This is a genomic window from Ruminococcus sp. Marseille-P328 (assembly GCF_964249465.1).
GTDB classification, from domain to species: Bacteria; Bacillota; Clostridia; order Lachnospirales; family Lachnospiraceae; genus Blautia_A; species Blautia_A faecis.
Genome location: NZ_CAXUBQ010000023.1, coordinates 1 through 57,671, shown reverse-complemented (window position 1 = coordinate 57,671; position 57,671 = coordinate 1). Strand labels below are relative to the sequence as shown.

Annotated in this window: 52 protein-coding genes, 1 tRNA gene and 2 pseudogenes (1 of these 55 running past the window's edge); 44 read left to right on the top strand and 11 right to left on the bottom strand. The window is 43.4% G+C overall.

Annotated elements, in window-relative coordinates:
- Nucleotides 1-1,889 carry the 3' portion of a 1,3-beta-galactosyl-N-acetylhexosamine phosphorylase gene (gnpA, locus tag ACESTK_RS15635; RefSeq protein ID WP_373120199.1) on the top strand. The gene continues 295 nt to the left of window position 1, outside the view, so only the last 1,889 of its 2,184 coding nucleotides appear in the window; the start codon falls outside the window, past its left edge; it ends in the stop codon at nucleotides 1,887-1,889.
- Nucleotides 1,862-2,542, top strand: coding sequence for a polysaccharide deacetylase family protein (locus ACESTK_RS15630; protein WP_173719149.1), 681 nt, complete (start codon nucleotides 1,862-1,864; stop codon nucleotides 2,540-2,542). Before gnpA ends, ACESTK_RS15630 begins: the two co-directional genes overlap by 28 nt.
- A 13-nt stretch (nucleotides 2,543-2,555) precedes the next feature.
- Here ACESTK_RS15630 and ACESTK_RS15625 read toward each other — a convergent pair whose 3' ends face one another.
- Complete coding sequence (locus ACESTK_RS15625; protein WP_173716992.1) at nucleotides 2,556-3,122, bottom strand: hypothetical protein; 567 nt, start codon at nucleotides 3,120-3,122, stop codon at nucleotides 2,556-2,558.
- Nucleotides 3,123-3,446: 324 nt separating this feature from the next.
- On the opposite strand from ACESTK_RS15625, the gene ACESTK_RS15620 reads away from it, so the two are divergent.
- The 6 genes from ACESTK_RS15620 to ACESTK_RS15595 all read left to right on the top strand — a co-directional run bounded on the left by ACESTK_RS15620 (nucleotide 3,447) and on the right by ACESTK_RS15595 (nucleotide 9,351).
- Entirely contained in the window at nucleotides 3,447-4,178 is a 732-nt protein-coding gene (locus ACESTK_RS15620; protein ID WP_204454847.1) for a histidine phosphatase family protein, read from the top strand.
- Between the two features lie 452 nt (nucleotides 4,179-4,630).
- On the top strand, nucleotides 4,631-6,361 hold the full coding sequence (locus ACESTK_RS15615) for an ABC-ATPase domain-containing protein (protein WP_373120197.1): 1,731 nt from the start codon (nucleotides 4,631-4,633) through the stop codon (nucleotides 6,359-6,361).
- Nucleotides 6,362-6,549: 188 nt separating this feature from the next.
- Entirely contained in the window at nucleotides 6,550-7,941 is a 1,392-nt protein-coding gene (locus ACESTK_RS15610) for an aminopeptidase (protein ID WP_195992662.1), read from the top strand.
- Nucleotides 7,942-8,192: 251 nt separating this feature from the next.
- Nucleotides 8,193-8,639 carry a hypothetical protein gene (locus ACESTK_RS15605; protein ID WP_195992663.1) on the top strand — a complete coding sequence of 149 codons (447 nt, stop codon included), beginning with the start codon at nucleotides 8,193-8,195 and terminating at the stop codon, nucleotides 8,637-8,639.
- A gap of 184 nt (nucleotides 8,640-8,823) precedes the next feature.
- Nucleotides 8,824-8,897, top strand: a tRNA-Arg gene (locus tag ACESTK_RS15600).
- 196 nt (nucleotides 8,898-9,093) lie between these two features.
- Nucleotides 9,094-9,351, top strand: a complete 258-nt coding sequence (locus ACESTK_RS15595; RefSeq protein WP_173719155.1) for a hypothetical protein — start codon at nucleotides 9,094-9,096, stop codon at nucleotides 9,349-9,351.
- Nucleotides 9,352-9,528: 177 nt separating this feature from the next.
- Here ACESTK_RS15595 and ACESTK_RS15590 read toward each other — a convergent pair whose 3' ends face one another.
- Entirely contained in the window at nucleotides 9,529-11,433 is a 1,905-nt protein-coding gene (locus tag ACESTK_RS15590) for a diguanylate cyclase (protein WP_373120196.1), read from the bottom strand.
- 346 nt (nucleotides 11,434-11,779) lie between these two features.
- Between ACESTK_RS15590 and ACESTK_RS15585 the strand changes: the two genes are divergently transcribed.
- The 3 genes from ACESTK_RS15585 to ACESTK_RS15575 all read left to right on the top strand — a co-directional run bounded on the left by ACESTK_RS15585 (nucleotide 11,780) and on the right by ACESTK_RS15575 (nucleotide 16,311).
- Nucleotides 11,780-12,478, top strand: a complete 699-nt coding sequence (locus ACESTK_RS15585) for an ABC transporter ATP-binding protein (protein ID WP_195380209.1) — start codon at nucleotides 11,780-11,782, stop codon at nucleotides 12,476-12,478.
- 11 nt (nucleotides 12,479-12,489) lie between these two features.
- The gene (locus tag ACESTK_RS15580) at nucleotides 12,490-14,823 is read left to right on the top strand and encodes an ABC transporter permease (RefSeq protein ID WP_373120194.1); all 2,334 of its coding nucleotides are present in this window, start codon (nucleotides 12,490-12,492) and stop codon (nucleotides 14,821-14,823) included.
- A 315-nt stretch (nucleotides 14,824-15,138) separates the two neighbouring features.
- Nucleotides 15,139-16,311: an NADP-dependent malic enzyme gene (locus tag ACESTK_RS15575; RefSeq protein WP_373120193.1), complete on the top strand. Its 1,173-nt coding sequence runs from the start codon at nucleotides 15,139-15,141 to the stop codon at nucleotides 16,309-16,311.
- On the opposite strand, the gene ACESTK_RS15570 is transcribed toward ACESTK_RS15575, so the two are convergent.
- The gene (locus ACESTK_RS15570; RefSeq protein ID WP_373120192.1) at nucleotides 16,308-17,192 is read right to left on the bottom strand and encodes an LD-carboxypeptidase; all 885 of its coding nucleotides are present in this window, start codon (nucleotides 17,190-17,192) and stop codon (nucleotides 16,308-16,310) included. The two genes, ACESTK_RS15575 and ACESTK_RS15570, sit on opposite strands and share 4 nt — an antisense overlap.
- 210 nt (nucleotides 17,193-17,402) lie before the next feature.
- Nucleotides 17,403-17,462: pseudogene (locus ACESTK_RS15565) on the bottom strand (DUF6783 domain-containing protein); the annotation flags it as partial.
- 192 nt (nucleotides 17,463-17,654) lie between these two features.
- On the opposite strand from ACESTK_RS15565, the gene ACESTK_RS15560 reads away from it, so the two are divergent.
- The 4 genes from ACESTK_RS15560 to ACESTK_RS15545 all read left to right on the top strand — a co-directional run bounded on the left by ACESTK_RS15560 (nucleotide 17,655) and on the right by ACESTK_RS15545 (nucleotide 21,261).
- Nucleotides 17,655-17,867, top strand: a complete 213-nt coding sequence (locus ACESTK_RS15560) for a FeoA family protein (RefSeq protein ID WP_118581835.1) — start codon at nucleotides 17,655-17,657, stop codon at nucleotides 17,865-17,867.
- 25 nt (nucleotides 17,868-17,892) lie between these two features.
- Nucleotides 17,893-18,114 carry a FeoA family protein gene (locus ACESTK_RS15555; protein WP_118581832.1) on the top strand — a complete coding sequence of 74 codons (222 nt, stop codon included), beginning with the start codon at nucleotides 17,893-17,895 and terminating at the stop codon, nucleotides 18,112-18,114.
- Between the two features lie 315 nt (nucleotides 18,115-18,429).
- Nucleotides 18,430-20,583: a ferrous iron transport protein B gene (gene feoB / locus ACESTK_RS15550; protein ID WP_118581829.1), complete on the top strand. Its 2,154-nt coding sequence runs from the start codon at nucleotides 18,430-18,432 to the stop codon at nucleotides 20,581-20,583.
- 204 nt (nucleotides 20,584-20,787) lie between these two features.
- Nucleotides 20,788-21,261, top strand: coding sequence for a transcriptional repressor (locus ACESTK_RS15545; RefSeq protein WP_334286117.1), 474 nt, complete (start codon nucleotides 20,788-20,790; stop codon nucleotides 21,259-21,261).
- Nucleotides 21,262-21,317: 56 nt separating this feature from the next.
- Here the strand turns inward: ACESTK_RS15545 and ACESTK_RS15540 are convergent, their stop codons facing one another.
- Nucleotides 21,318-21,380 (bottom strand): DUF6783 domain-containing protein, encoded by a 63-nt coding sequence (locus ACESTK_RS15540; RefSeq protein ID WP_368371145.1) that lies wholly within the window; start codon nucleotides 21,378-21,380, stop codon nucleotides 21,318-21,320.
- Between the two features lie 182 nt (nucleotides 21,381-21,562).
- Here ACESTK_RS15540 and ACESTK_RS15535 point away from each other — a divergent pair, with 182 nt between their 5' ends.
- The 6 genes from ACESTK_RS15535 (at nucleotide 21,563) to ACESTK_RS15510 (ending at nucleotide 27,687) form a co-directional block, all read left to right on the top strand.
- Nucleotides 21,563-21,889, top strand: a complete 327-nt coding sequence (locus tag ACESTK_RS15535; RefSeq protein WP_173719160.1) for a DUF6110 family protein — start codon at nucleotides 21,563-21,565, stop codon at nucleotides 21,887-21,889.
- A 203-nt stretch (nucleotides 21,890-22,092) separates the two neighbouring features.
- Complete coding sequence (locus ACESTK_RS15530) at nucleotides 22,093-24,180, top strand: heavy metal translocating P-type ATPase (RefSeq protein WP_227200998.1); 2,088 nt, start codon at nucleotides 22,093-22,095, stop codon at nucleotides 24,178-24,180.
- Between the two features lie 466 nt (nucleotides 24,181-24,646).
- The gene (locus tag ACESTK_RS15525) at nucleotides 24,647-24,934 is read left to right on the top strand and encodes a DUF2325 domain-containing protein (protein WP_118581906.1); all 288 of its coding nucleotides are present in this window, start codon (nucleotides 24,647-24,649) and stop codon (nucleotides 24,932-24,934) included.
- A gap of 19 nt (nucleotides 24,935-24,953) precedes the next feature.
- On the top strand, nucleotides 24,954-25,505 hold the full coding sequence (locus tag ACESTK_RS15520; protein ID WP_118581820.1) for a DUF3793 family protein: 552 nt from the start codon (nucleotides 24,954-24,956) through the stop codon (nucleotides 25,503-25,505).
- A gap of 157 nt (nucleotides 25,506-25,662) precedes the next feature.
- On the top strand, nucleotides 25,663-26,085 hold the full coding sequence (locus ACESTK_RS15515; protein ID WP_347088531.1) for a flavodoxin: 423 nt from the start codon (nucleotides 25,663-25,665) through the stop codon (nucleotides 26,083-26,085).
- Between the two features lie 357 nt (nucleotides 26,086-26,442).
- Nucleotides 26,443-27,687, top strand: a complete 1,245-nt coding sequence (locus tag ACESTK_RS15510) for an AGE family epimerase/isomerase (protein WP_373120190.1) — start codon at nucleotides 26,443-26,445, stop codon at nucleotides 27,685-27,687.
- Nucleotides 27,688-27,833: 146 nt separating this feature from the next.
- Here the strand turns inward: ACESTK_RS15510 and ACESTK_RS15505 are convergent, their stop codons facing one another.
- Together ACESTK_RS15505 and ACESTK_RS15500 are read right to left on the bottom strand one after the other, a co-directional pair.
- Nucleotides 27,834-28,112: a type II toxin-antitoxin system HicB family antitoxin gene (locus ACESTK_RS15505; RefSeq protein WP_118581811.1), complete on the bottom strand. Its 279-nt coding sequence runs from the start codon at nucleotides 28,110-28,112 to the stop codon at nucleotides 27,834-27,836.
- Between the two features lie 160 nt (nucleotides 28,113-28,272).
- The gene (locus ACESTK_RS15500; RefSeq protein ID WP_319017296.1) at nucleotides 28,273-28,446 is read right to left on the bottom strand and encodes a DUF6783 domain-containing protein; all 174 of its coding nucleotides are present in this window, start codon (nucleotides 28,444-28,446) and stop codon (nucleotides 28,273-28,275) included.
- Here ACESTK_RS15500 and ACESTK_RS15495 point away from each other — a divergent pair.
- From ACESTK_RS15495 to xylB, 5 genes are all read left to right on the top strand, one after another.
- Nucleotides 28,366-28,563, top strand: a complete 198-nt coding sequence (locus ACESTK_RS15495) for a DUF6783 domain-containing protein (RefSeq protein WP_319017295.1) — start codon at nucleotides 28,366-28,368, stop codon at nucleotides 28,561-28,563. The two genes, ACESTK_RS15500 and ACESTK_RS15495, sit on opposite strands and share 81 nt — an antisense overlap.
- Nucleotides 28,542-29,405, top strand: a complete 864-nt coding sequence (locus ACESTK_RS15490; RefSeq protein WP_173717509.1) for an AraC family transcriptional regulator — start codon at nucleotides 28,542-28,544, stop codon at nucleotides 29,403-29,405. Before ACESTK_RS15495 ends, ACESTK_RS15490 begins: the two co-directional genes overlap by 22 nt.
- Before the next feature lie 206 nt (nucleotides 29,406-29,611).
- Entirely contained in the window at nucleotides 29,612-30,229 is a 618-nt protein-coding gene (locus ACESTK_RS15485; protein ID WP_373120189.1) for a DUF4867 family protein, read from the top strand.
- A 166-nt stretch (nucleotides 30,230-30,395) separates the two neighbouring features.
- Nucleotides 30,396-31,877, top strand: coding sequence for an L-fucose/L-arabinose isomerase family protein (locus tag ACESTK_RS15480; RefSeq protein ID WP_118581802.1), 1,482 nt, complete (start codon nucleotides 30,396-30,398; stop codon nucleotides 31,875-31,877).
- 239 nt (nucleotides 31,878-32,116) lie between these two features.
- Nucleotides 32,117-33,583: a xylulokinase gene (gene xylB / locus ACESTK_RS15475; protein WP_118581799.1), complete on the top strand. Its 1,467-nt coding sequence runs from the start codon at nucleotides 32,117-32,119 to the stop codon at nucleotides 33,581-33,583.
- Nucleotides 33,584-33,757: 174 nt separating this feature from the next.
- Here xylB and ACESTK_RS15470 read toward each other — a convergent pair whose 3' ends face one another.
- On the bottom strand, nucleotides 33,758-34,558 hold the full coding sequence (locus ACESTK_RS15470; protein ID WP_373120187.1) for a Cof-type HAD-IIB family hydrolase: 801 nt from the start codon (nucleotides 34,556-34,558) through the stop codon (nucleotides 33,758-33,760).
- Nucleotides 34,559-34,884: 326 nt separating this feature from the next.
- On the opposite strand from ACESTK_RS15470, the gene ACESTK_RS15465 reads away from it, so the two are divergent.
- Nucleotides 34,885-35,757, top strand: a complete 873-nt coding sequence (locus tag ACESTK_RS15465; RefSeq protein WP_342980954.1) for a phosphoribosylaminoimidazolesuccinocarboxamide synthase — start codon at nucleotides 34,885-34,887, stop codon at nucleotides 35,755-35,757.
- Nucleotides 35,758-35,944: 187 nt separating this feature from the next.
- Here the strand turns inward: ACESTK_RS15465 and ACESTK_RS15460 are convergent, their stop codons facing one another.
- Nucleotides 35,945-37,630 carry a formate--tetrahydrofolate ligase gene (locus tag ACESTK_RS15460; protein WP_373120186.1) on the bottom strand — a complete coding sequence of 562 codons (1,686 nt, stop codon included), beginning with the start codon at nucleotides 37,628-37,630 and terminating at the stop codon, nucleotides 35,945-35,947.
- 557 nt (nucleotides 37,631-38,187) lie between these two features.
- On the opposite strand from ACESTK_RS15460, the gene ACESTK_RS15455 reads away from it, so the two are divergent.
- Together ACESTK_RS15455 and ACESTK_RS15450 are read left to right on the top strand one after the other, a co-directional pair.
- On the top strand, nucleotides 38,188-38,631 hold the full coding sequence (locus tag ACESTK_RS15455; protein ID WP_373120185.1) for a DUF1700 domain-containing protein: 444 nt from the start codon (nucleotides 38,188-38,190) through the stop codon (nucleotides 38,629-38,631).
- A 393-nt stretch (nucleotides 38,632-39,024) separates the two neighbouring features.
- Nucleotides 39,025-40,194 carry an ATP-binding protein gene (locus ACESTK_RS15450; RefSeq protein ID WP_270430797.1) on the top strand — a complete coding sequence of 390 codons (1,170 nt, stop codon included), beginning with the start codon at nucleotides 39,025-39,027 and terminating at the stop codon, nucleotides 40,192-40,194.
- A gap of 331 nt (nucleotides 40,195-40,525) precedes the next feature.
- Here ACESTK_RS15450 and ACESTK_RS15445 read toward each other — a convergent pair whose 3' ends face one another.
- Nucleotides 40,526-41,662, bottom strand: coding sequence for a sodium ion-translocating decarboxylase subunit beta (locus tag ACESTK_RS15445; protein WP_118581790.1), 1,137 nt, complete (start codon nucleotides 41,660-41,662; stop codon nucleotides 40,526-40,528).
- Nucleotides 41,663-42,215: 553 nt separating this feature from the next.
- On the opposite strand from ACESTK_RS15445, the gene ACESTK_RS15440 reads away from it, so the two are divergent.
- The 11 genes and pseudogenes from ACESTK_RS15440 (at nucleotide 42,216) to ACESTK_RS15390 (ending at nucleotide 53,475) form a co-directional block, all read left to right on the top strand.
- Complete coding sequence (locus tag ACESTK_RS15440; RefSeq protein WP_373120184.1) at nucleotides 42,216-43,235, top strand: low specificity L-threonine aldolase; 1,020 nt, start codon at nucleotides 42,216-42,218, stop codon at nucleotides 43,233-43,235.
- A gap of 200 nt (nucleotides 43,236-43,435) precedes the next feature.
- The gene (locus tag ACESTK_RS15435; protein ID WP_373120183.1) at nucleotides 43,436-45,040 is read left to right on the top strand and encodes a xylulokinase; all 1,605 of its coding nucleotides are present in this window, start codon (nucleotides 43,436-43,438) and stop codon (nucleotides 45,038-45,040) included.
- Nucleotides 45,041-45,292: 252 nt separating this feature from the next.
- Complete coding sequence (locus ACESTK_RS15430) at nucleotides 45,293-46,708, top strand: MBOAT family protein (protein WP_195379506.1); 1,416 nt, start codon at nucleotides 45,293-45,295, stop codon at nucleotides 46,706-46,708.
- Between the two features lie 10 nt (nucleotides 46,709-46,718).
- Nucleotides 46,719-47,852 carry a hypothetical protein gene (locus tag ACESTK_RS15425; protein WP_373120182.1) on the top strand — a complete coding sequence of 378 codons (1,134 nt, stop codon included), beginning with the start codon at nucleotides 46,719-46,721 and terminating at the stop codon, nucleotides 47,850-47,852.
- Nucleotides 47,853-48,187: 335 nt separating this feature from the next.
- A complete protein-coding gene (locus ACESTK_RS15420; RefSeq protein WP_373120181.1) occupies nucleotides 48,188-49,849 on the top strand; it encodes a hypothetical protein in 1,662 nt (553 codons plus the stop codon).
- A gap of 207 nt (nucleotides 49,850-50,056) precedes the next feature.
- Nucleotides 50,057-51,340, top strand: coding sequence for a phosphodiester glycosidase family protein (locus tag ACESTK_RS15415; protein ID WP_195699104.1), 1,284 nt, complete (start codon nucleotides 50,057-50,059; stop codon nucleotides 51,338-51,340).
- 272 nt (nucleotides 51,341-51,612) lie between these two features.
- Nucleotides 51,613-51,828 carry a hypothetical protein gene (locus ACESTK_RS15410; protein WP_373120179.1) on the top strand — a complete coding sequence of 72 codons (216 nt, stop codon included), beginning with the start codon at nucleotides 51,613-51,615 and terminating at the stop codon, nucleotides 51,826-51,828.
- A 75-nt stretch (nucleotides 51,829-51,903) separates the two neighbouring features.
- Complete coding sequence (locus tag ACESTK_RS15405) at nucleotides 51,904-52,437, top strand: methylated-DNA--[protein]-cysteine S-methyltransferase (protein ID WP_373120178.1); 534 nt, start codon at nucleotides 51,904-51,906, stop codon at nucleotides 52,435-52,437.
- A gap of 186 nt (nucleotides 52,438-52,623) precedes the next feature.
- A pseudogene (locus tag ACESTK_RS15400) lies at nucleotides 52,624-52,884 on the top strand (DUF4160 domain-containing protein).
- A gap of 19 nt (nucleotides 52,885-52,903) precedes the next feature.
- Nucleotides 52,904-53,188, top strand: coding sequence for a DUF2442 domain-containing protein (locus tag ACESTK_RS15395; protein ID WP_118581763.1), 285 nt, complete (start codon nucleotides 52,904-52,906; stop codon nucleotides 53,186-53,188).
- A 65-nt stretch (nucleotides 53,189-53,253) separates the two neighbouring features.
- Nucleotides 53,254-53,475, top strand: a complete 222-nt coding sequence (locus ACESTK_RS15390; RefSeq protein ID WP_195992678.1) for a DUF3791 domain-containing protein — start codon at nucleotides 53,254-53,256, stop codon at nucleotides 53,473-53,475.
- Between the two features lie 174 nt (nucleotides 53,476-53,649).
- Here the strand turns inward: ACESTK_RS15390 and ACESTK_RS15385 are convergent, their stop codons facing one another.
- Nucleotides 53,650-53,883 carry a hypothetical protein gene (locus tag ACESTK_RS15385; protein ID WP_187566348.1) on the bottom strand — a complete coding sequence of 78 codons (234 nt, stop codon included), beginning with the start codon at nucleotides 53,881-53,883 and terminating at the stop codon, nucleotides 53,650-53,652.
- A gap of 361 nt (nucleotides 53,884-54,244) precedes the next feature.
- Between ACESTK_RS15385 and ACESTK_RS15380 the strand changes: the two genes are divergently transcribed.
- The 4 genes from ACESTK_RS15380 to ACESTK_RS15365 are packed head-to-tail and all read left to right on the top strand — an operon-like array spanning nucleotide 54,245 to nucleotide 57,534.
- On the top strand, nucleotides 54,245-54,430 hold the full coding sequence (locus ACESTK_RS15380; RefSeq protein WP_347088869.1) for a nitroreductase family protein: 186 nt from the start codon (nucleotides 54,245-54,247) through the stop codon (nucleotides 54,428-54,430).
- Nucleotides 54,431-54,447: 17 nt separating this feature from the next.
- Entirely contained in the window at nucleotides 54,448-54,759 is a 312-nt protein-coding gene (locus ACESTK_RS15375; protein ID WP_373120176.1) for a hypothetical protein, read from the top strand.
- A gap of 59 nt (nucleotides 54,760-54,818) precedes the next feature.
- On the top strand, nucleotides 54,819-56,159 hold the full coding sequence (locus tag ACESTK_RS15370) for an MATE family efflux transporter (RefSeq protein WP_117854928.1): 1,341 nt from the start codon (nucleotides 54,819-54,821) through the stop codon (nucleotides 56,157-56,159).
- Nucleotides 56,160-56,181: 22 nt separating this feature from the next.
- Nucleotides 56,182-57,534 (top strand): MATE family efflux transporter, encoded by a 1,353-nt coding sequence (locus ACESTK_RS15365; protein ID WP_373120175.1) that lies wholly within the window; start codon nucleotides 56,182-56,184, stop codon nucleotides 57,532-57,534.
- The last annotated feature ends 137 nt before the right edge of the window (nucleotides 57,535-57,671 follow it).

Sequence of the window (57,671 nt, the reverse complement as noted above, 5' to 3'; positions counted from 1 at the left end):
TTTTTCAGGAGCAGTTTAAAATTAATGACAGTGCAGAAGCTTTGGGGTACTGGCAGGTGTATGACCGCACAACTGACAAGGAAGTAAATAAAGAAAACTGGAGTTATGATAAGAAAAAAGGTGTTGTCAGGATTGAAAACTGTGTATTATGGCACAAATATACAGTCAGCTTTCTGGCATATCGAATTTGGGAAGAAATTTCCATGTATAATCATATTACCAATAACTGGGATAAAGAGCATCTTATACCGATAGATCCTGTATACGCTGAAACACAGGTTTATTTAATTAATTGGATGAAAGAATGGTGCGAAGAACATCCTGCAACTACAGTGGTTCGTTTTACCTCTATGTTTTATAATTTTGTCTGGATTTGGGGAAGCGATGCCAGAAAACGAAATTTATTTACAGACTGGGGCTCCTACGATTTTACAGTGAGTCCTCTTGCTTTACACAATTTCGAACAGAAATATGGATATGCACTTACCGCAGAGGATTTTGTGAATCAGGGGAAATATCGGGTAACCCATATGCCGCCAACAAAAGCAAAAAAAGACTGGATGGAATTTATTAATGATTTTGTAATTTCATTTGGAAAAAAACTAATAGATATTGTGCATGAATATGGAAAAAAGGCTTACGTATTTTACGATGACAGCTGGGTTGGAATTGAACCATATAATGACAGATTTTATGAATTTGGTTTTGATGGGATTATTAAATGCGTATTTTCCGGGTATGAAGCACGTCTTTGTGCAGGTGTAGATACAGAAGTTCATGAACTCAGGCTTCATCCTTATCTTTTTCCGGTGGGGCTTGGAGGAGCACCTACATTTACAGAGGGAGGAAATCCTACAAGGGATGCAATGCAGTATTGGAGAAATGTAAGGCGTGCATTGTTGCGTGAACCGATTCAAAGAATTGGATTAGGCGGATATTTACATCTTACGGAGAATTATCCGGATTTTTGCGATTACATTGAAAAAGTTGCAGATGAATTTCGCATGTTGAAGTCTTTTCATGAAAAAGGAAAGCCTTGGACCTTGAAAACCAAAGTAGCGGTTTTACATTGTTGGGGCAAATTGCGTTCATGGACTTTGTCTGGACATTTTCATGAAACATATATGCATAATTTGATTCATATAAATGAGGCGCTTTCAGGTTTGCCTGTGGATGTTGATTTTATTGATTTTGAGACAGCCAGAAGCGGAGATTTATCCAGATACAAAGTCATTATTAATGCAGGAAAAGCGGGTGACGCATGGAGTGGCGGTGATAACTGGAAAGACGTGAAAGTTGTTGAGGCAATTACAAAGTGGGTATATGAAGGGGGCTGTTTTATTGGAATTGGCGAGCCATCAGCAACCAGTGGATATGATACGTTTTTCAGATTGGCACAGGTACTGGGCGTAGATGAAGATAATGGGGCAAGGGTATGTCATGGAAAATGGGAGTATGAAGTAAAAGCACCACAAAATCATATATTAGATATACTGGAATGGCCAGTAATGGAACATATATACCTGACAGATAAAAAAACAGAGGTATTGGCAGAGGCTGCAGGTGGGTATCCGGGTATTACCAGACACCAGTTTGGAAAAGGAAGTGGAATTTATATGACGGGATTTGCTTTTTCAGAGGAAAGTACCAGATTATTGTTGCAATTGATATTAGAGGCTGGACGGGAAGAACAGGCAGAATGCATTACAGATAATCTGCATGTGGAATGTGCCTATTATCCAGACGCACAAAAATTAGTTGTTATTAATAATTCAGGAGAGAAACAAACAACAAAGATTGTATGTGAAGGAGCCGTTTGGAGCATGCAGCTTGAAGGATATGAAACGAGGCTACAGAATATATGTGGGATGGGAAACAAAAGGCAGTAACATTTAGCTATGATGATGGAGTTTGCCAGGACAGGAGACTGGTAGACATGTTCAACTATTATCATGTAAAAGCAACATTCAATATAAACAGTGGAATGCAGACATATGCCAGCCATTATGACTTTGGTAATGTAAGAGTGCATCATATGAATGCAGAAGGATTAAAAGAATTGTATAAGGGTCATGAAATCGCGGTTCATACATTGACTCATCAAGATTTAACAAAGCTTGATAAAGACACTGTATATAATGAAGTTTTCCTGGATAAACAAAATCTGGAACGGATGTTTGACTGCCAGATTACCGGTATGGCGTATCCTTATGGAACATATAATGATGAAGTGGTTCAGATATTGAAAAAATGTAAAATTCAATATGCACGGTCAGTTGTGTTTTCCGGAGCATTTAAATTACAAAAGAATTTATTGATATTTAAACCAACTTGTCATCATGCTGACGAAAATATATGGGAACTTCTGGAGAAATTTTTAAAAGAAAAAAGTGAAGAAAAGCAGTTATTTTACATATGGGGACACAGCTATGAGTTTGATGTAAATAATAACTGGAAACGGATGGAAGAAATTTTAGACAGATTAATTGGACATAATAATATCTTTTATGGAACAAACAGGGAAGTGCTTCTTCCCTGTTAATAGAAAACAAAAATCAGACTAGCATTTTATCCAGACATTCTACAATCAGTCTGACATTCTTCAGCGCACCTAAAGTGTCGCCTTTTTGCTCCAGGGAGTGGTTGCAGCCCTCGAAAATCCCGCCGGTTTTATCGGGGAAGTTTCTGGCTGCGGCGCGGATCTTGGACTCCGGCATATAGGGATCAGCGGTTCCGGCGAAGAAGAGCCCGTTGATATCGGAGAGATAACGGAGGGTAGAAGGAATTGGAGTCATAAGAAATTGATGGACTTTTCCTTTCAGCTGCAGTGCTGTTTCCAGCTGGCAGGCGATGGTGGTGCCGATGCTTTTGGAGATAAAAATAATATCATCATATTCAGAGAAAGGAACGTTTTCCAATTGGGGGAGCGTTCTTTTTATTGCCAGTTTTATGATAGGTTCCAGTTCCGCTGGGGTGCGGCCGTGGAAGGTGTGGATGTCCTGGCCGTAGTCAAGGCGGATGATTTCATAACCACGTTCAGCAGCCATGGAAGCAGTATAATAGAGAAGGGGCTTGGTGCAGGTATAACCGACACCTGGGAAAATGACGGCAAGTTTTTTCATGTGGGTACCTCGCTTGAATCGTAAATTGAGTTATATTGAGGGATAAAATGTAATCTGAAAGTGGTTATTGCGTCCACTTAGTTCTTGTATTTATTAAAGTATGATCCGATCAGCGTCTGTTTGAATTCATATAAGATATGAGCGTCAAAAGACCCGTTGATATAGCATTATTATATACTTCTTTCACAAAAATTGTAAAGAAATGACGGTAAGAAATATGGTGAATTATCTGTGAAGATATGCTAAAATCGTTATTGTTCAATGAAATAAGAAACAGCTTGAAATTATTAGTGATTCAAAAGCGAAATAACGAGGAGTGACATTATGAAATTATTAATTGTACGCCATGGTGACCCGGATTATGATATAGATTCCCTTACAGAAAAAGGCTGGAAAGAGGTGGAGTATCTTTCACAGAAGCTTTCCAAATTAGATGTAAAAGCTTTCTATGTATCCCCCCTTGGAAGAGCGAAGGATACTGCGGCTCCGACCTTGAAAAAGATGGGAAGAACAGCCACAGAGTGTGAATGGCTGAAGGAATTTCCCTGTCAGATCTGGCGCCCGGATGTGAAAGATAAGAAGATTATTGCATGGGACTGGCTTCCACAGGACTGGATGGCAGACGAGCGCTTTTTCCAGTATGACCACTGGTTTGAGAATGAGGCTATGCAGGAAGGGCATGTGAAAGAAGAGTATGACCGTGTGATCGAGGAGTTCGACAAGCTTCTCGTGAAGCATGGATATGAGAGGAAAGGTCACTATTATAAAGTAAATGAAGAGAATAATGACACGATTATTTTCTTCTGTCATTTTGGATTGGAGTGTGTACTTCTCAGCCATCTACTGAATATCTCTCCGATGGTACTTTGGCATGGCTGCGTGGCTGCCCCATCCTCTGTGACAACTTTGACCACAGAAGAACGCCGTCAGGGAATTGCTGCTTTCCGTATGAGCTCCTTCGGCGATATTTCCCACCTTTATGCCAACAATGAGCCGCCGGCATTTGCAGCAAGATTTTGCGAAGCGTATGGAAATAAGGATCAGAGACACGACTGACATTGTGCATTGAGAAGTGTGTTGTTGTGAAGGGCGTGAACAGTAATCTTCATAGTATTAACGGATGGTAAGAGTTATGTTCTGACTTTCAGAAGATAATGAAACGTTATGATCTGAAAACAGGACACAATGGGAAGAACAGGGATGGAATTGTGATGCCAGTTACGAATTAGTTATTTTCATTTTAGAAATTTTAGAAAAAAATTATAATTTGGACAAATACCTTTCACAATTATGAGGTATGATATATACATCTTAAGAGAAAGAACTCTTAAGAAAAACTCTTTCCTTTCCCTAAAAAATGTATAAATAAACCACCGTCTGTTGGCAAGAACGCTGACTGGGCGGTGGTTTTACGTTGTGGGAAAAATTAGTATTATTACTGAATGCGGCGAAGAGTTAGAGCGTGATATCGTTGCTTGACAATGTTATTATAGACAATGGAGGTACTTATGCAGTCATCAAATCAGCTGCAGGACATGCTTCATTCCATCAATCGGAAGAGCTATCCTGCCTATAAATCCCTGAAAGGGGCATATCAGTTTAACAAATATGTTTTGTCAATTGATCATGTACAGGGCGATCCATTTGCGTCACCGTCCCATATCAGTGTGAAAATTTTTCACAGAGAAGCTGGATTTCCAGCGGAATACTATAAAGATAAACTGACCAGAATTACTTTGGCAGACTATCTTACCAGACAGTTTGAACAGCAGGTGAACCGCTATACTTTTCGGGCAAAAGGCTCTGGAAAAAGTGGACTTATTTCCGTGACCAGATGCGGTCAGGAGGTGCTGGAGCGAACGGCCTGTGAGATTACAGATCAGGGAATTATCGCCCGGTTTTTTGTAGGATTTCCGGCAAATGGACGTACTATAAATGCGGGAGAACTGGAGAAAATATTCTTTGAATTTCTGCCGGTTTGTGTGGAAAAAGCATTTGTATACAGAAATTTAAGTGGAAAAGATTTGGAAAATACTATTTTCCTGGCAGAAGATCAGGCGTATATCAGGGAAGAATTAAAGAAGCGTTCCCTGGTTGCTTTTGTAAATGACGGCGCGATTCTGCCAAGAGAGAGTGGTATTTCATCTAAGCCGATGAAAGGGAGCGTGACATTTTCTTCGCCGGAAAGTCTTCGGGTGACTATGGCGCTTCCCCATAAGGGAAAAATAACCGGAATGGGAATTACTAAGGGAATCACGTTGATCGTTGGTGGTGGTTATCACGGCAAATCTACCCTTCTGAACGCATTGGAACTGGGTGTGTATAACCACATTCAGGGAGATGGAAGAGAATATGTGATCACGGATTCCACAGCCCAGAAGCTGCGCTCTGAGGATGGCAGATTTGTGAAAGATGTGGATATTTCCCTGTTTATAAATGATCTTCCCAATAAAAAAGATACCACCTGTTTTTCTACGGAAGATGCCAGCGGAAGTACTTCCCAGGCAGCAGGAATCGTGGAGGGAATAGAGGCTGGAAGCAAGGTATTTCTGTTGGATGAAGATACATCTGCTACTAATTTTATGGTGCGCGACGCCTTTATGCAGCATGTGATCAGCCGGGAAAAAGAGCCGATCACCCCATTCCTGGAACGCGCCCGGGATCTGTATGAAAAGGAGGGGATTTCCACAATTCTGGTTGCCGGAAGCTCCGGGGCTTTTTTCCATATTGCAGATACCGTGATCCAGATGGACAATTATATACCGGTAGATATCACAGAAAAAGTCCGGGAACTTTGCAGGGATTATCCTTTAAATGAGAATACGGCAGCTGGATTTAAAGCACCACAAAGCCATCGCATCATGTCAAAAAATACGCCGTTGAACAGTTCCAAGAAGGCTTATTACGGTCATTCTAAGGCACAGGGTAAGCCGGAAAGGCTGAAAGTAAAGGTACATGGCAGAGATGGTTTTTCCATTGGAAAACAGGAAGTGGATCTGCGATATGTGGAACAGCTGATCGACAGTGAGCAGACAGGAGCTTTAGGAGCGTTGCTGAAATATGCAGTGGAAAAACTGATTGATGGGAAAAGAACACTGCCGGAAATTGTGGAGCTGCTTTGCAGTAAATTGGAAAAAGAAGGGCTGTCTTTTCTGTCAGAAGGATATACTTCCTGCGGCTATGCAGTGCCAAGACGACAGGAAGTATATGCTTGTTTTAACCGATACAGGAGACCTTGAACCGGATTTGGCCATATCAAAAAAGGCAGTGCAAAGTGTTGGACTGCGCGGCAAAAGATTTGTGCAAGAAAACCTATTTGCCGGTAGCTTTTTACCTGGTTATACGCTATAATGAATTTTGGATGAGGAAAACACAGGGATTATTTTACCTGTGTAAAATGAAAACAGGAGAAAGGTGGATATAGATTATGGAACGTCCAAACGCATGGCTCACATATTCAGATGCTGATATGCAGGATCTGGAAACTGTGGCAAAGAAATATCGTCATTTCTTAAATGTAGGAAAGACAGAACGTGAATGTATCACTCAGATTGTGAAAGAGGCTGAGGAAGCAGGCTATGTTTCCCTTGAAGAAAAGGTGAAAAATGGCGAAGATCTGAAAGCAGGAGATAAAGTTTACCAGGTTGGAATGCAGAAGATCATTGCCCTGTATCACATTGGAGAGGATGATCTGGCCGAGGGTATGAATATCCTTTGTGCACATATCGATTCCCCAAGACTGGATATTAAACAGAATCCGTTATATGAGGATACCGATCTGGCTTATCTTGACACCCATTACTATGGCGGTGTTAAGAAATATCAGTGGGTTGCCCTTCCGATGGCAATGCACGGTGTGATTGCGAAGAAAGACGGCACAGTTGTAAACGTAACCATCGGAGAGGACGAGGACGATCCGGTTGTTTACATCACAGACCTTTTGATCCATCTTGCAGGACAGCAGATGGCGAAGAAGGCTTCTGAGGCTGTTGAGGGTGAGAAACTTGACATCCTGATCGGAAGCCAGCCGCTGAAGGACCTTCCGGATGATAAGAAGAAAGAGGCTGTTAAGGAGAACGTGCTTCGTATTCTGAATGAGAAATACGGTGTAGAAGAGGAAGATTTCCTCTCTGCAGAGCTTGAGATCGTTCCAGCTGGCAAGGCTCGTGACTGTGGTCTTGACCGCAGCATGATCGCGGGTTATGGACAGGATGACAGAGTTTGCGCATATACTTCCCTTCTGGCTCTTCTTGAGATGGAAGCACCGAAGCGTACAAGCTGCTGTCTCCTTGTAGATAAGGAAGAGATCGGAAGCGTGGGAGCAACTGGTATGCAGTCCCATTTCTTTGAGAACAGTGTAGCAGAGGTCCTGGATGCAATGGGACAGTATTCAGATCTCAGACTGAGAAAGGCGCTGAAGAATTCCAGCATGCTTTCCTCTGACGTAAGTGCCGGCTATGATCCTGCATTTGCAGAAGCTTTTGAGAAAAAGAACTCTGCTTATCTTGGAAGAGGTATCGTTCTCAACAAGTTTACAGGTGCCCGTGGAAAATCCGGCTCCAATGATGCCAATGCAGAGTATGTGGCAAGAGTCCGCAGGATTTTTGACGACCATAAGGTTTGCTTCCAGACAGCTGAGCTTGGTAAGGTTGACGTAGGCGGCGGCGGAACCATCGCTTTTATCGCAGCTCTTTATGGTATGGAAGTAATTGACAGCGGTGTTTCTGTTCTCAGTATGCATGCACCGTGGGAGGTTACCAGCAAGGCGGATGTTTACGAGGCAAAGAAGGCTTATAAGGCGTTTCTTCTGGATGCGTAAGCAGGTGCTTTGACGCTCTAGAGCCTTTTTCAAACATGCTCTAGGAAAATAGTTTCTTGAACTACGGATAATTTGAAATTAGCGGACAGACGTTTTAGGTCTGTCCGTGATTTTTATTAAAAAGATGGCAGAAGCTGTTTGAAAACTTACAGAGAGCCTTTGGGGCTCTGTTTCAGGCTTTTTTATTTTGGGAGAGCGAGGGCTGGGTTTGTAATATTTTGAAAATTTTATAAAGTGAGGAGTATTGGATTATGTTAAAAAAACAGGCACCGGGAGAGACAATCCTGAAGGTTGGCGGTATGCTTCTTCTGTTTCTTGGCGTTCTGCTGGCATTTGGAAGTGGAAACACGATTTCTCTGGTTATGAAGGGCAGTAGTGACAGCGCAGTTGTAGAATATCTGAACCAGAACGGTATGACATACAGCCAGCTGGTTGCAAGCAATGTGATGGTTCTGGTGGCAGGAGTAATCTATCTGGCAGCTGGCGTGGTTGGTGTGAAACAGGCTGGTAAGGTGGAGAATGCAGGCCTTTGTGTGGGAATGGGAGGCCTTCTTATTGCAGAGGTTGTGGCAGAAGTGATCGTTACTATGATCTTCGGAGATTTCAATCCGGCTTCCGTGATCCGAATGCTGATGTTCCCGGCTATTTATATGATTGGCGCAGTGCTGAACTGGCAGGCGAAGAAAGCCAGGAGATAGGGAGGCACCGTCATGCTGGAAGAAGTTAGAGAGCTCTGATAGAGTCTTTAAAATAATACCAATCGTGCAAAAAATACCTACAAAAAAATATTTTAAAAAAATTTCAAAAAGGTGTTGACAAAACCACAGGTATCGTGTAGAATATCCATTGTTGTGAGGGACAAATACTTCACAAGTAATAAATGTGTGTTTAGCTCAGCTGGATAGAGCGTTTGGCTACGGACCAAAAGGCCGGGGGTTCGAATCCTCTAACACACGTAATTGAGAAGCGGAATCATTGAGAAATCGATGGTTCTGTTTTTTTTGCACACAAAATCAGACCGCGGGTAATAAGAAATATAAATCCAATATTGAAATAATACTATAATTATGGTACGGTAATTCAAACAAAAGCGTGAAGCTTGTTCGGAAAAATTATTGAGTGAATTAAAGTTCGCGGAAGGAGAGAGGAAAAATGTTCACAGTACTTAATTCAGAAAGCCTATGGATTGGCACAGACTTGAAAAGATTTAATGAGATCCGGGATATTCTGGATAGTCAGAATATCAAGTATAAGTACAAAGTAAAAGATCAGCTGGGAGAATGGACAGGCAGCGGAACTATTCGGGGACGTGTGGGAAGTGCAGGAAATCCAGCGGAGCAAGCCAAGCAGTACGAAATACTTGTAGACAGGAAAAATCTGGAGCAAGCACGTTTTGCGATTCAAAAATGATACGGTATTTTTTATAAGACACCAGATTTTCCTGAACGAATCTGGTGTCTTTTTAGGCGTTAAAACATGTTATTTATATTCATAGAATATATCAGATCAAAATGAAAACACCGACATAGCCTGAATCTGATACTTATTGTGGCGGGATTCTTGTCAGAAACAAGATAAAGCTCCAGATCAAATCTTTCGCTCAGCCTTCCGCGCTTTTTTTGCAGAATACATTTTCTCATCTGCCAGATTGATATAATCATTCAAGGTCAGCCCCGGATCATCGGCAATTACCCATCCGATGCTTGCTTCAATGGGGAATCCCACACGGCTGTTGGCAGAAAACACTTCCAGAGAATCCTGAAGGGTATGAGCCAGCTCCTGTATTTTCTGTTTATTATAATCAGGAATCACGCATACGAATTCATCTCCTCCATAGCGTATGGAAACGGACTCTGCCGGACAGTGCTGCCGCAGGACGGAAGCAATGCTACTGATAGCAAGATTTCCCATATCATGCCCAAAGGTGTCATTGATATATTTCAGGTGATCTGCATCCACAAACATGATTCCAACTGGTCTCTTTTCCTGCATACACTGATGGAAAAGAGGCATGGCAAGCTTCTCGTAAGCCATCCGGTTGTAGAGTCCGGTGAGAGAATCGTGGATGTAAAGCTGAGAAAGCTGTTTATTCATTTTACGCAGGGTAAGTCTTGCATACAGAGCTTCCATGGAAGTCTGGAGTGCATTTAAGGTTTCGAACAGGAACTGATGCTCCAGAAGATAATCACAATTGGTGATGATCAGAAAGCCAATCTCCCGTTCACGAAAATGCAGAGGACAGAACTGGTAAATATTTTGTCCTCTGGTTGCTTCTGCCTGTGGAAGTAAAAGAATTTCTTTCAGATTAAGGTGAAGCCGGTTCGTACCATCCAGGGGAGGGTAAACCAGTGCCATCTCCTTAGGGTATCCTTCTGTCTGATAAGTATCCTCCGGAAGCTCAGGCAGTGTATCCATATTTTCGCTCATAAAGATATCCGGGTTCAAAAACAGATAAATATTTCCGCAACCATGCTTTGTCAGCCAGTTCTGCATACGTCCTGCAAGCTCTGTGTATCCTGCACAGTCCAGGAGAACACGGTTCAGATCCATCATCCAGTTTTGCATATCGCTCTGACGTGCTTCTGCAACGATGCGCTTGATTACATACTCTCCACGGTCAGGTGGATTCTGGGAAACGCAACCGCAGCTTTCCTGAAAAACGTAGGTGAAAGGTGCGTATATATAAGTTTCCTCTGCATTTCCATTCCAGATTTTTTCCAGCATTAAAAGGGCATTTTCCATGATATCGGCTTTGGAGAAGCCTACCGTGGTAATTCTGGGCTCATAATAGGAAGCTTTGTCTTCGTTGTCAAAACCGGTTACCAGAAAATCCCCGGGAATAGAATATCCGGCTTCCTTGGCGGCCAGACAGACGCCTACAGCTGTATTGTCGTTGACACAGACAAAGGCATCTGGAAGCAGGTTTTTCTCTTTAAATGTGGAAAATGCCTGGATTCCGGTTTCAATTTCATAATTATGATGGATCACGCGCTGCTCCTCGAAAGGAATCCCATGGCGAAGAAGGGCATCCCTGTAAGCTTTGAAACGGAGCTGATTTTCCCTGTTAAATTCTGGCCCGCCGATGAAATTTAAGGTACGGCATCCATGCTCTGTGATCAGGTGCTCAACAATCCGGCTAATGGCTTCGTAGTTGTCAATTCCGGAATGGTACAGTCCTGGAATCTGCTCAAGAAGAGAAATTGCTGGGATGCTGCTGAGCTTCGCGCGTTCAATTATCTCTGCAATCAGGTCTGGCTGGGACACGGTGGCAAGATCCAGAAGGATGCCGTCAAATTCTGAAAAATCCGGAAGCCGTGCAATGTTATATTCTCCTGCATTATGCTTCTCATCCATACTGAAATTCCCAAAGCTCTGAAAAATATATAAATCCATATCTGACTGGTGGGCAGCCATGTAATTTCGATATCCCTGAATCCAGGTATAGGTTACATAACGTTCCCAGCCATCTGTAATAAGTGCTATTTTTTTCATGCAAAAATCTCCCGAATAACAGATTTCACAATGTTGTGAAAAACTATAAACATTGTGAATATTATATCGAATTTTTTATGGAAATGCCACATTTTCTGTGAAAAAATATGTAAAAAATTAAGAAGAAAAATTTGGTAAAGGTGATTTTTAACAAAATAATTTTCGAAAAAGCGAAAATGCAGATGTTGAGAATTATTCTCAATTCCCCTCCTTTTCATAACCGGATAAAAGAGGTATGATAAATATAAGTTAGCATAAACTAACAAAAAACAGAATGATGAATGCTTGTAATTGTTTTTTATGAAAAATGTTCATGAACGATAATGGTTTACAGGGAGGAAAAGAGATGTTTCTTGAAATTAAAGATTTGAAGAAAGGCTTTGGTTCCGGAGACAGCAGGACAGAGGTTCTTCGGGGAATTGATTTTTCTGTGGAAAAAGGGGAATTCTGCGTGCTTCTTGGACCGTCTGGTTCTGGAAAATCCACACTTTTGAATATTATCGGTGGAATTGATGAGCCAGATGAGGGCTATATTTCCATAGATGGGGAAAAAACAGGAGATATGAAGGAGAAAGCGCTGACTCTTTACCGCCGGAAGCATCTGGGATATGTTTTTCAGATGTATAATCTGATCCCAAATTTAAATGTAAAGGAAAATATTGAGGTGGGCGCATATCTCAGCGATAAGGCACTGGATATTGACGAGCTGCTTCATACACTGGGGCTTTATGAGCACAGACATAAGCTGCCTAACCAGCTTTCCGGCGGTCAGCAGCAGAGAACGGCCATTGGTCGTGCTATTGTAAAAAATCCGGACATTCTTCTCTGCGACGAGCCTACAGGTGCACTGGATTACAACACATCCAAGGAAATTCTGCGTCTGATCGAGCAGGTCAACCAGAAGTACGGAAATACCATCATCATGGTTACCCACAACGATGCCATTAAGAATATGGCAGACCGCATAGTGAAGCTTCGTGACGGTCAGATCCGCAAAAACTATCTCAATGAGTCAAAAGTCGCAGCCGACGATCTGGACTGGTAAGGCGGTGCGCTATGAAGAATCCATTGTGGAAACGTCTTCCAAGAGAATTGAAAAGTGATTTCGGAAAATATATTGTGATCTTTCTGTTTATGACACTGACCATAGGCTTTGTCTCGGGCTTTCTTGTGGCTGATGACAGTATGCTGGCTGCTTATGACGAAGGTTTCGAAAAATATAACATTGAGCATGGCAACTTTACCCTTTCTTCGAAAGCCAGCGAAAGCGATTTAAAGAAAATTGAAAAAAATGGAAAAGTACGAATCTGCGAAAATTTTTATCGGGATGAGGCCACAGATGCGGATCTGGACGGAAACGAAGAGGGAACCATGCGTATCTATCAGGAGCGTACTGATATGAATCTTGTGTGCCTGATGTCAGGGGGAATGCCAGCTGCAAAGAACGAGATTGCCATTGACCGGATGTATGCAGATAATAACAAGCTGAAGGTTGGTGACAAGCTGAAAATCGCAGGAGAAGAACTGACAGTTACCGGACTGGTGGCATTACCTGACTACAGTTGTTTATTTTCCGATAATAGCGATATGATGTTTGATGCTGTAAAATTTGGCGTGGGTATTATGACCGAGAAAGGTGCGGATGCTTTTGGAACAACCCATCTGGAGTACCGCTATTCCTGGCAGTATGAGACTGCACCAAAGGATGATATTGAAGCGAAAAACATGTCAGAGGATTTTCTGGAGGTTCTGGTCAAATATGGAAATGTGACAGGTTTTATCCCGGCCTATTCCAATCAGGCCATCACTTTTACCGGTGAAGATATGGGCGGTGATAAGGCTATGATGGAGGTGCTGCTGTATATTCTGATCGTCATCATTGCTTTTGTGTTTGCAGTTACAACAAATAATACCATTACAAAAGAAGCTTCTGTGATCGGGACTCTGCGTGCTTCCGGATATTCCAGAAGAGAACTTCTGGTCCACTATATTTCCATGCCGGTGATCGTAACTGTGGTTGCTTCTGTTCTTGGAAACGTGCTGGGCTACACCTCCTTTAAAAATCTTTGTGCAGGTATGTATTATGGCAGTTACAGCCTGCCGACCTATGAAACACGCTGGAATGCAGATGCATTTATATTGACCACAGTGGTTCCGGTAGTGATCATGCTGGGAATCAATTTGATTCTGATTTCAGGGAAACTGCGTCTTTCTCCTTTGAAATTCCTGCGTCATGATCTGTCTGCTTCCAAACGGAAAAAAGCTGTGCGTCTTCCGGACTTTAAGTTTTTCAACCGCTTCCGGCTTCGTATTATCCTGCAGAATAAGTCCAGTTATCTGACTTTGTTTATTGGAATCTTTTTTGCAAATGTACTGCTGCTTTTTGGAATGATGATGAAGCCGCTTCTGGATCATTATCAGGAAGAAATTTTGAAGAACATGATCGCGCCGTACCAGTATGTGCTGAATGTACCGGAGGAGCCAGATGAAGATGAGAAATATACGGTTATGGGAATGCTGCAGAAATTTCTTACTCCATCTTTGAAAACAAATGAGAAGTCAGCAGAAAAATTCTGCCTGAATTCCATGAAAAATGTATTGCCAGATCAGGAAGGAGAGACCATAACGGTCTATGGAATCGCGGACGACAGTGCGTATGTAAGCGCGGAACTTCCAACTGATGGAGTTCTGATTTCTGACGGTTATGCAGAAAAGTATAAGATAAAGACCGGAGATACCATTGTTCTGAAGGAAGCTTACGGAAGTGAGACTTATGAGTTTACAGTGCAGGGAATCTACGATTATCCGGCATCTTTGACGGTATTTATGCCGATTTCCTCCTACAGGAAAACCTTTGGGGAAAAGGAGGATTATTTTAACGGTTATTTTTCCAGGGAAAAGATCACAGATCTGGATGAGGATCTGATCGCAACAACGATTACGGAGGACGATCTGACAAAGGTCAGCCGTCAGCTGGATGTGTCTATGGGAGAAATGTTCCAGCTGATCAATATATTTGCAGTTGTGCTGTTTGCCCTCCTGATCTATCTGCTTACCAAGCTGATCATTGAGAAAAATGCCAATGCCATTTCTATGGTAAAGATTCTGGGGTATGAGAACCGGGAGATCAACAGCCTGTATCTTACATCCACTACGTGGGTGGTGATCTTGTCCATTTTACTTAGCCTGCTGCTGTCTACCTGGACGATATATGGAATTTACGGATATCTGATGTCATCCTTCTCAGGCTGGCTGACCTTATATCTGAAACCAGCGGTTTATCCGGAGATGTTTGCGATGGGAATGGGAGCGTATGTGCTGGTAGCCTTGTTGCAATTTAGAAGGATCAAGAAGATTCCAATGGATGTGGCGCTGAAGAATGTGGAGTAAGAGAATTATAAGAAAATAGAATATTGGAGGATATTGGGGCAGACTTCTATTTCTTCGGGAGTTTGCCCTGATTTATGCTGAGCATTTTATTTTCGGCAATACGTTTTGAGGGTTCGGGTTAATAGTAGCAGCCAGGTTGGAACGGTGTTTTGTTTATTGAGAGATTTATTCATATTTTCATGTTGTGATTTGACGAAGTTTCGTATATACTTTCCCTTGTAGCCCAAAGTGGATATTTTGTATCCGAGCGGGACTTGCTGCGTATAATAATGAGAGCAGGTGCCCACACATTTTTTCAGAAGAGGAGATACGAACATGGATTACGCAAAAGAATCCTTAAAGATGCACTATGAGTTAAAAGGTAAAATTGAAGTTGTTTCAAGAGCAAAGGTTGATTCCAAGGATGCTTTAAGCCTTGCTTACACCCCTGGTGTTGCACAGCCTTGCCTTGAGATTCAGAAAGATATTAATAAAAGTTATGAACTCACCAGACGTTGGAATACCGTTGCTGTTGTAACAGATGGTACCGCAGTTCTTGGTCTTGGAGATATCGGTCCAGAGGCTGGTATGCCGGTTATGGAGGGCAAATGCGTTCTGTTCAAAGAGTTTGGTGATGTAGATGCTATTCCACTTTGTGTTCGAAGCAAGGACGTAGATGAGATCGTGCAGACCGTTCGCCTTCTGGCTGGAAGCTTCGGCGGTGTAAACCTGGAGGATATTTCCGCACCGAGATGCTTTGAGATTGAGAAGAAGCTGAAAGAGTGCTGTGATATTCCGATTTTCCATGACGACCAGCATGGTACTGCAGTTATTACGCTTGCAGGTGTGATCAATGCGCTGAAGGTTGTTGGCAAAAAAATCGAAGACATTAAGATCGTTACTTCCGGAGCGGGAGCAGCTGGAATTGCGATTATTAAACTTCTTATTTCCATGGGCCTTAAGAATGTTATTATGACAGATCGTAAAGGTGCAATTTATGAAGGCCGTGAGGGGCTGAACCCAATTAAGGAAGAGATGGCGAAGATCACAAACGCCAATCAGGAGAAAGGCTCCTTGAGTGAAGTGATCAAAGGTGCTGACGTATTTATCGGTGTTTCCGCACCTGGAACCCTTACTCCGGATATGGTTCGCACTATGGCGAAAAATCCGATCATCTTTGCCTGCGCAAACCCGACTCCTGAGATTTTCCCCGATGAAGCGAAGGCAGCAGGAGCAGCGGTAGTATCCACAGGTCGTTCCGACTACCCGAATCAGGTGAACAATGTTCTCTGCTTCCCGGGAATCTTCCGCGGTGCCCTTGATGTCCGTGCATCTGACATCAACGACGAAATGAAGATTGCCGCAGCTTACGCCATCGCAGGTCTGGTAAGCGACGAAGAACTCTGCGCTGATTATATTCTGCCAGCAGCATTTGATTCAAGAGTGAAAGATGCGGTTGCGAAGGCTACTGCTGAAGCTGCCATTAAGAGCGGAGTGGCTAGGATCTAAAATTCTTTATATATCCGTTTGTTTTCTTCTGCGGAGAATAACTTTAAACGATGCCCGATGCGAATCGCCTTTGAATCTGTTCCATGCCCGATCAAAGGTGATTTCGCAATGGGTGTCTTTTTTTCTGCGAATTCAAGGACTAGCTGCGCTATATCTGGTTGACAGTTATCCTCCTCCATTTTCGTAAACGTCCCCAATAAAATCCCATTCACCTTCTTAAATACCCCCATCTGGTTCAACTGGCTTAAATAAGTCACCATCTGCGGCAGTTTTCCTCCAAAGGACTCCAGAAGCAGGATTTTCTCCCGCATATCCGGCCAGTAAGGCGTGCCAGCCAGCTTCAAAAGGCACCGTATATTTCCTCCTACTACAATTCCCTCCATATGAGTCCCCCTCACAAATTCATAAGGAAAATCATAAAGAGAAGTGGCCCCCGCCAAGGTAGTACTAAGAAAGTCCGTTATCTGGGACTGGCTGTGATCGTAGGTGAGATTTCGTATCTGGTACAGGACAGATGATTTCCCTGTTCGGGCATAAATGGCATTTATAATTGTTGTCAGATCACTATATCCCCAAAAATGCTTTTTTTCGTAAGCAATGGTCTGAAAATCCAGATAGGATAAAATCTCGTTGGCCATATCCCCGCCAGATACGTCAAAAATATCCGTGACAGAATCATCCTCATAAAATTTCATAAGAGCCCCGGCACGTTCCCTGGCAGTTCCAGCCTGTCCGTTTTCATCTCCATAAAGATAAGGGCTAAGATCTACTTCTAGTCCGGATTTTTCCAGAATCTGCACCAACATTTTTATTGTTTCGGCCTGTTCTGGCCTAAGTCCGTTGGAACAACAGACAATCCCGATTTTGCTTCCCTGTTTCATAAAAAGTAATCCTTTCTTTTCAATAAAGTGCATGTGATTTTTTTATACATGTAACTTTTTCACAGATTTTACTATCTAAAACAATATATGAAGAATAAAAATACGCTCATTCAACACTTTTTATCTTCTTTTACATTATAAACAATAATTCCTCATAAATCCACCATTCATCCTGGAGCGTGTTTGAAAAAGCATTCCCGCAGTTGATGTTCACTGGTAACGTTTCGCAATCTGTACGCCCCACTTTGCGGTATATTTTGTAGAGATTTTTTTTTAACACACTCTGGAATCCCGAAACATTTTCAAAAAGCACTGGTCAAAATTTACGAAATTGCAGTGAAAAAATGAGAAAAAAGTGCAAATAAATTATTGACAGCTTATATAAATTAGAATATACTAATCAACGTAAGCGAAACATAATAATAAATAGGTGTTTCTAAAGCACAAAAAAGGAAGGATGATATGATGCCGTTATCAATGGTAAACGAAGGAGAGCCGCAGGTGATTAAAAAAGTCGGCGGTAAAGAAGAAACCCGTAAATTCCTTGAAAATCTTGGGTTTGTACAGGGAGCTACAGTAACCGTTGTAAGTGAGATCAGCGGTAATATGATCGTGAATGTGAAAGATTCCAGAGTTGCCATTGGCAAGGATATGGCGAATCGGATCATGGTCTGAAATCCAGAAAAAAGGAGCAAGTATTATGAAAACATTACGGCAAGTTGGCGTAGGTCAGACTGTCACAGTGAAGAGACTGCACGGTGAAGGACCAGTAAAGAGACGTATCATGGATATGGGAATCACCAAAGGGGTACAGATCTATGTACGTAAAGTTGCACCGCTTGGAGATCCTATTGAGGTAACCGTGAGAGATTATGAACTGTCTCTGAGAAAAGTCGATGCAGAAATGATAGAGGTAGAATAAGTACTGTACAGGATATAGTACTTTGCTGTGTGTACATAAGGGAAAAGTTACTGGTCACATATTTTTGAAAAACATTTTACAAATGTTGTCATATGAACAGTGGTAAAATCAGCACAGCATGAAATTGCATGTTCTGGAATAGAATGGGCAATTTTTTTTACCTTGCGGGTTAGCGAAACCTAATATAAGGTTGAAAGGCTAACAAACGAAAGCTGATTAAAACAATAGGCAGCACAGGGCAACTAAAATCAGCAGAAGCTGTATATAATAAGCCCGGAAAAAAAGAAAATCTGGAAAGAAAGAGGAGGCATGAAAATGTCGATTAAGATTGCACTTGCAGGTAATCCTAACTGCGGCAAGACCACATTATTCAATGCACTGACCGGCTCTAACCAGTTCGTTGGTAACTGGCCTGGTGTAACAGTAGAGAAAAAAGAAGGTAAACTGAAAGGTCATAAGGATGTAACCATCATGGACCTTCCTGGTATTTATTCCCTTTCCCCATACACACTTGAGGAAGTGGTTGCCAGAAATTACCTGATCAATGAAATGCCAGATGCGATCATCAACATCGTAGATGGTACAAACCTTGAGCGTAACCTGTATCTGTCCACACAGATCATGGAGCTTGGAATCCCGGTAGTTATGGCTATCAACATGATGGATCTGGTTCAGAAATCCGGAAACAAGATCCACATTGACAAATTAAGCAAAAAGCTTGGCTGCGAAGTAGTTGAGATTTCCGCTCTGAAAGGAACCGGAATCATGAAAGCTGCTGAGAAAGCAATCAGCGCAGCACAGAGCAAAAAGAAAACAATTCCGGTTCACGAATTTGCACAGGATGTTGAGGATGCGATCAAATCTGTTGAGAATAAGCTGACAGGAACTGTTGCAGAGGCTCAGAAACGTTTCTTTGCAATCAAGCTTATCGAGAAAGATGACAAGATCGTAGAGCAGATGAAGAGTGTTCCGGATGTGTCTTACGAAGTAAAGGCTCTGGAAGATAAATTCGATGATGATACAGAGAGTATTATCACAAACGAGCGTTATGTATACATCTCTTCCATTATTGGACAGTGCTATACAAAATCCTCTACAGGAAAGAAACTTACAACCTCCGATAAGATCGACAGAATCGTAACCAACAGATGGCTGGCGCTTCCGATCTTCGCAGTTGTAATGTGGGTTGTTTATTATGTGTCTGTAACCACTGTTGGAACTATTGTAACAGATTGGACAAATGATGTACTCTTCGGTGAGATTATTCCTCCGGCAGTTGAGTCTGCTCTGGAAGCTGTAAATTGCGCTGCATGGCTGCAGGGACTGATTCTTGACGGTATTGTTGCCGGTGTTGGCGCTGTACTTGGTTTCGTACCGCAGATGCTGGTTCTGTTCCTGTTCCTTGCATTCCTTGAGTCCTGCGGTTACATGGCTCGTGTTGCATTCATCATGGACAGAATCTTCCGTAAATTCGGTCTTTCCGGAAAATCCTTTATTCCAATGCTGATCGGTTCCGGATGTGGTGTTCCTGGAGTTATGGCTTCCCGTACAATCGAGAACGACCGTGACCGTAAAATGACAATCATGACTACAACATTTGTTCCTTGTGGTGCGAAGCTCCCGATCATTGCAATGATCGCAGGTGCATTCTTTAACAACAGCGGATGGGTTGCTACAAGCTCTTACTTTGTTGGCATCGCAGCAATCATCTGCTCCGGTATTATCCTTAAGAAAACAAAAATGTTCGCTGGCGAGCCGGCACCATTCGTTATGGAGCTTCCGGCATATCACTGGCCAACCGTTGGCAATATTCTGAGAAGCATGTGGGAGAGAGGCTGGTCCTTCATCAAGAAAGCCGGTACCATCATTCTTCTTTCCACCATCGTTCTCTGGTTCCTTATGGGATTCGGCTGGGAAGGCGGTTCCTTTGGAATGGTAGAAGAGCTGAACAACAGTATTCTTGCCAAGATCGGTTCTGCAATCGCCTGGATTTTTGCTCCTCTTGGATGGACAAAAGCAGGAGAAGGCTGGAAGATGGCAGTTGCTGCCGTAACAGGTCTTATTGCAAAAGAGAACGTTGTTGCTACATTTGGTATGCTCTTCGGATTTGCTGAGGTTGCAGAGGATGGAGCTGAGATCTGGGGAAATCTTGCACAGGTAATGACTCCTATTGCAGCATACGGATTCTTGGTATTCAACCTTCTTTGTGCTCCTTGTTTCGCAGCTATGGGTGCTATTAAGAGAGAGATGAACAATGCAAAATGGTTCTGGTTTGCAATCGGCTATCAGTGCGGTCTTGCTTATGTAGTTTCCCTTTGCATTTATCAGATTGGTACACTGCTTACAGGCGGCGGATTTGGAATCGGAACAGTTGTTGCATTCGTTCTGGTTGCAGCATTCCTGTACCTGCTGTTCAGACCATATAAAGAGAGCAACAGCTTAAAAGTTAATACAAAGAGTATTGCTTAAGCAAAGTTGTTAAAAATAATTCAGCCTGCATCCCTTAAAAGATACAGGCTGGAATTTTTATATAAGGGGAAATCACCATATCTTTTCACTTTGGAAAAAGATGCTCTGCAGCAGTGAAGGCGTGAACCGTTATGGTTTCTCCTTATATAGAAATTCCAGCCCTGATATAAAATCATACAGAAATCAAAAAGGATGGCGATGAAAATGATGAAAAACGCAGTTGAAGAAAAAGCATATGAAAATCAGGAAACATATCAGCGCACACAAATGCAGAAAGATATGATTCTTGAACGATTACGCGAACAGGGCTGCAGAATCACCAGACAGCGCCAGCTGATCCTGGATATTATTCTGGAGGAGGAGTGTTCCTGCTGTAAGGAAATCTATTACAAGGTACAGGAGAAAGACCGAAATATTGGACCGGCCACAATTTACCGCATGGTAAATATGTTGGAAAAAATCGGTGCCATCAGCCGCAAGAACATGTACCGGATTTCCGGCTGTGCAGCATGCTGCCAGGAAAATGGATGCACGGTAAGACTTAGCGATGCTACTGTCTGTAAGCTGCCTTCTGAAGTCTGGAAACAGGTTGTAAGAGAAGGGTTGAAAAATATGGGGTATATCGGAGATCAGGATATTGAAAGTATTGAGATGACTATGTCAAAGTGCAGGGCTTGAAAATTGGCATGATAGTATGAAGGCATATAAAAATAGCAGTTATCCAAGGGAGAGAGTTAGAGCCTGTTTGAAAAAAGCATTCCCGTAATCTGCACGCCCCTCTTTGCGGTATATTTCACTCAAATTGTGACGTACATCTTGCAGAAAGTTTTTTCAAACACGCCCTAAAACAGGGAGATAATGAGAATATTTCTCGATAAGCAAAATAGCACTGGGAATTTCAGAAAACCTGATATATAATACCAAAATATTGAAAAATAATTAACAACAATAGCGTTTCACTATAAGGAGGAATTTAATCATGGCAAGTTTTAAATGGGACAAGACAGGACTTTTTGCAGCAGGTGTTTTATTCGGAACAGCAGGTATCAAGCTTCTTTCCAGCAAAGATGCGAAAAAAGTTTACACAGAGTGCACAGCAGCTGTTTTAAGAGCAAAGGACTGTGTAATGAAGACGGTTACAACTGTTCAGGAAAATGCAGGTGATATCTATGCAGATGCACAGCAGATCAACGAGGACAGAAAAGCAGCTGAGGAGCCGTTTGAGGATGAGGCAGCTGAAGGCGAGACAGAGTTTAAAGAGACTGATGAAGCTGAAGAGGCTGAGACAGAGGAAGCTGCTGAGTAATCTGGCAGTGTAATACCTTGCAAACATATTGGGGACTGCCGTTTTTGCGACAGTCCTCTTAATCGTTGCTGTTCCTTTGAAAAACTCTGCGAAATATTTTGGTGAACAAACCTTACTAAAATTTCGAAGAGTGTGGCGCGAAGCGATTACGGTAAACGTAATGAACAGTAACTCTTGCTTTGAAGAAAAAGTAGGTGAACAAGTTGAAATTTACAATTAAACATGAGAAAAAAGGACGTATCAGAGTCCATCTTTTTCAAAAATATATGAATTTTACCCAGGCAGATACCCTTCAGTATTACTTGGAAAATCTGGATGGAGTAAAGAAGGCCCAGGTCTTTAATCGTACCAGTGATGCTCTTATCTATTACACTGGAGAACGGAATGAACTGTTAAAGGCAATTCAGGCATTTGGTTACAGCCGTGTCAGCGTACCCGCTCAGGTGCTGGAGAATTCCGGAAGAGAATTAAATGAGACTTATAAGGAGAAGCTGGTAAATAAAGTTATTTTCCATTACGGACGCAAACTGCTTTTGCCATATCCATTGTCTGCAATCTATACCACTGCAATGTCTGTGAAATACATCTGGCTGGGAGTCAAGACACTCTGGAAGCGTAAGATCGAGGTTCCGGTTCTGGATGCAACTGCAATCGGTGTTTCTATTTTCCGCGGCGACTTCTCCACAGCCGGTTCTGTTATGTTCCTGCTTGGAATCGGAGAACTGCTTGAGGAGTGGACCCACAAGAAATCTGTGGATGATCTGGCACGTACCATGTCTCTGAACACTGGTAAGGTATGGCTTCGCAGTGAAGGTACGGAAGTGCTGGTGGATGCAGACAAGATCCAGGCCGGAGATATGGTTGTAGTACATATGGGAAATGTGGTCCCATTTGACGGTTTGATCGCAGAGGGCGAGGCTATGGTAAACCAGGCTTCCCTGACTGGTGAATCTGTTCCTGTAAGAAAAGTGGAAGGAAATTCCGTATACGCAGGTACGGTTGTGGAAGAGGGCGAGGCTGTCATTACTGTAAAAGCAGTTGGTGGTTCCAGCCGTTATGAGAAAATCGCAGCCATGATCGAGGATACTGAGAAACTGAAATCCGGTCTTGAGAGCAAGGCCGAGCACCTGGCGGACAGACTGGTCCCATACACACTTGGCGGTACTGCACTTACTTATCTGCTTACCAGAAATGTAACCAAGGCTGTTTCCGTATTGATGGTTGATTTCTCCTGTGCCCTGAAGCTGGCAATGCCGGTTTCTGTACTTTCCGCTATCCGGGAGGCAGGAGAATACAAAATCACTGTGAAAGGCGGTAAATTTCTGGAGGCAGTTGCGGATGCCGATACGATCGTATTTGACAAGACTGGTACGCTTACCAAGGCAGAACCTACAGTAGCTGAGGTTGTTCCGTTTAATGGACAGAACGAAAATGAACTGCTAAGAATTGCAGCCTGCCTGGAAGAACATTTTCCCCATTCCATGGCGAAAGCTGTTGTAGACGCAGCGAAGAAGAGAAAACTGGATCATGAGGAAATGCATTCCAAAGTAGAATACATTGTGGCTCATGGTATTTCTACAACCATTGAGGGGAAAAAAGCAATCATCGGAAGCTCCCATTTTGTATTCGAGGATGAGAAATGTACCATTCCGGAAGGCATGGAAGAGAAGTTTAAAAATCTTCCAAATGAGTATTCCCATCTGTATCTTGCAATTGAAGGCAGTCTTGCAGCTGTTATCTGCATTGAGGATCCTCTCCGTGAGGAAGCTCCTGCAGTTGTAAAAGCGCTGAAAAAAGCCGGATTCAGCAAGGTGGTTATGATGACCGGAGACAGTGAACGTACAGCCAGGGCTGTTGCTGCCAAGGTCGGCGTTGACGAATATTATTCTGAGGTTCTTCCGGAAGATAAAGCAAGCTTTGTGGAAAAAGAGAAAGCAAAAGGACGCAAGGTTGTCATGCTGGGTGATGGAATTAACGATTCCCCGGCACTTTCTGCAGCTGACGCAGGTATTGCAGTAAGCGAAGGCGCTGAGATTGCAAGAGAGATTGCAGACATCACTATCGGTGCGGATAATCTGGAAGGTATCGTAGTTCTGAAGCATATCAGTGACGCGCTGATGAAGCGTATCCACAATAATTACAGAACGATCGTAGGATTTAACACTGGTCTGATCCTGCTGGGCGTTGCCGGAATCCTGCAGCCGACTACCTCAGCATTGCTTCACAATACTTCAACATTGCTGATCGGTATGAACAGTATGAAGAATCTGGTGGGCACTGAGGAAATCTGAACGGATGTGTCGCGCATTGCGGACATTGTAAAAAAATCGGGTTCTGATTGCGGGAATGATTTTTCAAACACGCTCTGCGGTAATAGTGGAACTTCAGAATATAATCAGAGAGTTAATGAGACTGTTTTTCATTAGCTCTCTTTTTTTGCTTAGTACTTGACAGAAATAAAGGATTAGTGTAAACTAACACCATAAAAGTTAGCATAAGCTAACCGAAGCGTAGAACTATAAAAATATATAATCAGCACATTTTACATAAAATAAAATGTAAAGGACTGCAGCAACTAAAACATATTTCAGAAGTGCAGGCGTTACTGGGAAGGTTGTAAACAGTAAACGGAAAGCTTCTAATTTTTTTAACAAAGGGTTAGAATGGACTAACGAAAATAAGGAGAAAACATTGCATGGAAGCAGGGAGGTTTCTTCATTTTCAGAAGCTTCAGGAAACCCGGAAAGGACAATTTACATGAGTATTGTAATCATCGGCGGAAATGAGAGAATGGTATGTCAGTATACCGATATCTGCAAAGACTATGGATATAAGGCGAAGGTTTTTCCAAAAGAGAACGGCGCCATCCGTAAAAAAATCGGATGCCCGGATCTGATGGTGCTTTTTACCAATACAGTGTCCCATAAAATGGTCATCAGTGCATCCCAGGAAGCAAAGAAAAACAACATTCCGGTAGCGCGCATCCATACCAGCAGCGCAAGCGCTTTAAAGTGTGCGCTGGATGAGCATGCGGTGATGGCATAAAAAAGATAAGGAGTTTATCATGATTGAGAAATGTCTCATTGAGCACTGTGCTCCCACCCTTGCTTCATTAAAAGCAGCCAATCTTTTCAATGCCTGTTGTGAAGAGGGAGAAAATATAGACCTTCAGATTTCCAGGTGGAATCAGCTGATGAATCCAAAGGGCGTGAAGCTGCTGGCACTTCGCAGTCGTGGTAACCGTTCTCTGGTTTATGTATACCGGGAAAAACAGCTGGCACAGAATCTGAATCGTCCTGGAGTTGCCCGGTTTCTGGAAAAATATGGATATGAAAATACAGAACCGGAACAGTGCCTGGCGTTACTGAAGAAGCGCTTTGAGGCATCAGAAGATTTTCCACATGAGATTGGGATTTTTCTTGATTATCCACTTGGGGACGTAATTGGTTTTATCCAGAATGGCGGACAGAATTATAAATGTTCCGGCTGCTGGAAAGTATATTGTAATGAATGTGAAGCATTGAAAATGTTTCAGAAGTACCATAAATGCCGGGAGGTTTATCGGAATCTATGGGCAAAAGGCAGGAGTGTTCTGCAGCTGACAGTGGCTGCCTGACATACAATGAAAGTCCCCTATGGGTGATAGTTAAAAAGCGATAAGGGTCGCGGAAAAGCTGATTTTCGTTATTAAAGTGCCGGATGTGGAGGAAACAAACATAAATGATCTCGCAGGCTGGCAATAAAATTATAAAAGAAAGAGGTTAAATGAAGTTATGAGTAAAGTAGCAGTTGTATATTGGAGCGGAACTGGTAATACAGAGGAAATGGCAAATAAAGTAGCGGAAGGTGCAAAAGCTGCAGGAGCTGAGGTAGAAGTGATCAGTGCAGATGATTTTGATGGAACAGATATCAGCAGTTTTGACGGTGTAGCTTTCGGATGCCCTGCAATGGGAGATGAGGAGCTTGAGGATTCCGTATTCCAGCCGGTATTCGAAGCATGTGAGCCAAAGCTTGCAGGCAAAAAAGTAGCGCTCTTCGGTTCCTACGGATGGGGAGACGGCGACTGGATGCGCAGCTGGGAAGAGAAATGCCAGAACGATGGTGTTACACTTGCAGCTGACAGCGTAATCTGCAACGAAGAGCCAGATGATGAGGCTCAGGCAGCCTGCATTGAGCTTGGAAAAGCTATCTGCTGATTGGAACTGTTTTTGAAAAAAACAGAATATAGATTATTATAACAATAATAACATTTACAGCCGCTATTAGTGCAAATAACGTACTAATGACGGCTGTTTTGATGAAACTTAAATAAATTGACCGAAATCCCGTCTGGGAGTATAATTGTGTCAGAAAAGTGAAACAGTAAAAATCCCCATAAAAGCCAAAGTTCACCCCTCTGTTCAAGGCCTTCCAGATAAGGTAAAATGAAGATTGCAAAGTGGGAGATCATCACAAAACGGATTTGTTGCCTATTTGTGACATCACTATATATGAGAGTCAGCTGTAGAGCGGGACTTTCACAGGATATTACAGTATAAAAGGAGAAAACAGAAATGGCAGTTACAGAGAATAAATATCAGCTTGGAACAGCTGAAAACCAGAAATTTCTGCAGGATGTTAGAGATGGCTTATTAAGCTTCGGACATCAGTTTCCGTCACCAGGAGGAAGCTCCTATTATCTTGGAGATGACGGCACTCCCTGGAAAGACCGTAACCGTGAAACCTGGATCACAAGCCGTATGACACATGTGTACAGCATTGGTTCCATGCTTGGACATGAAGGCAGCGAGGCATTGGCTGATGCAGCGTTGAAGGGGCTTAGAGGCGAGCTTCACGATGATCAAAATGGTGGTTGGTATGCAGGTCTTACAAAGGACAATGAAATTGTTCCAACCAAGCAGTGCTATGCCCATGCATTTGTAATTCTGGCAGCTTCTTCCGGCGTGTTGGCCTGCAGAGAAGGGGCAGCAGAGCTTTTGAAAGATGCCTTGGCACTTTATGATCTGAGATTCTGGAACGAGGAAGAAGGACTTTCCTGTGATACCTGGAACACAGAATTTACAGAGCTGGATTCCTATCGAGGCTTGAATGCAAATATGCATACCGTTGAGGCGTTTCTTGCCGCAGCTGATGTGACCGGGGATGAGAAATATCGTGTACGTGCAGGCAGGATCATCGACCATGTTCTGGTATGGGCAAAGGACAATAACTGGCGTATACCGGAGCATTTTTCCAGTGACTGGGTACCGGATCTGGAATGCAACAAAGACCGCCCGGACGACCAGTTTAAGCCATACGGCGCAACTCCGGGACACGGAATTGAGTGGGCAAGACTGATCACACAGTGGGCGCTTTCTACATATAAAGAGGACAAGGCTGGCGCAGCACCTTATATTGAAGCTGCAGAGAATCTGTATAACCGCGCAGTTGCTGACGCATGGAATGCAGACGGTGCACCGGGAATCTGTTACACAACAGACTGGAACGGCAAACCTATAGTCCATGACAGAATGCACTGGACTCTTGCAGAAGCAATCAACACCTCTTCCGTTCTGTTCCATGTAACAGATAATGAGAAATACGCAGCAGATTATGCAGTGTTTATGAAATATCTGGATGAGAAAGTTCTGGATCACGTAAACGGTTCCTGGTTCCACCAGCTGGACAGAGAGAACAATCTTCTGGAGACCGTATGGCCTGGAAAGTCTGATATTTATCATGCACTGCAGGCTACATTGATTCCATATTATGCTCCCGGTCTGTCCATTGCAGTGGCAGTGAAGAAGCAGGCAAGATAAAACAAAAATATTTTGTAACTGAGAAGGTTCTGACCAGGTACAGTGATAAAATTAATGGGGAGGCTTTGCCTCCCCATTTTGGACTTATTAGGTAAGTCAGTGAAGTCTGGAACGTAAGCGGACATTTCAAACACTCACGGTAAACTTCATTCATCCCACCCATCATACAACCGGATGTTCACCTGGATATTTCTGACCACATCCTCATCTTCTAATTCCATATCATCTGGATCTGTGATCGGAGGCAGCTCTGGAACTTCTTCGGAGAGCTCTACAGAAATCCAGTCGAATGCAGCAGCGTTAGCGCTTTCGATAGCTTCGTCTAAAGTGTCTCCTTCTCCGAAGCAGCCTTCCAGGTCTGGGAAAGTTCCCTTATAACGACCATCTTCGGTTTTCTTAAAAACAGCAGGATATATAAATTTCATGATAAACCTCCCGAAAATAAAAATAACATATTGAAAATTAATTTCAATTATAAGCGTTTGAGCTGGTAAATACAAGATAAGAAAAAACTTGTATTTAAGAAAATACGAAACGAGAAAAGACGTGGCAGCGGAGCCAAAAAGAATCTAAGAAACAGGATTGTCAAATATAGGGGAAAATGATATTCTTACAGCAAGAGACTTTAGAGCGTGTTTGAAAAATCATTCCCGCAATCTGCACGCCCCACTTTGCGGTATATTTCACCCGAATTCGGTTGCCGTAGCCCGCTACGGCGCCCTCATCCGAGCGAAATCTCCCACAAATTGTGACGCACATCTTGCAGAAAGCCTTTTTCAAACACGCTCTAGCCGGTTCGGAACTGAAAGAAAATGGCGCGGCTTTATAGAAATATACCTGCCGGAGGTGAAATCTTGGAATTTCAGCATGAATTGATCATACCAAACGAAGGTCTTCCTTTCAAAATCTTTTTATTTGAAGGCGGACACGGCAATTACGAAAGAGAAAAACACTGGCATACCTCAATTGAGATTTTTGCAGTGCTAAAAGGCAGACTGACCTTTTTTCTCAATGAAGAAGAGTACCCCCTGGAGGCTGGAGGGCTGATCATCATCAATTCCAATGAGATCCACTCCATTCACGCCCCCAGGAAAAATGAGACTGTGGTTTTGCAGATTCCACTAAAGCAGTTCGAAAAATATTTTACTGCCCAGCGGTTTATCCGATTTACAAGTGCAGCCCGTGTAGCAAAGGATCAGAAGTCCAAGGCTCCGGATAACCGGAAGCTGGCATTTTTTATTGAGGAGCTTTATAAGGTGTACCGTGCCCGTGAAGAAGGATGGGAGTACCGGACTATGGCACTGTACTACAATATTTTGTACCTGATGGTAAGGGATTATCGTGAGACCGAGGCTGCACAGGAGGAAATTCAGGACAGCCGACGACTGGATGCTTTGTCAAAAATTACCACTTATATGCGTGAGCATTATACAGAAGAACTGAAACTTTCTGAGATGGCAAATTTATTTGGCTATTCAGACGCTTATTTGTCGCGAATGTTCAAAAAGTATGCAAAAATCAATTTTAAGACTTATTTACAGGAAATTCGCATGTCTTATGCATGTCGGGAACTGATGAATACAGAGAAAACAGTGAGCCAGATTGCCCTGGACAACGGTTTTGCCAGCAGCAGAGCCTTTTCCAGAGAGTTTCAGAAGAAATATAACAGACTTCCAAGCGAAGTAAGACAAAAATTTAATACAACTCCAAAAGAATAAAATGTCAAAAAAGTGCTATAGATAAGACAAGAAAACCGTCGTAAAGCATATCAGAATATGGTATGCTTTTTTCATGCAGAAAGAACCAGGGCAGACTGAGATCAGCAGCTGGTTCGGGAATCTTGAGTATGAGCATGTTGGACTGCTGTGAGAGTGGCAGATAGCAGCCATGTCCGCATTCTGATATGCGCAAAAGGAGGTTAATCGTGAAGATTCAGAAAGTAACAGATCCGGCATTCCGTAAATATGGACAGGTGCTGGAGGGATACGACTTTACAGGTCTTATCAAGGAGATGAAACACACTCCGGTTCCAGAGGACGTAATCTATGTTCCATCTGTTGAGGAGCTGGAGGCACTGGATATTATGAAGGACCTGCAGAATAAGGGATACGGCGGGCTGCCGGTCCAGATCGGATACTGCAACGGCCATAACAAGAAGCTGAATGCAGTGGAGTATCATCGTAATTCCGAGATCAATGTAGCGGTTACAGATATTGTCCTTCTTATCGGACATCAGCAGGACATTGAGCCGGATCATACCTATGATACATCTAAGATCGAGGCATTCCTTGTACCGGCAGGAACCGGAATCGAGGTATACGCTACCACACTTCACTACGCACCATGTCATGTGAATGAGGGCGGTTTCCAGTGTGTTGTTGTACTTCCGAAAGGAACTAACACAGACCTTACTTTCCAGACTGAGAAGACGGGAGAGGACAGCTTGATGACAGCCAAGAACAAATGGCTGATCGCACATGAGGATGCGAAGATCGCTGGCGCATTTAATGGTCTGAAGGGTGAGAATATCACAATTGACTGATAAAATAATTCATAGTTGCTCATTTTTTTCAGAAGATAAACCGACACGTTGTTGGTGGGTAACTACTAAAGTCTGTTTGAAAAATGAATATTGAGACCTGAGGAGCTTACATAGCTACCACAATTGAAAGTTTCTTAAAAAATTAAAATATGGAGGAATACCTATTATGAACAATATACCAGTAGTAAAACTTGGATTAATCGCAGTAAGCCGTGACTGTTTCCCGATTCAGCTTTCTGAGAAGAGACGCGCAGCTATCATGGACGCTTACAAGGGTGAGCTTTATGAATGTCCAGTAACTGTTGAGAATGAGAAAGACATGGAGAAGGCTCTCGAGGATGTAAACAAAGCTGAGTGTAATGCACTTGTTGTTTTCCTTGGAAACTTCGGACCAGAGACTCCAGAGACCCTGATTGCTGAGAGATTTGACGGACCATGCATGTATGTAGCTGCTGCTGAGGGCGATGGCGATATGATCAATGGTCGTGGTGATGCTTACTGCGGTATGCTGAACTGCTCCTACAACTTAAAGATGCGTCATCTTGAAGCTTATATTCCGGAATATCCGGTTGGAACTGCAACTGACATTGCTACCATGATCGCTGACTTCGTACCAGTTGCACGTGCCGTTATCGGTGTTCGTAACCTGAAGATCATTACCTTTGGACCACGTCCACAGGACTTCTTCGCATGTAACGCACCAATCAAAGGACTCTATGAGCTGGGTGTTGAGATCGAAGAGAACTCTGAGCTTGACCTTCTGGTTGCTTACAAAGAGCATGAGAACGATCCTCGTATCCCAGAGGTTTGCGCAGATATGGCAAAGGAAATGGGCGAGGGCAGATACTATGCTGACCTTAGTGAGAGAATGGCACAGTTCGAGCTTACTCTTCTTGATTGGGCTGAGGCTCACAAGGGCGCCAGAAAATACGTTGCATTTGCTGATAAATGCTGGCCTGCATTCCCGTCACAGTTTGGATTTGAGCCATGCTATGTAAACAGCCGTCTTGCTGCAAGAGGAATCCCGGTATCCTGCGAGGTTGATATCTACGGAGCTCTTAGCGAGTATATCGGACTTTGCATTTCCAATGACGCTGTTACACTGCTTGACATCAACAACTCCGTTCCTCAGTACATCTATGATGAGGATATCAAGGGCAAATATGATTATAAGCTTACCGATACATTCATGGGCTTCCATTGCGGAAATACTCCGGCCTGCAAGATGTGCGATTCCAGAGCTGTTAAATATCAGCTGATCCAGCACAGACTTCTTGAGCCGGAAGGATCTGAGCCAGATTTCACAAGAGGAACTCTGGAGGGAGATATCGCTGCTTCTGATATTACATTCTATCGTCTGCAGTGCAACTCTGAGGGAGAGCTTGTTTCTTATGTTGCAGAAGGTGAAGTTCTTGACGTACCTACAAGATCCTTTGGTGGTATTGGTATCTTCGCAATCAAAGAGATGGGAAGATTCTACCGTCACGTACTGATCGAGGGCAACTACCCGCATCACGGTGCAGTTATGTTCGGACATTATGGAAAGGCATTCTACGAAGTAGTGAAATTCCTTGGACTTGATGTTAAGAAGATCGGTTACAACCAGCCAGCTGGTGTAAGATATCCTACAGAGAATCCATGGGGCTAATGCTTAAATAAACAGTAAGTAATTGCTGTGTACAAAGTTGAGAGCAATGTAGAATGATTGCTTCTTGCTTAAAAAGCAGGAAGGGACGATTTGAATAGAATTATAGGCGTATATAGAAACGGCCGTACCACTTTATGCGGTACGGCTGTTTTTAGAATAGGCGGGCAGAGCATTCTAAGAGGGTTCTGGCCGGAAAGCCTAGAAGGAACGCCTAAGGCATGAACTTAAGGAGGATAAAAATGTATTTTATCGGTGTTGATCTTGGTACTTCCGCAGTAAAACTTCTTCTTATGGAAGAATCCGGAAAAATCTGTAATATCGTATCAAAAGAATATCCATTATTTTTCCCGCATCCGGGCTGGTCTGAGCAAAATCCGGAAGACTGGTATACCCAGAGTATGGCTGGTATGAAAGAACTGACAGAGGGCATTGACCGCTCCCAGGTTGCCGGAATCAGCTTCGGCGGACAGATGCATGGACTGGTAACTTTAGATGATCAGGATCAGGTAATTCGTCCTGCAATTTTGTGGAATGACGGACGTACTTCTGAAGAGACAGATTATCTGAATAATGTGATCGGAAAGGACAAGCTTTCCCAGTATACTGCAAATATCGCATTTGCAGGCTTTACTGCTCCGAAGATCCTGTGGATGAAGAAAAATGAGCCAGAGAAATTTGCAAAAGTTGTGAAGATCATGCTTCCAAAGGATTACCTGGCTTATCGTTTAAGCGGCTCCTTCTGCACAGATGTATCTGACGCTTCAGGTATGCTTCTTCTGGATGTAAAGAATCGCTGCTGGTCTAAAGAAATGATGGAAATCTGCGGTGTGAAAGAGGAGCAGCTTCCGAAGGTTTATGAGAGCTGGGAGGTTGTTGGAACACTGAAGCCAGAGGTTGCTAAAGAGCTTGGCTTCTCTGAGAATGTAAAGGTTATCGCTGGTGCTGGAGACAATGCGGCAGCAGCTGTTGGTACTGGAACAGTTGGTGATGGACAGTGCAATATTTCCCTTGGTACTTCTGGAACTGTATTTATTTCCAGCAAGAATTTTGGTGTAGATGAGCACAATGCCCTTCATTCTTTCTGCCATGCAGATGGAAGCTATCATCTGATGGGATGTATGCTCAGCGCTGCTTCCTGTAATAAATGGTGGGCCGAGGAGATTCTTGGAACGAAGGACTTCGCAGCAGAGCAGGCGCCTATCCAGAAGCTTGGTGAGAATCACGTATTCTTCCTGCCATACCTGATGGGCGAGCGTTCCCCACACAACGATCCAGATGCAAGAGGCGTATTCTTCGGCATGTCCATGGACACCTCAAGAGCAGATATGACTCAGGCTGTATTGGAGGGAGTTGCTTTCGCACTTCGTGATTCTCTGGAGGTTGCAAAGAGTCTTGGAATTAAAATTGAGCGTACCAAGATCTGTGGCGGTGGTGCAAAGAGCCCGCTGTGGAAGCAGATTATTGCAAATGTTATGAATATTAAGGTTGACGTTCTGGAAGTGGAAGAGGGACCATCCCTTGGAGGTGCTATGCTGGCAGCAGTAGGATGCGGTGTTTATCCGGACGTTGAGACTGCTGGCAAGAAGCTTGCAAAAGTAGTGGATACTGTAGAGCCTACTCCAGAACTGGCTGCGAAATATGAGGAGAGATACCAGAAGTTCAAAGAACTGTATCCGGCTATGAAGCCGCTGTTTAAGAATCTGTAAGAGATGTAGCAAGCATATTCGGCTGTAAGAGCGAAGTCTACAGTTGTAATGTTTAAGAATCTGCAAGAGATATAGCAAGGCGGACATAATTTGGTTTAAAACGGATTAATAGAATGGTGATTGTGTTGAATGTGAAATAATTAACACAATCACCATTTTTGTATAGTCATGATTCTATAAAACAAATTTCTCCAGAACTTCTGCAACACCATCCTCATTGTTAGTGCGTGCAGTGATATAATCCGCAGACTCTTTCACGCCATCTGGTGCATTTGCCATGGCAACGCCAAGGGCAGCATAGCGGATCATGGAGAGGTCATTGAAACCGTCGCCGATAGCGATAGTTTCAGCGGGGGTGAAATCGTAGAGCTTACCAATGCAATCAATAGCTGCAGCCTTTGACACCTTACTGCTGAAGAACTCCAGATAGAAGGGCTTGGAGGTGCAGAAGGTTACGTTATGAAAATGAGCTGTTTTCCGTAGCTCTTTTTCTATTTGCTGAATTTGGGAAACATCGTCATACCAGAGAATTTTCGTAATCCCCTGCGCCAAAAGCTTGTCGATAGATGGCATGAGAAGGGGCGTTACCTTGGTAGCCTGGCTGTATTCCTGAATCCGGTCATTCAGCTTGTTCCCATATAATTTATTGTCCGACCAGATGCACATGGTAGTATCATAGTTCAGTCCTGCTTCCAGAATCAGACGCGCATCGTCAGCTTTCAGCTCCTGTCTATACAGAACGCGTCCGTCAGCAGAATCCAGGATCATAGCCCCATTATAAGTGATCACAGGTCCCTGAATGCCCAGCTGTTTCTGATAGCGCTCCACTCCCTGAATGGGGCGCCCGGTGCATATGGAGAAAATCAGTCCCTGCGCGGCTGCCTGCCGGATTATTTCGATGGTGTATGGTGTAATTTCGTTTTTGTCATTTAATAAAGTACCGTCCATGTCGGCGGCTGCAAATTTATAGATCATAGTGCCTCCTGGAATGTATGGTAAATTAGTTTTGTGAGCTGAAATGCCCCTCGCAGGCAGAGTATCCTGCTGGTTGTTTTTTCTTATTATAAAACAAAGATAATGCAGGAATCAATCACTTTGAATGGTTACATGTGAAGATTCACATGGATTTCGGGAAAAGATGCCTTGATTTCGGCATTTAAGAGAATTGTTTTTTTGTTTGCAAAATGGTAAAATAATTGGGTGCTGTAAAAGCGGAAACAGGCAGGCTGAGATTGTGAAACAGTCATGCCTTTGGGACTTTTACAAAAATGAAAAATAGAAAAGTGATGAGGTGTAAAGCTATGCAGGAAATGAAGCCAGTTAAAGAAGGCAAAGTACGCGAGATTTACGACAACGGAGACAGCCTGATCATGGTTGCGACAGACCGTATCAGCTGTTTTGATGTGATCCTGAACAACGAAGTGACGAAGAAAGGCACTGTTCTTACACAGATGTCCAAGTTCTGGTTCGATATGACCCAGGATATCCTGCCGAACCACATGATTTCTGTTGATGTAAAAGATATGCCGGAGTTTTTCCAGCAGGATAAGTTTGACGGAAACAGCATGATGTGCCGCAAGCTGGATATGATCCCGGTTGAGTGCATCGTTCGTGGATATATCACTGGAAGCGGCTGGGCAAGCTACCAGGAGAATGGTACAGTTTGCGGAATTACTCTTCCGGAAGGTCTGAAAGAGTCTGACAAGCTGCCTGAGCCTATTTACACACCTTCTACCAAGGCTGAGATTGGCGACCACGATGAGAATATTTCTTTTGAGCAGAGCGTTACCCATCTTGAGAAATACTATCCGGGACATGGTCAGGAGTATGCAGAGAAGATTCGTGATTACACCATCGCATTATATAAAAAATGTGCTGAGTATGCTTTAAGCAAAGGTATTATTATTGCAGATACCAAATTTGAGTTTGGACTTGATGAAAATGGTAATATTGTTATTGGTGATGAGATGCTTACACCGGACAGCTCCAGATTCTGGCCGGCAGATGGATATGAGCCAGGTCATGGCCAGCCATCCTTTGACAAACAGTTTGCCCGTGACTGGCTGAAAGCAAACCCGGACAACGACTGGACTCTTCCACAGGAAATCGTGGACAAGACAATCGACAAATATCTCCAGGCATATGAGATGCTTACAGGGGAGAAGCTGAAATAAGTAATATACATAATACTGCCAGGGCGTCTGTCCCTGGCAGGCTGATAAAATCCTTTATTTTATTTTCAAAGGATACACTTTGCTTGTATGTAAAAAGCGCCCGGGAGTTTGGGTCTCCCGGGCGTTGATTTTTGTGAGCAACGTGCCAAATCCATGTTTACACGGAAACCTGGCTGACATGTAAAAATCAGAACAGTCCTGTGATCTTACCTGTTTCGTCTACATCGATTTTCTCAGCAGCCGGAACCTTTGGAAGACCTGGCATGGTCATGATCTCTCCTGTGAGGGCTACGATGAAGCCTGCACCTGCAGAAATCTTCAGGTTACGAACAGTTACTTCAAAGCCTGTCGGAGCACCAAGCTTGGTCTGGTCATCTGTTAAGCTGTACTGTGTTTTTGCCACACAGATCGGGCAGTTTCCGAATCCAAGCTCTTCCAGCTGTTTTGCCTGCTTCTGAGCATTAGCTGTAAGAACAACTCTCTTACCGCCATAGATCTTCTGAACGATCTGATTCAGCTTATCTTCGATAGAGCCTTCAAGCTCATAGGAATATGTGAAGTCGTTTGGCTCTTCAACAAGACGGATTACTTCCTCAGCTAATTTAATACCGCCTTCGCCGCCTTTTGCCCATACTTCAGAAAGTGCAACATTAACGCCAAGCTCTTTACATTTTGCTTCTACCAGGTCAAGCTCTGCCTTGGTATCTGTCGGGAATGCATTGATTGCAACAACACATGGAAGCTTGTAAACATTTTTGATGTTGCTTACGTGTTTCAGAAGGTTTGGAAGACCTTTCTCAAGAGCCTCAAGGTTCTCATTGTTAAGATCAGCCTTCGGAACGCCGCCATTGTATTTCAGTGCACGGACAGTAGCAACGATAACAACTGCATTTGGTTTCAGACCAGCCATACGGCATTTGATATCAAGGAATTTCTCGGCACCAAGGTCAGCACCGAATCCAGCCTCTGTGATGGTGTAATCAGCAAGCTTCAGAGACATCTTGGTAGCGGTTACGGAGTTACATCCGTGAGCGATGTTTGCGAATGGTCCGCCGTGAACGATTGCAGGTACATGCTCCAGTGTCTGAACAAGGTTTGGTTTCAGAGCATCTTTCAGAAGTGCTGTCATAGCACCCTCTGCATGAAGATCACCAGCTGTTACCGGTTTCTGCTCTGACGGTTTGCCATATGTATAACCGATGATGATTCTGGAAAGTCTTTCTTTCAGGTCTTTGATATCACTTGCAAGACAGAGAACAGCCATGATCTCGGAAGCTACCGTGATGTCATAGCCGTCTTCACGAGGCATACCGTTTGTTCTTCCGCCAAGTCCGTCTACTACATTACGAAGCTGACGGTCGTTCATATCTACACATCTTCTCCATGTGATCTTACGTGGGTCGATGTTAAGAGCATTGCCCTGGAAAATATGGTTATCGATCATTGCTGCAAGAAGGTTGTTTGCTGCGCCGATTGCGTGGAAGTCACCTGTGAAGTGAAGGTTGATATCTTCCATTGGAACTACCTGGGCATATCCGCCGCCTGCTGCACCGCCTTTTACACCGAATACCGGTCCAAGGGATGGCTCACGAAGAGCTACCATAACGTTCTTGCCAAGCTTCTGCATAGCGTCTGCCAGACCAACTGTAGTAGTGGTTTTTCCTTCTCCGGCAGGAGTCGGGTTGATAGCGGTAACCAGAATCAGTTTGCCATCATTCTTATCTGTTTCTTTCAGAAGATTGTAATCGATTTTTGCTTTGTATTTACCATACTGCTCAAGATATTTGTCCTCAATACCTGCTTTAGCTGCAATCTCAGTGATTGGTTTCATTTCACATTCCTGTGCGATTTCGATGTCACTTTTAAACCCCATAATAAAAGCTCCTTTCGTTGTGTAAGATTAAATGGTTTTTATATAACCGTTTCTTAAAAAGACAACGGTATTTCCCTCATGTCAGAGGTACCTCCCGGTAAAAAAAGGGCAGTATCTGATGATTCAAATACTGCCCAGACGGTCGGCTGGAAATTACTGCCTATGCTGTCTGCAAAATATGATGCAGCTTCTGTAAACAGTAATCCTCATGATCTGCTCCTGAAGTCCCTGTGGTTAACTCCACGATCCGTCAGTATTCAGAAGCTTTTCAATTGATGTGCTCATTGTATCATTAAAAAAACATTTTGTCAATAAATTAACAGACAGCATTATTGTCAAAAAAGACGATGCATATTTGTGAAAAATAACAAATACTTTGAACGTGGATAAAATCTACCCGAATTGAAAAATACAATCTCCGCTTCAGACTTCATAAAAATTTTATGACTTGGATAGTTGCGTATGAGGGCAAGTATTGTTAGAATAGAAAATGCACAGAGCCTGTTTGAAACAGGATAATGATTCGTGGTTTTATATAAGAAAGGTTGAATAATTGAATGAATAGAACAGAATTTCTGGATACATTGAGAAGTCAGCTGTCCGGACAGATGCATGAGGGTAAGGTGGCGGCGCATGTGCGTTACTATGAAGATTATATTCAGTCACAGGTACGTAGTGGATGCGATGAGCAGCAGGTTCTTGATGAACTTGGAGATCCAAGGCTGATCGCCAGGACTTTGCTGGATACAGATGTGGATAACGGTCAGCTGGATTATGAGGAGTACAGCACCTATTCGGATGACGCACAGAATACCCAGAGCTCCAGCCGGAATCATGTACATGTATGGCGGTTTGATACCTGGTACAGCAAACTTCTGGGCGTGGTGCTCCTGCTGATAGTCGTCTTTTTGCTGTTTCATATTCTGGTGGCAGTGATTCCGTTTTTTGCGGTACTGGCGTTGATTTTGTTTATTGTGTCACTGATAAAAAATCGGAATTAACATGATACTATGAACGTCACGAACGGCAGATGCGGGAGTGTCGCAGGCGCACAGCAGCTGATTTTCATATATAGAGATGTCGCCGATAGACGACATGTCCGTTTTGTAACAAAAAAATGTCGGACATGCTTTAGAGAATCATATGTTACTGTTCACTCCGTTCACAGTAACGCGCTTCGCGATGCACAGAAATCATGCATTCGCATGATTTCGCGCCGCAATTCTCGGGTTTTCTGTGAACTTTGTTCACAAAAAACGCCTCGCGGAACGTGACCAGTGAACAGTAACAATCATATTCAGCAAGGTTTCTTCTGAGCAGGAACGAGTTACAGTTTTGTTGAGATCGTGATATAAAGTATGGGCATTATAGAATATATTCAGGGAAGGATTTAAATGAGCAGTATAACAATAGAAGAATTAAAAAAGTTACCAGCGGAGTCCTATCAGATCATTGATGTCCGCGACGAGATTGAGATTTCCCATGGCGCTGTTAAGGGGGCTTTGGCCTGTAAGCCAGAGGAAATCATGGAGAATCCGGAAGTGGATAAGACCAGAAAACTGGTTATTTGCTGCAGCCGCGGAATCAATAGTAAAGAAATCGCTAAGAAGCTCGAGGAAGAGGGGCTGGATGCAGTAAGCCTTGAGAAAGGGTACATTGCCTGGCTTATGGATGCCATGAAGAGTTCACAGGACGAAGATTTTGCGAAAAATGTGGAGATCAGTCTTCGCAAGAAATTTAAGAAAAAAATCTGGTCCAGGTTTACCAAGGCAATCAATACTTACGAGCTTGTGAAGCCGGGAGATAGGATTGCAGTCTGTATTTCCGGCGGCAAGGACTCTATGCTGATGGCAAAGTGCTTCCAGGAACTGAAGCTTCATAATAAATTTGATTTCGAGGTGAAATTTCTGGTTATGGATCCGGGCTACAGTCCGGCCAACCGTCAGGTAATCGAGGAAAACGCTAGAAGGTTAAATATTCCTATTCGTATTTTTGAGTCTGATATTTTTGAGTCTGTATTTAATGTGGAGAAATCTCCTTGTTATCTTTGCGCAAGAATGCGCCGCGGGCATCTCTATGCTTTTGCAAAAGAAATGGGTTGCAACAAGATTGCACTTGGTCACCACTATGATGATGTGATTGAGACCATTCTTATGGGCATGCTTTACGGTGCCCAGGTACAGACTATGATGCCCAAGCTTCACAGCACCAACTTTGAGGGAATGGAACTGATCCGTCCATTGTATCTGGTGCGGGAGGATGATATTAAGGCATGGCGTGACTACAATGATCTCCATTTTATTCAGTGTGCATGTAAATTTACAGATACCTGCACTACCTGCAATAACGAAAATCGCTCCAAACGTGTAGAAATCAAGGAACTGATCCGTGACCTGAAAAAGGTGAATCCGTTTGTAGAGGGCAACATTTTCAAGAGCGTAGAGAATGTAAATATTGATACAGTTGTGGGATATAAACAATATGGTGTGAGACATTCTTTCCTGGAAAATTATGATGGGGAGCCCGGTTCTGCCTCTGAGAATGCAGCTGATGCAGCAGAGTAACAGAGAGAAAATGTGGATTTTAGACCTGCACACTCGGATCTACATCCTACGCGATTGGTATAGTTATTTACGAAACGATGTATTAGTAAAAATATTGAGCCAAGGTCAATGCTGCATGTGACCTTGGCTCGTTTTTTTGTCGGGGATGAAAAGAGAAGCGCTATAGATATATTGGAGTATTTATTTTCCGATTTTTCCGAGAAGCCATACACAAAGAATGATGATCAGAATGGCAGTAAAGATTCCTGCCATACCTTTTGCCATGATTTCAAGTGCAATAATGATATTGGATGTATTCATAGATAAGACCCTCCTCATTATAAAAATTTTTTTATAAAAATTTTGTGACCAGGTTGATAACCATGCCTCCTGCGATTACAGAAGCAATCTGTCCGGACACGTTGGCACCGGCGGCTTGCATGAGAATTACATTTGTGGGATCTTCTTCCATGGCCATTTTCTGAACTACACGGGAGGACATTGGAAATGCAGAAATTCCGGCGCCTCCGATCATAGGATTGATCTTCTTTTTCAGGAAAAGATTCATAAATTTTGCCAGAAGAACGCCGCCGATGGTGTCCATGACAAAAGCAAAAAGTCCAATCACCAGAATCAGTAAGGTCTCTTTTGTTACAAACTGTTCTGCACGCATGCTGAAGGAAATGGTGATTCCAAGAAGCAGGGTGATCAGATTTGCTAGAATATTCTGGGCTGTGTCGGACAGGGTGCCCAGGACGCCGCATTCCCGGATCAGGTTGCCGAACATGAGAAATCCAACCAGCGCAACGGATTGAGGTGCTACCAGCCCCACGATTACAGTAACTATAATGGGAAAAGCAATCTTCATGGTTTTGGAAACGGATTTCGGATTATATTCCATGTGAATGCAGCGTTCCTTCTTTGTAGTGACAAGCCGGATGGCAAAGGGCTGTACAATTGGGACAAGTGCCATGTAGGAATAGGCGGCAACTGCAATGGCGCCGATATATTTGGAATTCAGGACCTGGGATACCAGAATGGAAGTAGGTCCGTCGGCAGCACCGATGATTCCGATAGAAGCAGCGTCTTTTAGGTCAAATCCAAGGATGGTGGACAGTAAAATTGCAGCAAAAATTCCAAGCTGTGCACCTGCGCCAAACAGGAACAAAGAGGGATTGGAAAGCAGGGGACCGAAGTCGATCATAGCGCCAATTCCGATGAAAAGTAAAATCGGCATGACTTCTGAGGCTTCAATTCCCACATGGAACAGCCATTCAATGACTCCGTTTGCCTGGATCCCGCCAGCCAGAGTCTGGTTTAAAACTCCGGAAAAAGGCAGGTTCACAAGTATGGCACCAAAGCCCATTGGCAGAAGCAGGGCTGGTTCAAATCCCTTTTTGATAGCCAGCCAGATCAGGGTGATTCCGACGGCAAACATCACAATTTGCTGCCAGGTTAATGCAAGGATTCCGTCTGTTAAAAATTCCATTTCTTTTTCCTCCTTTTGGGTGTTTGAATGTAAGTGCTTAAATAGATAAAAATACTTGCATAATGTTAATATTGTTATAAAAATGAAAGCCTTGTAGGGAAGGCATTTTATAACCTGTTTTTGGGGTATAAAAAAGACTTTTATTACAATACTGCATATCTGAAGATATGCGACTATTGTAATAAAAGTCTTGCCATTTCAATTTTCTGCGGGCGACAGATTCATGGAACTGTCTACCGTTCTGACGCATGAAAATCCATATACAAAAATGCACTAAACCAGAAACAGTGCATTTGATATGCCAGCTACTCCCTTTTATTGAAGCGTGACTGCAAATGTATTTTGTTGTGGTAATTATAATTCGGCAAAGGTGGGAATGTCAACCCTGAATTATATAAAAGAAAGAATTTATTGGCCATTTGGTTACGGAACTGTTATCCGGAAACATTTTTCTTGTAAAAAATTCAGGGCAGGTATATGATTAAAAAACGAAATCAAAGTAAAATATACCTGTATGGTACAAGTGAAAAATATGAAACAAAGGAGTTACATCATGTTGTATTTTGAAAATGATTATTGCGAAGGTGCTCATGAGGCAATCTTAAAAAGATTAATGGAAACCAATATGGAAAAGGTTCCGGGATATGGACAGGATCCTTTCTGCGACCAGGCGAAGGAAAAAATAAAAGAGGCATGTGGCTGTCCGGATGGGGAGGTCTATTTCCTGGTAGGGGGTACCCAGACAAATGCAGTGGTGATCGCGTCCGTGTTGAACCGGTATGAAGGAGTGCTTTCCGCAGTTACCGGTCATGTAAATGCGCACGAAGCCGGAGCAATTGAATTTACCGGACATAAAGTTCTTCCACTTCCCCAGGACAATGGTAAAATTTCTGCCGCAGATCTGAAAGATTATCTCCAGACCTACTATGCAGACGGAAGCTATGATCACATGGTTTTTCCAGGCATGGTTTATATTTCACATCCGACAGAATACGGAACTCTTTACACAAAGCAGGAACTGGCAGATATTTCCAGTGTATGCAGGGAATATGAGATCCCGTTATTTCTGGACGGAGCCAGACTGGGCTATGGACTGGTGGCAGAGACAGATGTGACTTTGAAAGATATTGCAAATTATACAGACGTATTTTATATCGGAGGAACCAAGGTTGGTGCCCTGTGCGGTGAAGCAGTCGTTTTTCCGAAGAAAGCACCGAAACATTTCTTTACTATGATCAAACAGCAGGGATCGCTTCTTGCGAAAGGCAGACTGCTTGGAATTCAGTTTGATACTCTTTTCACAGGAAATTTGTACCTGGAAATCAGTAAAAATGCTATTGAAACCGCTGCAAAACTGAAAGCTGCATTAAAAGAGAAGGGCTATGAATTTTTCATTAATTCCCCAACCAATCAGATTTTTGTTATCCTGGAAAATAAGAAAATGGAGGAATTGGGCGAAAAAGTGAAGTTCAGCTTTTGGGAAAAATATGACGAGAATCATACTGTGATCCGCTTTGCAACAAGCTGGGCGACGAAGATGGAAGATATTGCTGCACTGATTGATATTCTGTAGGGTGGCAATTGTCCCCGAAAAAATGCCTGGCACAAACAGCTGCGCATATTTTACAAAAAGCTTTTGGGAGAGATATTGACGCCCTTCTGGAAGCATATTATAATAAAAACAGGCTCTAAATAGTTTGAAATTTGGAGAAATAGCACAATATGCAGTAGAAAAGCTGTGTATTATATAACAACAACGGGAGGATTTTATACATGGGAGCAGCAGAAGCAAAGCAGGCAATCCTGGATAACAGGACAGCACTTGGAATCGAGTTCGGTTCCACAAGAATCAAGGCAGTTCTGGTAGATGGAAATAATGCACCAATCGCATCCGGCGGACACGAGTGGGAGAACCGCTATGAGAATGGTGTATGGACATACAGTCTGGAAGATATCTGGTCCGGTTTGCAGGACTGTTATCAGCAGATGGCAAAGGATGTAGAGGAGAAATATGGTGTGGAGCTGACAAGCGTTGGTGCTATTGGAATCAGTGCCATGATGCACGGCTACATGCCATTTGACAAAGAAGGAAATCTTCTGGTTCCGTTCAGAACCTGGAGAAATAATATTACGGGAGAGGCAAGCAGAAAACTGTCCGAACTTTTTCAGTATAATATTCCTCAGAGATGGAGTATCGCACATCTGTATCAGGCAATTTTAAAAGGCGAGCCTCACGTAAAAGATATTGATTATATTGCCACTCTGGAGGCATATGTACATTGGAAACTGACTGGAAAAAGAGTTCTTGGAATTGGCGATGTTGCAGGAATGTTCCCAGTGGACAGCACTACCAGGGATTACAATGAAAAAATGGTTCAGCAGTTTGAGGAGCAGGTTGCTTCTTATGGGTTCCCATGGAAGCTTCGCGGCATTCTGCCGAAATGTCTTGTTGCGGGACAGGATGCTGGCTGCCTGACAGAAGAGGGAGCAAAGCTTCTTGATGTAACAGGCAGGCTGAAAGCCGGAATTCCTATGTGTCCGCCGGAAGGTGATGCTGGCACTGGAATGGTAGCTACCAACAGCGTTGCAAAGCGTACCGGAAATGTTTCCGCAGGTACTTCTGTATTTGCCTCTATTGTTTTGGAGAAGGAGTTATCTGCACCATATTCTGAAATTGATATGGTTGCGACTCCATCCGGACATCCGGTTGCAATGGCACACTCTAATAACTGTACTTCTGATCTGAATGCATGGGTAAATATTTTCCGTGAGTTTGCAGAAGCAATGGGTATGGAAGCTGATATGAACAAGCTTTTCGGAACCTTATACAACAAGGCTCTGGAGGGAGATGTGGACTGCGGCGGACTTTTGTCCTACTGCTATTTCTCCGGTGAGCATATGACTGGATTTACAGAAGGAAGACCACTGTTTGTACGTTCTCCAGAGAGCAAATTCAATCTTGCCAACTTTATGAGAACCAATCTTTATACCTGCCTTGGCGCTATGAGAGTTGGTCTTGACATCCTGTTTAAGAAAGAGGGGGTAAAGGTTGACCGTCTTCTTGGTCATGGCGGACTGTTTAAGACAAAAGGTGTTGGACAGCAGATCCTTGCAGATGCTGTAAATGCCCCGGTTTCTGTTATGGAGACTGCCGGTGAAGGCGGTGCATGGGGAATTGCAGTGCTCGCTTCCTATCTTGTAAACAAAGAGGAGAATGAAACCCTGGAAGACTTCCTGGATACCAAGGTATTTGCAGGAAATCAGGGAAGCACCCTGAATCCGGATCCGGAGGGTGTAGAAGGCTTTAATATGTTCATGGAAAGATATATGAAAGGCCTGCCGATCGAGCGCGCAGCTGTGGACTCCAAAATCTGGTAAGTGGCTTGAAATGAGGCGGAGATGCCTCAGATCATTCCTGCAATCTGCACGCGAAAAAAGTTCTGTGTAGTTATAAAACGAAATAAGTGAGAACGGATGGATTTTTCTCTCAGTTAAAAACGGAGACCTTTCTCATACCAGAATGTGAATTTTTTCAGGATACTGGTATGGGGAGGGTCTTTTATGTTATAATACTGAGCATTGACAGACAAACATGCTCTGGAGCCTGTTTGAAAAATAAAGGAGATACACATGGTTTTCAGCTCGATGCTCTTTCTATGGATCTTTCTGCCCTTAGTACTGGCAGCATATTATATAAGTCCCGGAAAAATCCGAAATGGAATCCTGGTATTTTTCAGTCTGCTTTTTTATGCATGGGGAGAGCCACTTTATGTTTTCCTTATGCTGTTTTCCGTGGCAGTGAATTTTACTGGCGGAATTCTGATTGAAAAATATCAGACCAGGAAAAAAAAGATTCTTGTGGCAACTTTGATTATTAATCTGGGGTTGCTGGGATATTTCAAGTATTTTGGCACTCTGACAGAAGCCATAACCGGACTTTTTTCAGCAGATGGAACAGGAACCACTCTTTTTCAGGTGGCGCTTCCAATTGGAATTTCTTTTTATACTTTCCAGGCGTTGTCCTATGTGATCGATGTGTACAGGGGAGAGGTGCCGGCACAGCACAATTTCTGGCATATGCTTTTGTATATTTCCTTTTTCCCACAGCTGATCGCAGGACCTATTGTAAAATATCGCGACATTGCAGCTCAGATTACAGGAAGAAAAGAGACTATCCGAAAATTTGCAGCCGGGATAATGCGTTTTTGCTGGGGACTTGGGAAAAAGGTTCTTCTTGCCAATTCCTTTGCCCGTGTGGTGGATGAAATTTTTAAATATGGTCCATATGCGGTATCCAGGAAGGCTCTGTGGCTGGGCGCAATTCTTTACATGATGCAGATTTATTACGATTTTTCAGGATATTCCGATATGGCCATTGGTCTTGGAAAAATGTTCGGATTTGAATTCCAGGAGAATTTCAATTATCCCTATACAGCTGGTTCCGTGCAGGAATTCTGGCACAGATGGCATATTTCCCTGTCTTCCTGGTTTCGTGATTATGTCTATATTCCTTTGGGAGGAAATCGTAAAGGCGCGGCATGCACCTATCGAAACCTGCTTATCGTATTTTTCCTTACCGGAATGTGGCATGGGGCTGGAATGGCGTTTATCCTCTGGGGGCTTTATCATGGCCTTTTTCTTATACTGGAACGTGTGTGGCTTGGGAAAAAACTGGAAAAACTGCCTGGAATCGTGGGCTGGGGCTACACAGTGACCGCGGTGTTTTTTGGATGGATTCTGTTTCGTGCAGAAAATATTTCCCTGTTTTTCACTTATGTGAGAAATATGTTTGTGGCGCATGGAGGAACCATTCTTCTTTCTGCATATCTTGACAGCAAAATGATCTTTCTGATCGTTATGGGCGTTTTATTTGCAGGAGTTTTGCAGAAGATATATGAGAAGGTCCGGGTACATTCCGCTGGAAAAATCCCTGCCAATGGAATGGTGACAGTTCCGAGAATGATCGCCTGTATGGTGATTTTCTGGCTGAGTGTGGCGGCACTTGTAAATAACAGCTATAACCCGTTTATTTATTTCAGATTTTAACAGGAAGCATATGAGAAAACAGAAAATTCTGATCGTATTATTTGCAGGAAGTCTGGTTTTGCCAGGAGTGGTGTGGGCTGGATTTTCCGGCAGATTTGATACGGAAAACAATGAAAACAGAAAACTGGCTGAATTTCCGGAGGTGAATCTGGAATCTCTGGGAGACTTCCCGGAGCAGTTTGAGGCGTATTATAAGGATCATGTGCCCTTCAAAAATGACCTGGTGAAGTTCTGCAACTTTATTGATACGGAATTTTTCCGCAATACAAAGATCGGGGATGTGGTGATCGGAGAAGATAACTGGCTGTTTTACCTGCCGGAAAGGGAGGGAGAAAATGCCATGGCAGATTACCAGAAAACCAATGTGTATACACTGGAACAAAGTGCGGAAATTGCATCCGGAATTGCAAAAGTACGGGACTGGTTCCTGGACAGGGGCGTGGAACAGTTCCATTACTACGTGGCTCCCAACAAAGAGACACTTTATTCGAAGTATATGCCGGAGAAGCCCAGGGTGATAGGAATCGGGGATTCCAGAATGGATACTTTTGCAAAATATATGAAAGAAAATTCCGACGTGGAATTTGATTTTCTGGCAGATTATCTGAGGGAGTTTACTGAAAAATACCAGCTGTTCCGAAAATATGATACTCATATGAACAATTTAGGCGGCTATATTACCAACGAGAAAATTGTACAGGATATGACAGGTGAAAGTCTGCCAATCGAAGATATTCAGGTTCTGATCGGAACTAAACCTTGCAGGGGGGATCTGTCCAGGATGATCGGGCGGTATAAAGAGCTGAATGATGACAGGGAATATGGGTTGAAGTATTTTCACGATGGTATCCGTTACAAGGTGAAAAAAGAGGAGAGCGAAGGCGGCGAGGAGATCCTGAAAGTGTTTAAATCCAATTCGGATAATGAGAAAACTTTAATGGTAATCGGGGATTCTTTTCGCCTCCGCCTTGAAAAATACATGCCCTATCGCTATCAGAAAACCATATTTGTGAGAATTGATGACTTTGACCAGGAGCTTTTGGATAAATATGAACCGGATGACGTGATTGTGATTACTGTTGAGCGTGACCAGAGGTATATGGAAAAACTGGATAGTTATATTATACAGGACAGTGGAGAGTAAATGGTACAATATGATATATCAGAGCCTGTCCGGATTTATAGGATTTGTTTGTGGGAAAAATTTTTGTTTTGTTGGTCACAGATGGAACAGTAACCACTTTTTTGTCACGGGAATCGTCAGAATATTTATGGGTTATTGACAATAAGTTCGGCAAATGCTATTCTGATATTAACTTGTTTTGTCAGATATGTCTGTTATGGAATTTTGTATAGTCCGTGACGGATCGTTGACAGAAACTGGCTGCTTAACTGGTAATGAGAGCAGTTGGGAATTACCAGCAAACAGCAACGAGAAGATTGCAGAATCCGTAAGGATTTATACCAAAGGAGGATCTTATGAAGAGAAAGAAAATTACCGCAATTTTGTTAGCATCCCTTATGGGAATCAGTGCAGTACCGGCTACCACATGGGCAGCAGATTCTTACAGGGAAACTGAGAAAGCAGCCTTTGCCAAAATGATCGAGGAATTTGGTGCTGATTACGCAAAGAGCCTTTCTGAAATGGATACAGAAGAAGTTAAGGGAAATGCGGAAATAAAGGTAAGTCTGGAAGATGGTGGAAAAGCAATTCTGGGAATGCTTTCTCCTGTGGATATCTCCTGGCTGGCGGATGCTTCCATCAGTGGAAATGTAAGCATGTCTGATAAGTCCATGACTGAGTTTATGGATGTGAATGTAAATGGAACCAAGATCTGTACAATAGAATATTATTTTGATACAGAGAATTCTGAAATTTATATGAGAATTCCGGAGCTGAGTGATGGCTATATTAAAATGAATATGGAGCAGATGACTCAGGAAGCAGTGGAAGAGGCAGATCAGGAACTGGATTCTTCCTTTACCACGAGTCTTGATCTGGCAGATAGCATGAACAGCTATTTTTCCACTCTGGAGAACCTTCCGGAAGCAGACTTAGTGACATCTATTCTTACAAGATACACAGATATTATTTTTGATAATGTTGCAGATGCTGAGAATCCTGGAGCACAGGAAGCTGTTGCAGGAGATGTAAGTCAGGAGCTTAGCGTTCTGGAAGGACATGTTACACAGGCAGAGGCACTTCCAATGTTCCAGCAGATTCTGGATACAGCCAAGTCTGATGAAGAACTGAAGGGGCTTATTGAGACCTGGACAGAAGCCATGAATGATCCAGATTATACTTATGAGACTTTCCTGGAAGCAATCGAGGATATGGAGAAAGATCTGGATACAGAAGCTGATGAGACTGACGAGTCCGGATTTATTTTAAGGGCATGGGTTGACAGTGACGGAGAGGTTGTTGGACGCCAGTTCCTTCTGAATGATGATGAGCAGGAGGAAGAGCTTTTCGGATATCTGTGTACAGCGGATGGAGATAAGAGAGGATTTTCCATGCAGCTGGGTTCCGGAGATGACAAGGTTGCAATTGAAGGAAGCGGTGAGCTGAAAGGTGACCTGTTAAGCGGAACTTACACGATTTCTTCCGGTGAAGCGGATGCAGCTGTGATTGATGTTACAGATTATGATACCAAGGCAGTACAGGACGGAATCTGGAAGGGAACTTACACAATTTCCGGTGCGCCTGTGGAAGATGAAGATGGAAATTCCTATGATCCATTTGGTGGAATGCAGTTGATCTTTACAGCCGATGGTGCAGATGAGGACAGCATTGACTGGAATCTTGCTATTGCAGCAGGTGGTGCAACTCTTGGTTCAGTTTCTCTGACAGGCGGCAATGGCGGTGAGGCACTTGCAGCAGTTGATGTTGCTTCCCTGACAGATGTTTATGATTTCAGTAATGATGATGAAATTGAAGCTTATACAGCTTCCATGAATATGGATGCAATCACAGAGAATCTGACCAGCGCAGGCATGCCTGAGGGATGGCTGGACGATGTGATCGCTGCTACAGGCGACAGCGATATTGAGAGTACGGAGACAGATGGTGTTGCTGAGTCCGAAGAGCAAACAGATATGGCTGGAGATACACTGGATGACAGTGAGACACCGGCAGCTTAATCAGTAATTTATGCGAGCAGGCAGCCGCATAATAATTACCTGCAGCAAGACAAATACAGCGGGGCAGACGAAGTAATTTGTCTGCCTCGTATTTTTTTATAATTAGAAAGTAAAGGACCGTTTAGTGAGTTAGGTGCATCACGGAGCGTGTAACTGTGAAGGTACTGAACTGTTATGATTTTCTTATTGAAATGAGGGGGGAAGGAATTGAAAAAAAGAAGCTTTGGGATTATCTGTTTTCTGTTTTTGATATTTACCATGTGTTCCTCTTCGGTGTGGGCGGCTTCTTATGTGAAGGCATCCAATACGACTGTGAGTATCACTTCGAAAAAGCATGGTTGGGTGAAGCGGGGGAAAGACTATTATTTTTATAATTCCAAGGGAAAACTGCTTTGGGGAAAAATTACCTACAAAGGTCAGCGTTATTACAGCACAAAGAATGGAAAACGCTATACAGGCTGGCTGAAATCAGGCGGGAAACGGTATTATTACAACCGGAAGAATGGCATTATGTTCCGCAACCGATGGGCTACAGGAACGAAATACTCTTATTATTTCAATAAGTCAGGTGTGGCAATTGCCAACCGCTGGCTGAGCTACGGAGGAAAGCGATATTATTTCCTTCCTAATTCCAGAATGGCAACAGGATGGCAGAAAATTGGTGAATATCGTTATTATTTTGATAAGAAAACAGGTGCTTTGTATACAAATGTGTGGGTGGGAAAATATTATGTAAATGATAGCGGGAGAAGAACCGGACAGACCAGACCGGATGTGAAGGTGAATGATAACCGCTATACATATAAAAGCAGCTCTCTTAATATTGATCTGCGCAGAAAATCCACACATAATGTTCCTTACTGGGTAGCGCTGATAAAAATCAAAAATTCCGGACAGCTGAAATCCGCTTTATCTTATGGAACCTATGGTGGTGCCAGACAGACTACCTCCGGTGCGGTTTCTGGTAATGGGGGTATTATCGGAGTGAATGGAAGTGCGTTTAGTTACCAGACAGGGCGGCCGTCACCTCTTGGAATGTGTATCAAGAATGGTGTGATTTATGGAAATTATGAGACCAGTTACAGCGTAATGGCTGTAAAATATGATGGCACTATTTATACACCAGAGCAGGGATTAAAAGGCGAAGCTCTTCTGGAAGAGGGCGTGAAAGATACCTATAATTTTGGTCCGATTCTGATCAAAGATGGACAGGCCCAGCCTGCCTGGTCAGAAACAGCCAAATATTATCCGAGAACTGCTGTGGGAATGGTGAAACCTGGCATTTATGTGCTTCTTGTCACCGACACTGGCAGTTACGCCGGTCTGAATCACTGGGATCTTGTTAATATCTTCAATAGCTATGGTTGTCAGTACGCCTACAACCTGGATGGCGGCGGCTCCGCCACATTGTATTACAATGGTCAGGTCATGAATAAGCTGATTAATAATTATGAGAGACCATGTGGGGATTTTCTGTATTTTACAAATTGATGTGTTGACAATGAAAAGCATTTAAGGAGCATGTTGTATGAACGGTGAATGAGGAGCCTAAATGAAAAAGCTATGCAGAATTTTGATACCAGGTGCTTTTGATGGTGCCATATGTTTCTTGTTATTCACTTACCAGGTGCAGGCGGTAGAGAGTCCATCTGCTCAGTCTCCCTTAGTCTGGGCAGACCCAGGATGCTGATGTTTTTATCGATATCCCGAACCTGCGTCAGTATGGTGGCTACACCTGCGGAACCACTTGTGTGCAGATGGTGATGAACTGGCTGGATCCATACCAGGCTGATCTGAACCTTGCCACCTATGTAGAAGAACTTGGTGCAAACGAAGAAATCGGAACTACGGCGGACAGCATTGTCAGCTTTTTTGAGGAGAATAACATAACCGTCACAGCGAAAGAAAATCGAACCACAGAGAAGCTGGTTTCAGTGTGGACAAAGGCCCCCAGTTTTGCTCAGCGGACGAGGGGGTAAGGGAAAATGGCAACTTTGTTTTGTAAATCTGTGCATAGGAATCGCAGGATTCCATGCACTTTTTGAGGTATAAATATGATATATACATACAAATATAAATCGCCGTTAGGGCGTATTTTACTGGCGGCAGATGAAGTGGGAATTACTGGTCTATGGTTTGAAGGACAGAAATATTTTGCGAATACACTTCCCGACAAGCATATTCCACAGGAAACAGAGATTCTCACAGAAGCAAAAAAATGGCTGGATGTGTATTTCTCCGGTGAAGAACCGAAATTTACTCCGCCACTTCATCCGGACGGCTCGACATTCAGACAAGCAGTGTGGAAGATTTTATTGCAGATTCCCTATGGACAGACGATCACATACGGAGAAATTGCCCGCAAAATGGCAGAGCTGAAAAATGTATCCCGCATGTCTGCCCAGGCAGTTGGAGGTGCGGTTGGACACAATGAAATTTCTATTATCATTCCCTGCCATCGTGTGATAGGCACAAATGGAAGTCTGACAGGGTATGCCGGAGGAATTGATAGAAAGCTTTCGCTGCTTGAACTGGAACACGCGGATATGAGTTATTTATTTGTTCCAAAGAAAGGGACAGCATTGTAGGAGGCAGTGATAAAACTGTCCTCATTTTGGGTTATTTTGGAGAGCCAAGATTGGACGGAAAATAGAATCTTGGGTATATTTTGGGTACGGAAACAGAATGAAAAGGCAAATTCTCATCATATTTTATGGCGCTTATTATGAAAAAATGGTACACTATAAAAAAGCATTGAAAAGGAGATGTTGTATATGCCAGAGATATCATTATTTTATGGGATTCGGGTAACGATGTATTATAATGACCATATGCCCCCGCATTTCCATGCAGAGTATAATGGACATAAAGCATTAGTTGATATCAACAATATACAGGTAATAAAGGGATAATTACCAAATAAGCAATTACGATTGATACTGGCGTGGTGTACAATTCACCAGGACGAATTGATGCAGAACTGGGAGCTGTCAAAGGACATGAAGCCGTTGAACAGAATTAATCCGCTTATATAATATGTGGAGGTGAACGTTTATGAATGAGTATTTTCCTACAGTTGTACAGGTGATTCCTTTGGATAATTTTCATGTACAGGTTTTTTTTGATGATGGAAAAATAGTTGATTATGATGCTACAAACGATTTAAAGGCTGAGATTATGGCACCAATGAGGGATATTGAGAACTTCAAAAATGCTTGTACGGTAATGAATGGAACGCTTGCCTGGGATATTTCTGGCAAATGGGACGAAGCTGATTGCGTAGACATTGATCCATTTACGTTATATGAACTCGAGGAAATCAATGGTATGATAGCGTGAAATGCTGTCAGTCAGAAAAATTATTCAAAGGCGATTACGTGACACTGAGAGAAGGGACGCGAGAAATGAGTAAGGAATCAAATTTCTTAATTTACTGCATGGAACGATACCGCCATTTTAAAGGACTTTCTGGAGCTGATGTGGCAAAAACTTTTGAAAAATACGGTATTTATGGGTATATTACAAAGTATTTTGATTCGTTGCATATAATGGGAGATCGTTGCATTGTACAGGACATTGACGATTATATCAGCAGTAATACAGGCAATAGTTTGGGAAGGGTATAATTTAGCTGATATTTCAAAAGATAATAAAGGATTGTAATTTGATATAGAAGATTGATTAGGGACTGGAAATTTGAATTCTGGTCTCTTTTTTTATATCTTCAAATCTGTAGCAAGGTGTAAATATTTAGATATACTCATAGAAGGGAGAATTGGAACCAGAGCAGGTTCGGAACATTATGGACAGCATGATAAGAAAATTGTATGGCATGGAACTGGAAGAACAGCATTTAACTCATTGACGTGAGAGCGAGCCCAGGCCTCAGCATCATCAACGCCATAAGTTTCTTTGATAAAAGTTTCAGTACCAAGTTTTTCTACAATCTCAGAAGTATTTTTACCATTTTTCTGAACGGATTTAATAACATAAAAAGATTTAGCATTCTTTGATGGACTAATCATTAACCTCATAAAAATAGACCTCCTAACCTTTAATACTATTATAACACAATACGGCAATACGGCATAGAAAGGAATGAAAATTTGCAAAAAAAATAAGGCCATTACTGGTCTGAGAGGGTTTTGGGGTGTCAAACTTCCGTGAATCATGTGCCATAAAGTAACACAAAAAACAACAGACAGCCGCCACAATTCCGTAATGATTGATGCTTGACAGTCTCCTGAAGGAATGCTATAATAATGCGCGTAAAATTTGAGTGGACTTTTCCGGATGCGGTCATCTTTTTGCCACACAGCTATCTTGTGATAGCCGTGTGGCTTTTTTTGCTGTCTGCATCCTGGAAAATCTGGCAGAACGGAGGATGGTACTTGTATGGAAAATGATTTTTTGTCTCTTATCAAAACGCGCCGCAGCGTAAGGGCCTATCAAGCAGAACCTGTACCCGCTGAGGCTCTGGACGCTGTACTGGAAGCGGGGACTTACGTGCCTACCGGCGGCGGACGTCAATCCCCCACCATTATTGCAATTACAGACCCCAATATAGACAGGATATCGTAAAGTTAAACGCAGAAGTGATGGGGAGCAGCACAGCCCCCTACTATGGTGCGCCTGTCGTGGTTTGGGTTTTGGCAGATGGCGGTGCAAGCACCTTTGTGGAGGATGGAAGCTGCGTCCTTGAAAATATGATGCTGGCCGCCCTTGGCCTTGTAACCGTATGGATGCATCGGGAACGCGAGATTTTTGACAGCGAAAAAGGAAAGGCTCTCTTGCGGGAGTGGAAGCTGCCGGAAACCTTGCGCGGTGTCGGGGCGGTTGCATTGGGGTATCCAGCCCGGGAAGCCAGTCAACCCGCAGCACGCAAACAAAACTATATCGTTCGGATTTAATGATCCTGCTGTCCGGCGCAATTTTTTGCGCCGGACACTTTGTGGAGAGGAGGGAAAGTATGCAGACCAATAATAAAATGGCGGTCGCTCCTGTTGGAAAGCTCATCTGGCAAATGTCGATACCGCCGCTGATTTCCATGTTCCTGCAATATTCCTATAACCTGATAGACAGCGCGTTTGTGGCGCGGTTGAGTGAGAATGCATTGACCGCTGTTTCTCTGTCATTCCCGATTACAACATTGATGAATGCAGCGTCTATCTGGATCGGTGTCGGCGTGAATGTGCTGATAGCAGGGTATCTTGGACAGAAAAAGCAGGATGAGGCAAATGCAACTGTCACACATGGATTGTTACTGGCTTTTGGAATAGGTGCTTTGCTCAACCTTATGTCATTACTGATTATGAAACCCTATTTTCGGGCATTCACCAATAATGAAGAAATTTATCAGCTGAGCATCGCCTATATGAGTGTGTGCTCCTTCATGCAAATTCCCAATATGGTGCATATCGCCATCCAGAAGATGATACAGGCCACCGGGAACATGGTCGCTCCCATGTGGTTCCAGATCGCGGGCGTGGTCGTTAACTTCGTGTTCGACCCCATTCTGATTTTTGGGATTGGTATTTTCCCGGCTATGGGAATCCGCGGCGCTGCGGTAGCTACCGTTGCAGGCTATCTGCTGTCCATGATTTTGGCATTTGCTTTACTGCTGGGCAAAAAGCAGAAAGTGCAGGTAAAAATCAAAGGCTTTCATTTGAAAAAGCAGATGATCTACCGTATTTTTGCCTTTGGCCTGCCATCTTTTATCATGAACGCCCTCAGTTCGTTTGTGGTGACCTTTGTCAATCTGTTTTTGGTGGCGTATTCCGATACGGCGATCGCTTTCTTCGGCGCATATTTTAAGGTGCAGCAGCTGATTGTTATGACGGTAAACGGCTTGATTCAAGGCTGTTTGCCTGTCATGCGGTTTAACTACGGCGCAGGCAACAGCGAACGGCTGCATTCAGCTTTCCGATATGGAACTGTTTTGGTCACCGGCATGATGATACTGGGGACGTTGGCTGTCCTCCTCTTTCCGGCGCAGATTCTGGGATTGTTTATGGCGTCGGAAGCCATGCGCTCCTTTGGAATCTCCGCCATGCGGATCATGGCGGCAAGCTATCTGTTTTGCGGCCTTTCTACGATGATTTCCACCTATTTTCAGACCACAGAAAAAGTAGGGTCCAGCATGGCAATCCAATTATGCAGGCAAATGCTTTTCCTTGTGCCTGCCCTGTGGTGTCTGGACAAATTGTTCCAGCTGAATGGAATCTGGCTTGCATTTCCGGTTGCGGAAACCGCCACTTTGCTCGTTGCACTTGTGATGATGGCATGGCATCGACGCAAAAATATCTCATAACGTGTTTTGCGAAGGAGGAATTATGAACGACACTTTCATGAAAGAGAAACCGATATTGCCGCTGATTTTATCCATGTCCCTGCCGATGGTGTTATCCATGCTGGTCAACTCCCTCTACAACATTGTGGACAGCTTTTTTGTCGCGCAGATCAGCGAGGAAGCGATGACGGCGTTATCACTGGTTTACCCGGTTCAAAATTTTATCAATGCGGCTGGAATTGGGTTTGGTGTTGGGATCAACGCAGTGATTGCCTTCTATCTGGGCGCGGGAGATCACGAAAAAGCAGATCAGGCTGCCACACAGGGACTTGTGCTTGCCGTGATTCATGGCGTTGTTATGACAGTCTGCTGTATCGCAATTATGCCGGTTTTTCTGCGGATGTTCACTGCATCCGAAGCGGTCATTGAACTTGGCGTCCACTATTCTGCCGTTGCGTTCGGCTTTACACTCATTGTTACCGTCAGCATGATGTTTGAGAAACTGTTCCAGGCAGTAGGAAACATGAAAACGACCATGATCAGCCTGATGTGCGGGTGCATCACAAACATTGTCTTGGACCCCGTTCTGATTTTTGGCTATGGCCCATTCCCGGAAATGGGGATTGAAGGCGCAGCGCTGGCCACCGGCATCGGGCAGGTCCTGACGCTTGCGATTTATCTGGTCATCTACTTTGTGCGGCCCATTCGTGTGCATATCCGCAGGCAGTACATTCTGCCCGGCAAAAAGATGGTCATAAAGCTGTATTCCATCGGCATTCCCGCAACCCTGAATCTTGCACTTCCGTCACTTTTGATTTCGGCGCTCAATGCGATTTTGGCCGCCTATTCAGAGGTGTATATCCTGGTTTTGGGAATCTATTACAAATTGCAGACCTTCATCTATCTGCCGGCGAATGGCATTGTGCAGGGGATGCGCCCTTTGATCGGCTATAACTACGGCGCGGGCGAGAGTAAAAGGGTCAGTCAGATTTATCAGATCGTCCTGTGCATGAACGGTATCATTATGGTGCTTGGGACCGCGATATGCCTGCTGATTCCCGGCCAGTTGATGGGGCTGTTTACCCACACAGAAGCGACGATCCAGGCCGGGGAAACCGCCCTGCGCATCATCGGGGCCGGATTTATCGTCTCGGCGGTTTCTGTTACCTCTTCCGGCGCATTGGAGGGACTGAGGAAAGGCACGTCCTCCTTGCTGATTTCCCTTTGCCGGTATGTGGTGATCATCCTACCGGCTGCGTTTTGGCTCAGCAGGCTTTTCGGTGCCGTCGGCGTCTGGCATGCATTTTGGGTCACGGAAGTGATCGCCGCGGTCATTTCCCTTATCATTTACCGCAAGTCGATTGCAAAACCTGTGACGACGGCCCGAAAGGAATGAATGCCGTCCTGTTCGACTGCGCCGGATAAATTTCTGCTTCTCTAAGGTGAACGGCATATCTGGTGCTAGAATATAAATAGTACAAGTCAAAATGAGAATCCCTAATTACAAATTTTATGGTACTATGTAGTTACCGC

Excerpts from the sequence above, each read along its gene's own strand:
- ACESTK_RS15385 (WP_187566348.1), bottom strand. The coding sequence starts at position 53,883 with ATGAGGTTAATGATTAGTCCATCAAAGAATGCTAAATCTTTTTATGTT.
- ACESTK_RS15615 (WP_373120197.1), top strand. The coding sequence starts at position 4,631 with ATGCAGTCATCAAATCAGCTGCAGGACATGCTTCATTCCATCAATCGG.
- ACESTK_RS15405 (WP_373120178.1), top strand. The coding sequence starts at position 51,904 with ATGATATATACATACAAATATAAATCGCCGTTAGGGCGTATTTTACTG.
- xylB (WP_118581799.1), top strand. The coding sequence starts at position 32,117 with ATGTATTTTATCGGTGTTGATCTTGGTACTTCCGCAGTAAAACTTCTT.
- ACESTK_RS15470 (WP_373120187.1), bottom strand. The coding sequence starts at position 34,558 with ATGATCTATAAATTTGCAGCCGCCGACATGGACGGTACTTTATTAAAT.
- feoB (WP_118581829.1), top strand. The coding sequence starts at position 18,430 with ATGTCGATTAAGATTGCACTTGCAGGTAATCCTAACTGCGGCAAGACC.
- ACESTK_RS15595 (WP_173719155.1), top strand. The coding sequence starts at position 9,094 with ATGTTCACAGTACTTAATTCAGAAAGCCTATGGATTGGCACAGACTTG.
- ACESTK_RS15625 (WP_173716992.1), bottom strand. The coding sequence starts at position 3,122 with ATGAAAAAACTTGCCGTCATTTTCCCAGGTGTCGGTTATACCTGCACC.
- ACESTK_RS15520 (WP_118581820.1), top strand. The coding sequence starts at position 24,954 with ATGATTGAGAAATGTCTCATTGAGCACTGTGCTCCCACCCTTGCTTCA.
- ACESTK_RS15455 (WP_373120185.1), top strand. The coding sequence starts at position 38,188 with ATGAATAGAACAGAATTTCTGGATACATTGAGAAGTCAGCTGTCCGGA.
- ACESTK_RS15580 (WP_373120194.1), top strand. The coding sequence starts at position 12,490 with ATGAAGAATCCATTGTGGAAACGTCTTCCAAGAGAATTGAAAAGTGAT.
- ACESTK_RS15380 (WP_347088869.1), top strand. The coding sequence starts at position 54,245 with ATGGAAAATGATTTTTTGTCTCTTATCAAAACGCGCCGCAGCGTAAGG.
- ACESTK_RS15480 (WP_118581802.1), top strand. The coding sequence starts at position 30,396 with ATGAACAATATACCAGTAGTAAAACTTGGATTAATCGCAGTAAGCCGT.
- ACESTK_RS15605 (WP_195992663.1), top strand. The coding sequence starts at position 8,193 with ATGTTAAAAAAACAGGCACCGGGAGAGACAATCCTGAAGGTTGGCGGT.
- ACESTK_RS15460 (WP_373120186.1), bottom strand. The coding sequence starts at position 37,630 with ATGGGGTTTAAAAGTGACATCGAAATCGCACAGGAATGTGAAATGAAA.
- ACESTK_RS15620 (WP_204454847.1), top strand. The coding sequence starts at position 3,447 with ATGAAATTATTAATTGTACGCCATGGTGACCCGGATTATGATATAGAT.
- ACESTK_RS15430 (WP_195379506.1), top strand. The coding sequence starts at position 45,293 with ATGGTTTTCAGCTCGATGCTCTTTCTATGGATCTTTCTGCCCTTAGTA.
- ACESTK_RS15390 (WP_195992678.1), top strand. The coding sequence starts at position 53,254 with ATGAGTAAGGAATCAAATTTCTTAATTTACTGCATGGAACGATACCGC.
- ACESTK_RS15425 (WP_373120182.1), top strand. The coding sequence starts at position 46,719 with ATGAGAAAACAGAAAATTCTGATCGTATTATTTGCAGGAAGTCTGGTT.
- ACESTK_RS15555 (WP_118581832.1), top strand. The coding sequence starts at position 17,893 with ATGAAAACATTACGGCAAGTTGGCGTAGGTCAGACTGTCACAGTGAAG.
- ACESTK_RS15610 (WP_195992662.1), top strand. The coding sequence starts at position 6,550 with ATGGAACGTCCAAACGCATGGCTCACATATTCAGATGCTGATATGCAG.
- ACESTK_RS15560 (WP_118581835.1), top strand. The coding sequence starts at position 17,655 with ATGATGCCGTTATCAATGGTAAACGAAGGAGAGCCGCAGGTGATTAAA.
- ACESTK_RS15630 (WP_173719149.1), top strand. The coding sequence starts at position 1,862 with ATGTGGGATGGGAAACAAAAGGCAGTAACATTTAGCTATGATGATGGA.
- ACESTK_RS15365 (WP_373120175.1), top strand. The coding sequence starts at position 56,182 with ATGAACGACACTTTCATGAAAGAGAAACCGATATTGCCGCTGATTTTA.
- ACESTK_RS15525 (WP_118581906.1), top strand. The coding sequence starts at position 24,647 with ATGAGTATTGTAATCATCGGCGGAAATGAGAGAATGGTATGTCAGTAT.
- ACESTK_RS15395 (WP_118581763.1), top strand. The coding sequence starts at position 52,904 with ATGAATGAGTATTTTCCTACAGTTGTACAGGTGATTCCTTTGGATAAT.
- ACESTK_RS15575 (WP_373120193.1), top strand. The coding sequence starts at position 15,139 with ATGGATTACGCAAAAGAATCCTTAAAGATGCACTATGAGTTAAAAGGT.
- ACESTK_RS15515 (WP_347088531.1), top strand. The coding sequence starts at position 25,663 with ATGAGTAAAGTAGCAGTTGTATATTGGAGCGGAACTGGTAATACAGAG.
- ACESTK_RS15535 (WP_173719160.1), top strand. The coding sequence starts at position 21,563 with ATGGCAAGTTTTAAATGGGACAAGACAGGACTTTTTGCAGCAGGTGTT.
- ACESTK_RS15450 (WP_270430797.1), top strand. The coding sequence starts at position 39,025 with ATGAGCAGTATAACAATAGAAGAATTAAAAAAGTTACCAGCGGAGTCC.
- ACESTK_RS15410 (WP_373120179.1), top strand. The coding sequence starts at position 51,613 with ATGAACTGGCTGGATCCATACCAGGCTGATCTGAACCTTGCCACCTAT.
- ACESTK_RS15465 (WP_342980954.1), top strand. The coding sequence starts at position 34,885 with ATGCAGGAAATGAAGCCAGTTAAAGAAGGCAAAGTACGCGAGATTTAC.
- ACESTK_RS15505 (WP_118581811.1), bottom strand. The coding sequence starts at position 28,112 with ATGAAATTTATATATCCTGCTGTTTTTAAGAAAACCGAAGATGGTCGT.
- ACESTK_RS15375 (WP_373120176.1), top strand. The coding sequence starts at position 54,448 with ATGGGGAGCAGCACAGCCCCCTACTATGGTGCGCCTGTCGTGGTTTGG.
- ACESTK_RS15545 (WP_334286117.1), top strand. The coding sequence starts at position 20,788 with ATGATGAAAAACGCAGTTGAAGAAAAAGCATATGAAAATCAGGAAACA.
- ACESTK_RS15420 (WP_373120181.1), top strand. The coding sequence starts at position 48,188 with ATGAAGAGAAAGAAAATTACCGCAATTTTGTTAGCATCCCTTATGGGA.
- ACESTK_RS15440 (WP_373120184.1), top strand. The coding sequence starts at position 42,216 with ATGTTGTATTTTGAAAATGATTATTGCGAAGGTGCTCATGAGGCAATC.
- ACESTK_RS15585 (WP_195380209.1), top strand. The coding sequence starts at position 11,780 with ATGTTTCTTGAAATTAAAGATTTGAAGAAAGGCTTTGGTTCCGGAGAC.
- ACESTK_RS15590 (WP_373120196.1), bottom strand. The coding sequence starts at position 11,433 with ATGAAAAAAATAGCACTTATTACAGATGGCTGGGAACGTTATGTAACC.
- ACESTK_RS15570 (WP_373120192.1), bottom strand. The coding sequence starts at position 17,192 with ATGAAACAGGGAAGCAAAATCGGGATTGTCTGTTGTTCCAACGGACTT.
- ACESTK_RS15510 (WP_373120190.1), top strand. The coding sequence starts at position 26,443 with ATGGCAGTTACAGAGAATAAATATCAGCTTGGAACAGCTGAAAACCAG.
- ACESTK_RS15435 (WP_373120183.1), top strand. The coding sequence starts at position 43,436 with ATGGGAGCAGCAGAAGCAAAGCAGGCAATCCTGGATAACAGGACAGCA.
- ACESTK_RS15445 (WP_118581790.1), bottom strand. The coding sequence starts at position 41,662 with ATGGAATTTTTAACAGACGGAATCCTTGCATTAACCTGGCAGCAAATT.
- ACESTK_RS15500 (WP_319017296.1), bottom strand. The coding sequence starts at position 28,446 with ATGTGCGTCACAATTTGTGGGAGATTTCGCTCGGATGAGGGCGCCGTA.
- ACESTK_RS15370 (WP_117854928.1), top strand. The coding sequence starts at position 54,819 with ATGCAGACCAATAATAAAATGGCGGTCGCTCCTGTTGGAAAGCTCATC.